This is a genomic window from Streptomyces sp. NPDC023541 (genome assembly GCF_055559995.1).
Map to the genome: position 1 here is coordinate 279,717 of NZ_JBVHJO010000009.1, position 57,671 is coordinate 337,387.

Genomic DNA, 57,671 nt, shown 5'->3' on the forward strand with positions numbered 1-57,671 from the left:
TTCGGTCGGGCGACGGAGATCGCCACGTACGCGCCGCAGGTCATCGCCCTGCAGGAGGCGTGCGTACGTGACGTCGAGCGGATCCGCAGGTACCTGGAGGAGGCCTACGGACTGGTCTACCGGGTCGAGTACGGGACGGTCCTGCGGAACTGGAACCGCTGCGGGGGGATGCCCTGGCGGCCGGGCGGCTACGGCCAGGCGATCCTCTCGGCGGCGCCGATGACGGACCGGCAGAGCGTCGAATACCCCGTCGGCGGCTCCGAGGACCGCGGTTACCTGGCCGTCACCACGCTGGTGGGCGGACGGCCCGTCCGCGTCTTCAACACCCACCTCGCCGAGCGCCGGCAGGGCGAGGTGCGGGCCGGGCAGACGGAGGTGCTCGCCGCGGAAGTCGCCCGCCACGACCGGGCGATCGTCATCGGCGACTTCAACGCCGCGCCGCACGCGCCCGAACTCGCCCCGATGTGGGCCCTGGCCACGGACACGGACCCCGGATGCCGCCCGTCGACCACCGATGCCGACGCTGAGGCCTGCACGGCGACCACCGACTGGGACAGCAAGTTCGACTACGTGTTCCTGCGCGGCATCACCCCGGGCACGCACCACGTCCGCCCCAGCCCGCACTCGGACCACCACCTGCTCTACACCGACCTGAACCGGGGCTAGGTCGTCACCGGTCGGTGTGCCACGTCCCGGCCGATCCCGCGCGCAGACCGTTTCCGGCGGGGCGGGCGATCAGCTCTGCGCGGTGTCGTCGCTCGCCTGCTCGGCGTCCTCGGCCGCGCGCGCCTTCTCGCGCATCTTGCGCACCAGCTCCGCCTTCTGGTCGGCGGCGCCCTGGCGGTCGCGGTTGCGGTGCGGACCGTTGTTCTGCCGTTCGGCGCGGGACTGCCTCTTGCGCTGGCCGCCGCCCTGGCCCACCGGGTTGTTGATGTTCTTGCTGTCGGTCACGGGTTCTCCCGGTGGTGATGTGAAGTGATATGCGGATTCGTCGGTGGGGGACGGGCGCGGTGGCGTCGACGGACGTCAGCGGGGGTCCGTCACGCTCTCACTCGTGAATCGGCGGCTGGAAGAACTGGAAGAACATGACAAAGACGTTACCCCGTTCCGTGAGCCCCGCGCACCAGGCCTTTCGCTGCCCCGGCGTCGGCCGGGCCTTCGCGGGGCGCCCGCAGCCGGGTGCCTTCCGGTTCGGAGCGGTGCGGGCCGGCAGGGACGGGCCGGTCGGGGCGGAGGTGTGCGCCGAGTGGTGGAGGACCGGCTTGCCGGGGTGCGGGCACTGGTGAAGCATCGGATTCCGTGATGTTCCGCCTACGCATCGTGATGCCACGGTGCGCGGTGCGTCGTCCTCTGCCCTGCCTGCTCGACTTCACGAGGAGTGGCCATGCAAGACAGCCCGCTTAGCCGTCGACGGCTGTTGTGGGGTGCTGCCGGCGCGGCGGGCACGGCTCTGGCCGCTGTCGGGCTGCCGCAGCTGATGAGGCCTGAGGGGAAGGCCAAGGCTGCGCTGCCGAGCCCCGGGCGCAAGGCCCCCGCCGCCGCAGGGCCGCCTGCGGCACCGCGGAGGGACCCCTCGGTGGACTACGCCCCCGCTGTCTGGGTCGAAGCCTGCGAGTCCAACTACACGGCCTCCGACCGTCCCGAGTCGTATCCCATCGATTACGTCGTCATTCACCTGACAACGGACATCTTGCCGATCATGTTCGCCAAGTTCAAGGACGCCACCGAGCGGGTTTCCGCGCACTACATGATCAGCGCAACCGGCACGCGGATCACCCAGTGCGTGCGCGAGCGCGACGTGGCCTGGCACTCCGGCAGCGTCTGGTACAACCACCGGAGCATCGGCATCGAGCACGAAGGCTGGACCGACCAGCCCGTTTACACCGACAGGATGTACGAGACATCCGCCGTGCTCACGGCCACGGTCTGCGCGAAGTACGACGTGCCGGTCGACCGGGACCACATTCTGGGCCACGTCGAGGTCCCGATGTCCACCCACGACGACCCCGGGACCGCGTGGGACTGGGACAAGTACATGAAGCTCGTCGAGACCGCCCGCCGGCGCATCAGGACCTGACGCCGCGTGGACCCCGTCACCTCGGCTTGCCGTCGCCGTAGAGCCACGAGTCCCAGACCGAGTCGAGGTTCCGGCCCGCCCTGGCCTCCACGTAGGTGGTGAAGTCGTGCGTGGAGGCGTGGCCGTGGCGGTGGCGCAGGGTCCAGCCCCGCACCAGGGCGCGGAAGCCCTCGTCGCCCACGGCCTGGCGGATCTTGTGGATCACCATCGCGCCGCGCACGTACACCGGCTGACCGGAGATGTCCGAAGCGGTCGGCGGCTCGGCAGGGGGGAAGTCCCACTCGTCGTCGTCCGCGGCCTTGGCGTGGTTGCGGTCGAAGTGGTCCTGGGCGCTGGCCCCACCGTGGTCCTCGGTCCAGAGCCACTCCGCATAGGTCGCGAAGCCCTCGTTGAGCCACATGTCCCGCCAGGTTCGCGGGGTGACGGAGTTGCCGAACCACTGGTGGGCCGTTTCGTGCACCACGTTGGTGGTGTGGAAGATGCCGGCCGGAACGGTCGGCCTGGTCTGGGTCTCCAGGGCGTAGGGCACATCGGCCGCCTGATCGACGATCACCCCGGCGGCGGAGAAGGGGTAGGGACCGAACCTCCCCTCGGCCCATTCCATGATCTCGGGGAACCGGCCGAGGACCGCTCCGTCCTCGTCCACGCCCGCGGTCGTGTCCATCGCCGACACGATCGGGATGCCCGATCGGGTCCGGGAGGTCTTGATGTCGTAGCTGCCGATGGCCACGGTCGCCACATGGCTGGCCATGGGCTCGGCCTGGTGCCAGTGGAAGGTGGTGCGGTCGCCGCTGGTGCGCTGGGCGCGAAGCTGCCCGTTGGAGATCGCCTGCACCCCCTTGGGGACCGTGACGGTGATGTCGTACGAGGCCTTGTCCGAGGGGTGATGGTTGCCCGGGAACCAGGACATCGAGCCCGTCGGCTCACCGAACGCGACTGCCCCGTTGTCCGTCCTCAACCAGCCTTCGCGCCACCCGTGGTCATGGGTGATCGACTCCGGCGTGCCCGCGTAGCGCACGACGCTGCGGAAGGCGGCGCCCTTGCGGAGGTGATTGCGCGGCTGCAGGGTCAGCTCCTGCCCGTCCCGCCGGACCCGCGCCGTGCGGCCGTCGACGGTGGCGTCCAGCACCTCCATGCCGAGGAGGTCGAGATTGAAGGCGCTGAGCTCCGCCGTGGCCTTCGCGGTGATCTCGGCAGTGCCCTCGAGGCGGCCGCCGGCGGGGTCGTAGGCCAGGGTCAGGGCGTAGTGGGTGACGTCGTAGCCGCCGTTGCCGAGCTTCGGGAAGTACGGGTCGCCGGAGCCTGCGGAACCGGGGTGGCCGCCCCGGAACACGGTGCCGGGTGCCCCCGTCCGCGTGGTGTTCGCGCCCGTACGGGCACCCGCCCCGCCGCCGCGGCCGTCGGACTCCGAGCACGCGGGGAGCGCGGCGAGCAGGCCCGCGACCGCGAAGGCGGCCAGACGTCCGGAAGTCTTCACGCAGCCGATCATGAACCAGCCCGCGGGCGCCCCATCCTCGCCACGCCGTGCCCTGGCGGGCACGGCCCCGGATGCCGCAGGCCAGGCTGCGCCGACGGAGCGCCGACCCGGCTCTCCGACGAGACCCCGCGATGGGTGGCGAGGGCGGCCGCGATGCCCGTCCCGCCGAACGCGGCTGCACCAACGGCCTTCCCGCGGGTGAAGCAGGGGGCGAGCACCAGGAATCCGGCCCCGGCGGGCGAGGGCGCGCCCCCCACAGCGGCACGCCGTTCGCGCGCGCAGTCACGCGTCATGGACGGTCGGGCTGCCGCGCCCAGCCTGAGTCAGTCCGGCAGCCGGGCGCAGATCATCCGCAGCGAGGTCAAACATCAAGTCTGGAGTCCGGCCGCGCTCCGGATGCGTTCGAGCAGGGCGTGGCCTTCCAGGCTCGGGTGACGGGACGTGAGGTACTCGATCGCCGCCCTCAGGAAGTCGAGCGCGGCAGCGCAGTACTCCGCCACGGTGCACTGGGCGGTGATGCCGTACGAGTCCGTGATGAGGGCCAGCGATCCCTTCGGGACGATCTTGATCCGGACGGGCCGGTGAGGACGCCGGTGGACCTCACGCTGTTGGCCGAGCACCGACGCGGACACGGCGCGCTTTACGCCGCGCTGAATGACGGTCGCATCGACGCTGGGCGGCTTCGCCGGGCTCTCGCCGCGCTGCCGCAGCCGCGGGCGGCGGACAGCCGGCCGGTGCGCCGGGGGTTTCGGAACCTCCGCGCTCACCTGCGGTGCCCGGCCCATGCGCCGAAACCGAACCGGCCCGGCCCCGGCAAACCCCTCGGCTCGAAGAACCAGCGGCCCGCCACCCGCTACGACGTGGGCAAAACCGTGAAACGACCCGAGGCCCTCACCGAACGCGACCAGGCCAGACCATAAAGAACAGCTTAGGCCGTGTCGTCGAAGTCCCGCGGGGCCGGCCCCGCCCTTCGGGCGGCCGACGCTCCTTTGACGACACTCCCTAGCGCCGTCCTGGGTCTGCCCGCTCGGCCCGAGAATCCTCCGGGGGAGCCGCCGATGGTTCATCGCGCAGGACGAGGCGGTATCTCGTGTGGTGGTTGGCCTGTTCAGCCGGCCGCCTGCGACGTGGCACAGCCGGTGTCACCCTGCTGGGTCGGGCACTCTGTGCGGCCCGCATCAGTGCTTCGAACGGGGGCCTGCTGCGCCACAGTTCCCGGAAACCCCGGGTCGGGATACCGGCCGCCCTCGCCGCGTCCAGCCAGCCCTCCCCTCGGCTGATCGCTGTCACCACGACCCTGATCATCGCGGGGGTGATCGGCCCGTCCGGGCGGTATCCATGGGCCGCAGCCAGTTGCGTCGCCGATGTCATGGCCTCGGCGAAGGCGCGGTCGGTCTCCAGCCAGCTCCGGAGCAGGCGGGTGGATACACCGGCCCATGTGGCGACCCCGCTCGGTGGCAGGCCGTGCGCGGCTGCCTGGAGGGCTTCCGCCATGCGCGACATGGTTTCCTGCCGCTCGTTCGGCAGCCCGGCCAGGGGCTCGCGGAAGCTCTGTTCCATCTCGCTGCGGGCATTCAGCCACTCGATCACACGGGCCGGGTCGCTGCGTTGCTCCCCTGTGACCGCGGGTCTCTCCTGTTCGTACACCACTTACCCCTGCTCAGTTGTCACCTTGCCGGCAAGGATCCGTCCGCCGGGCGGCGTTCGTGCGCAACCGGCCCGGTTCAACAGATCGAGAAGAGAGGGAAGGGCGGAGCGCCGTCCGACCCGCCTCACCAGGAGGAGGCGGGTCGGACGGCGCGTGCCCTCATGTCGCGTTGACTACGGTGAGTGGTGGCGCTGCCACGCCACCACTCCTCAGCGGGTGATGTCCGGGCGGGTCAGCTGCGGACGGTGTCGATCTCCCGGCCGCGGTCGGCACGCAGCGCCTGCGCCGTGCGGCGAAGGAGCAGCGAGTCGCACATCTCGCCGGAACGAACGGCGAGGGTGGACAGCAGGGAGGAGGTGATGCCGTGGGTGTGCTCGGTGCCGCCCTGGAGATAGATGCCCACCTCTACGTGGTCGGCCGTCAGCACTCGATGGTCGCGGTCGACGCGGAGCCGGCCGCGCTCGTCGGTGAGGCAGTCCGCGGCGAGTTCGCCGAGCAGGCCCCGCGGGTCGACGGGCCGGTAGCCGGTGGCCATGACCACGGCGTCGCAGTCGAGTACCCGTTCCTCGCCGGTGGCCAGCGAGGTCACGGTGGCCCGAGCTCCGTCGATGAGGTGTTCGACGGCGTCCACTTTCGTGGTGTTGAGGATGCGCAGACGTTCGTTGCCGGAGACCCGCTCCTGGTAGTGGGTGCGGTACAGCTGCTCGATGAGGTCGCCGTCCACGACCGAGTAGTTGGTGTTGCGGTGGTAGTCGTGCAGAGCGTCCTTCAGGCTTGCCGGTGCGGCGAAGAAGTCGTCGACGGCCGAGGGATCGAAGATCCGGTTGGCGAACGGGCTGTCGTCGGCGGGGCTGTAGCCGTAGCGCGTGAAGACCGCGTTGACCTCGGCGTCGGGGAAGGTGCGGTGCAGGAAGTCGGCCGCTTCGGCGGCGGACTGTCCGGCACCCACGACTACGAAGCGGCGGTGGCGCAGTTCCTTCAACTCCGGTGCCCGGAAGAGGAGGTCGCGGGTGTGCCAGACGTGGCTGCCGGTCGTCACCCCTTCCGGCAGGCGCGGGGTGAGGCCCGTGCCGACCGCGACGTTGAGCGTACGGACGACCTCGCGTCCAGCTCCGTCCGCCACCCCTTCGGAGACCACGTCGACCGCCTCCACCCGGCCGTCGGCCGTACGCACCGGCCGGATCCCGGTGACGCGACGGCCGTAGTCCACGCTGTCGGGGAACGCCGCGGCGCACCACTCGAAGTAGTCGTGGAACTCGATCCGGGTGGGGTAGAAGGTCTTCTGGTTGATGAAATCGGCGAGCCGGTTCCGTTCCTGGAGGTACATCAGGAAGGAGAACCGGCTGCTGGGGTCGCGCATGGTGACGAGGTCCTTGAGGAAGGAGACCTGCATGGTCGCCCCCTCCAGCAGCATGCCGCGGTGCCAGCCGAAGCGTTCCTGCTGTTCGATGAATCGAGCCCGGAGCGCACGCGGGGTGTCACGCCGGTTGTGATCGGCGACTGCGATGGCCAGCGCGAGATTGGAGGGGCCGAAGCCTATGCCGACCAGGTCCTGTACGACCTGGCCGCTGTCCTCTCGGCGTCCCGACATGCTGGTCCTTCCGTTGGTCCAAGAGTCTGTGCCCAAGGCGCAGGGCGCGCAGTACACCTAATTAGTAAGGTTAGGCAGCCCTAACCGTCCCCTTAGTTTCCGGCGGTGTCAAGTGCCGGAGATCGTCAGTTCTTGACGCTTGCTCAGGGAAATGACGTTGCATCGGGCCTGCCGCTCGGCGTGTCAACTGCGGTGCCGCCCGCGGCAGTCGGGCAGTCCGAGGTGGCCCGGCGCCTTCTGGGCCCAAGAGCGACCACGACGACGCGCTTCAGCTGCGCAAGAGTGATCCGGCGGCCCACCGCGACCACCGCCACGGCAGCCATGAGCAGCACCGCCAGAACCCCGGCCGAGCATCGCGTCGGCGGGAGAGCGGCATGCCGAGCGCGAGGCAACGGCGTCACGGTGCGGACGTCCCTCCCCCCACCCGTGGATGCGGCACCGAGGGGGAAGGTCGCCGACCTCCGGGGCGGCGACCTCCCCCAGCAGGGTGCTACTCGCTCAGTCCGGCCCGCTCCCGCAGCACCCCGGCGATCTGCCTCAGCGCCGCGGGGTCCAGCACGCCGTCGTGGTCCTCGGCGACCGTGTGGATCTCGACGCCTCCCTCGGTGTACGGAGCCCACGCCTCGGCCGGGTAGGGAGCGTCCGAGGCCCGGAAGTGCAGCAGCTCCCCGCGATACCGGCGCGGGGTGAACCCGGCGAGCAGGCGGTCCGACTCGTCGTAGTTGGAGCGCAGCACGGCCACCGTGCGGTCGGGAAGCCCCAGCCCCTCGACCGCAGCGGCAACCGCCTCGGCAGCCGCGTCCTGCGCTACGGGGGAATCCGGCCCCTCGAAGCCGGGGTACGCGTCCAACAGGGCCAGCAGGGAAACCTCTTCGCCGCGTTCCTGCAGGCGGCACGCCAGAGCATGGGCAACGACGCCGCCGAGGGACCAGCCGAGCAGGCGGTAGGGACCGTGCGGCTGCATCCGGGTCAGCTCCGCCAGATACAGCTCGACGAGCTGCTCCAAGGACTCCGGAGCGGCTCCGCCCGCGAGGTTGGGTGCCTGAAGGGCGTACACCGCGCCGTCGTCCGGAAGGTGCGTGAGCAGGCCCGCGTACCGCCATCCCAGCCCGGTCGCGGGTGCCGGGCACCACAGCGGGGCGGGGGAAGCGGCAGCCCGGCCGCCTTCCGGATCCGGTACCGGTTCCGGCCGGAGGGTGAAGACGACATCGAATCCGGTGGATCCGCCCTCGCTGGAGCGGAGGTGGCCGGCCAGCGCGGCCGGCGTCGTGTGACGGAACAGGTCGGCCACCGTGATCTGCCGCCCCGTCGCCGTCTGGAGCCGGTCCCGGAGCCGCACGAGCAGCATCGAGTGGCCGCCGAGGGCGAAGAAGTCGTCGTCCGGACCGGCCTCGGCCGCCCCCAGCAGGTCGGCGTAAGCCCCGCACACCAGGGCCTCGATCAGATCCCGGGGCCCGCGGCCCGCCCGCGTCTCTGCCGCCGGCGGAGCGGGCAGGGCCCGCCGGTCGAGCTTGCCGTGGTCGGTGAGCGGCAGCGCCTCCAGCTCGACGAAGACCGCCGGCACCATGTAGTCCGGCAGCATGCGGATGAGCTGCTCGCGCAGCGCCGTCGGGTCGAAGGCGGCGCCCGCGGCCGGGACGACGTACCCCACCACGTGCTTGCCGCGCCCGGCATCCTCCCGGACATCCACCGCGGCCTGGAGGACGGACGGGTCGGAGGCGAGGGCGGCGGTGATCTCGCCGAGCTCGATGCGGAAGCCGCGGATCTTCACCTGGTCGTCGGTGCGGCCGAGGTAGTCGATCTTGCCGTCCGGCATCCAGCGCACGAGGTCGCCGGTCCGGTACATGCGGGTGCCGGCCGGGCCGAAGGGGTCGGCCACGAACCGCTCTGCGGTCAGCGACCGCCGGTCCAGGTAACCCCGGGCCAGGCCGGCGCCGGCCAGGTACAGCTCGCCGATCACCCCGGCGGGCACCGGCTGCAGGCGGCCGTCGAGGACGTAGGCCGCCGTGTTCGCGGTCGGCCGGCCCACCAGCGGGCGCTCGCCGTCCGAGACCCGTGCCGCGAGGGCGTCCACGGTGCACTCGGTGGGGCCGTACAGGTTGAAGCCCGCCGTCCTGGCGAGTCCGCGCATGTCCCGCCAGAGCGGGGACGGCACGGCTTCGCCACCGACACCGAGGGCGAGCAGCGGACTGTCGCCTTCCCGGACCAGGCCCGCCCCGGCCAGCTGCATGGCGTGCGAGGGCGTGACCTCGATGAAGTCGATGCTGCCGTCACGGATGAAGCCGACGAGCAGGTCGGGGTCACGCAGCGTGTCCTCGGTGACGATGTGCAGGGCGTGGCCGTCCAGCATCCACAGCTGGGGCTGCCAGGAGGCGTCGAAGGCGAACGACCAGCCGTGGGCCACTCGCAGGCGTCGGCCGCCCGCCGTCGCCACGGTCGGGCGGTAGAGAAGTTCGCGGTGGCTGTAGAACAGGTTGGCGATGCTGCGGTGTTCCACGACGACGCCCTTGGGCAGCCCCGTCGAGCCCGACGTGTAGATGACGTACGCCGGGTGTCCCGGTCGCGGGTGCGGGAGCGTGTCCACGGCGGGAGTGGGGGCGGTGTCGGCCAGCTGCTCCTGCACCTGCGGCACGTCGAGGACCAGGACCTCGGGGGGGCCGGCCTCGGCGGTCAGCGCCGCCAGAGCGGCCGTGGTGATGAGCAGTCGGGGCTGGGAGTCCCTGAGGATGTGAGCGATGCGGCCGGCGGGATAGCCGGGGTCGATGGGTACGTACGCGCCACCCGCCCGCATGACGGACAGCAGCGCGACGACGGTGTCGGCCGCGCGGGGGAGGAGCAGCGCGACCATCTGCTCGGGGCCGACGCCCTTCGCCCGCAGCAGCCCGGCGAGTCGGGCGGTGCGCCGGTCGAGTTCGGCGAACGTGTAGGAGACGTCCCCGCACACCAGGGCCGTGGCCTCGGGAGTGGCGCGCACCTGCTCGGCGAACAGCTCGGTCAGGGTCCGCAGCGGGGACTCCACCCGGTCGCCGGTCCAGTCGACGAGGACCTGGCGGCGCTCCTCGGCGGACAGCAGTTCCAGTGAGCTGATGGGGACTTCGGGTGCCTCGGTGACCGCTTCGAGCACACGGAGGAAGCGTGTGGCCATGTTGGCGGCCGTCGCCGGATCGAAGAGGTCGGTGCTGTACTCCACTCCCAGCGCCATGCCGTCGCGGCCGTGCTCCTCGACTATCTCGAAGGCGAGGTCGAACTTGGCGGTGCTCATGTCCACCGGCTCCTGCGTCACCGCGATCCCGCCGAAGGAGAGGTTCAGTGCCGGGCGGGCCTGGTGGCTGAGCATGACCTGGAACAGCGGGTGCCGGGCCATGGAACGGGCCGGGTTGAGAAGTTCCACGAGGCGCTCGAACGGGACGTCCTGGTGCGCGTACGCGGCCAGGTCGCTCTCCCGGACCCGGTTCACCAGCTCCTTGAAGGAAGGGTCGCCGGAGGTGTCCGTGCGCAGCACCAAGGTGTTGGCGAAGAAGCCCACGACCTCGTCGACGGCGTCGTCGCCGCGGCCCGCGATCGGTGTGCCGACGGGGATGTCCGTGCCGGCGCCGAGCCGGGTCAGCAGTACGCCGAGCGCCGCGTGGAGGACCATGAAGACGCTGGCGTCGCTCCGCCGGGCCAGGGCGCGGAGCCTGGCGTGCACCGCGGCCGGAACCTGCGCCTCCACGGTGGCGCCGCGCAGGCTGGGTGAGGCGGGGCGCGGGCGGTCGGTGGGTAGCGGCAGTTCTTCCGGCAGGCCCTCCAGGGCCTTGCGCCAGAAGTCGACCTGCTGGTTCAGCAGGCTCTCCGGGTCGGATTCGTCTCCGAGCAGGTCACGCTGCCAGATGGCGTGGTCGGCGTAGCCGACCGGCAGGGCCGAGAACGCGGGGAGTTCACCGCGGCTCCGGGCGGTGTAGGCCTCCGCCAGGTCTTCGAGCAGGGGAAGGGCGGACCAGCCGTCGGCCGCCACGTGGTGCAGCACGAGCAGGAGGACGTGTTCCTCGGGGCCGACGGTGAAGAGCGCCGCGGCGAACGGCGCCTCCTCGTCGATCCGGAAGGGGCGTGAGGAAGCCGCCGCCAGCAGTCCGGCGAGTGCGTCCTCCCCGGCCGGTGTGACGGACATCTGCGGACGGGCGGCCTCCGGAGCGAGGATCACCTGGCGGGGCATGCCGTCGGCGTCCGTCAGCAGCGTGCGCAGCGTCTCGTGCCGGTCGGTCAGATCGCCGAGTGCCTCCCGCAGTGCGTCCACCTCGACCTCGCCGGTCAGGCGGGCGGCGAACGCCATGTTGTAGGCGGGGTGGGGGCCTTCCAGCCGGTACTGGAACCACATACGGCTCTGTGCGAAGGACAGCGGCAGGGGGTCGGGGCGCGCCCCGGCCCGCAGCGGCGGCCGGTCGCCGCCCGTGCCCAGCCGACGCGCCAGTCCGGCGACGGTGGGCGCGTCGAACACGGATCGCAGTGGCAGGTCGGTGCCGAGCGTGGCGCGGACACGGCTGGCCAGGCGGGTCGCGAGCAGGGAGTGCCCGCCCAGGTCGAAGAAGTCGTCGTCGATGCCGACCTCGGCGACTCCGAGGACCTCGCAGAACAGGGCGCAGAGGATCTCCTCGGCCGGCGTACGGGGCTGTCGGCCCGTTCCGGCCGCGGTCCCGAGGTCGGGCGCGGGCAGAGCGCGGCGGTCCAGCTTGCCGCTCGGCGTGAGGGGCAGGGCGTCCAGCACGACGAAGGCAGCCGGCACGTAGTGCTCGGGAAGGGAGGCGGCCAGAGCCGTACGCAACTCCGCCGGCACCGCCGAGGCGCCGACGACGTACGCGACGAGCACCGGATCACCGTCGGTGCCCAGGTCGCGGCGGGCGACGACGGCGGCCTCGCGGACCGTGTCGAGAGCGGTCAGAGCGGCTTCGATCTCGCCGGGCTCGATGCGGAAGCCGCGGATCTTGACCTGGTCGTCGGTGCGGCCGAGGTACTCGACGACGCCGTCGGTGCCCACCTGCGCCAGGTCACCGGTGCGGTACATGCGGCTGCCCGCGGGCCCGTACGGGTCGGCGGTGAACCGCTCCGCGGTCAGGCCGGGGCGGCCGAGGTAGCCCAGGGCCAGCTGCGGGCCCGCCAGGTACAGCTCACCGGGCACCCCCGCCGGGACGGGTCGCAGGCTGGTGTCGAGGACGTACGCGGCGGTGTTCCACACCGGCCGGCCGATGGGCACGCTGTCGCGCTCGGCGTCGTCGGGCAGGCACGCCCGGGCGGTCACGTCGACCGCGGCCTCGGTCGGCCCGTACAGGTTGTGGAGCTCGACCGCGCCGCCGTACAGGCGGTGGAAGCCGCCGACGAGCTCCGGGGGGAGGGCCTCGCCGCTGCACAGCACCCGGGTAAGGCCCGTGCAGGCGGCCGCTTCGGGCTCGGCGAGGAACGCACGGAGCATGGACGGCACGAAGTGCGTGGTCGTGACGTGCTGGTCGCGGATCAGGCGCGCGAGGTACTGCGGGTCCAGGTGGCCCTGGGGGCGGGCCACCACGAGGGTGGCGCCCGTGATCAGCGGCCAGAAGAACTCCCAGACCGACACGTCGAAGCTGGACGGCGTCTTCTGCAGCACCCGGTCCGCCGGCGTGAGTCCGTATTCGGCCTGCGTCCACAGCAGACGGTTGACGATCGCCGAGTGCGGTACCACCACGCCCTTCGGGCGGCCTGTGGAACCGGAGGTGTAGATGACGTACGCGGGATCGGACGGTCCCGCAGGGCGGACGGCCGCGGCCGAGCCTTCGGCGGCCGGGTCCAGGTCCTCGGGGAGGACCACTGGTACGCCCGGGTCCTCGGGCAGCCGCGCCAGGGTGGCCGGGTCCGTGACGAGGGCCGCCGGAGCGGCGTCGCCGAGCATGAACGCGAGCCGGTCCGCCGGGTAGTCCGGGTCCAGCGGCAGGTACGCAGCGCCGGCACGCAGCACGGCGTTCAGGGCGACGACCAACTCGGTGGACCGGGGCAGGGCGACTGCCACCACACGGCCGGGTCCGGCGCCGAGCGCGGTCAGCCGGGCGGCGAGTTTCCCGGCCCGGGCTTCGAGTTCGGCATACGTCAGCGCGGAGTCCTCGAAGACGACCGCGTCGGCGTGCGGGGTACGGGCTGCCTGCTCGACGAGGAGGGCCGTGAGCGTCGTCGTCGGAACCGGGTGGGCGGCGCCGGAGCGGGTCAGCTCGGCCGTCTCGTCGGCGTCGAGCAGGTCGAGCTGCCCGACCGGCAGGTCGGCGCAGGCCGCGAAAGCCTCGAACGCGCGTCGCAGCCGGGCCGCGATCCGCCGGACGTTCTCCTCCTCCAGGGCGTCCGGGCGGTAGCCCAGTTCCAGGCGCAGCCGGTTGCCGGGCAGAGCGGTCAGAGCCAGCGGGTAGTGGACTCCTTCATCGGCTCCTGCGTCCTCCATCCGGAGCCCAGGGGCGAGTTCGGCCATCGACTCGGGGTCGAACGGGTAGTTCTCGACCACGACCATGGTGTCGAACAGGTCCCGGCCGCCGGCCGTGCGCTGGATCTCGGCGAGCCCGAGGTGCTGGTGCGGAGTCAGCCCGGACTGTTCGGACTGGAGGCGGGCCAGCGCAGCGGCCAACGGCTCCGCCGGAGGCAGCTCGACGCGTACCGGGACGGTGTTGACGAACAGGCCGATCATGGTCTCGGCACCCGGCAGATCGGCCGGGCGGCCCGAGACGACTCCGCCGAACACGACGTCGGTACGGCCCAGCGTGCGGGCCAGAGCCAGTGCCCAGGCGCCCTGGACGACCGTGCCCAGGGTGAGCCCGCGGCCGCGGGCGGCCGAGGTCACCGACGCGGTCAGGTCCCGGTCCAGTTCGACCACGACCTTGCGCGGACGCTCGCTGACCGAGTCCGAGGCACCCGGCGCGACCAGCGTGGGCGTGTCGAACCCGTCGAGTGCGCTGCGCCATGCCTCGGTCGCGGCCTGCCGGTCCTGGGCGGCGAGCCAGTCGAGATGGACCCGCGGAGGAATCGCAGGAGACAGTGCGGCGCTTCCACCGCCGGAGTAGAGCGCGAACAGCTCCTGGACCAGCAGCGGCTGGGACCAGCCGTCGAGCACCGCGTGATGGTTGGTGATCACGAGGCGGTGCAGGTCCGTCGCGAGCCGGAGCAGCCGGAAGCGGATCAGGGGCGGCCGGCCCAGGTCGAAGCCCTGCTCGGTGTCGAGGAGGGTCAGCCGCTCGGTCTCGCGTTCGAGCTCGGCCGTCGGGAGGGCCGAAAGGTCATCGAACGCCCAGGGTGCTTCGGCCCGGGACGGTATGAGGGCTGCCGCCTTGCCCTGGCGGCTGCGCCGGAACGCGGCCCGCAGCCCGGGCCGGCGGTCGAGCAGGCTCTGGGCCGCGGCCCGCAGGCGGGTCGGGTCGACCGGCCCGCGCAGGTCCAGCCGCAGATGTCCCGCGTACACGTCGAGGCCGGAGCCGTCGAGTTCTGCCCGGAACAGCAGGCCCTCTTGGAGCGGGGTCAGCGGGAGAATGTCCTCCAGCTTGGCACGGGCAGTCACGAAAGCCTCCAGTCGGCTTCGAAGTCGTCGATCTCGTCCTGGGTGAGGGAGATCAGGGACAGGTCGGAGGGGGTCCAGCCCCCCGTGTCGGCCGTGGCCGTGTGGTGGGCCAGTGCCTTCAGGTACGCGATCCAGCTCTCGGCGAGCGTGCGCACGTCGGCGCCGTCAAGGGCATTCGCCGCGTACGACCAGGTGGCGGTCAGCCGGGGGCCGTCCGGGGACGGGGCGACATGAGCGTCGATCTCCAGGGCGTGGGCCAGGGGCATGGCCGGGTCGACGCCGTGGAACAGGGCGTCGCCCCCCGGCACCGGCTGCCACGGTTCGACCTCCTGCGCCGCACCGAAGCGCCCCAGGTAGTTGAAGGCCACTTCGGGGGCGGCCAGTTCGCCGAGCGCTGCTGTTCCCTCCGGGTTGAGGTGGCGCAGAGCACCGAAGGCCAGTCCGCCGTCGGCGGCCGAACGCAGCTGCTCCTTCACGGTCTTCATCGCATGGGCGGTGGCGGGCCCGCCGGCCAGGACCTCGGACAGGTCGACCGCACCCGGATCGATCCGTACGGGGTGGACGGAGGTGAACCACCCGACCGTGCGCGAGAGGTCCACTCCTGAGCCGACGCCGTCCTCGCGCCCGTGCCCTTCGAGCTGGACGGTCAGGGAACGGTTCGCCGCCGCGGCACCCGTACGCCGGAAGGAGGCGGAGGCCAGCGCCAGGGCTGTCAGCAGCACGTCCTCGGTGTTGGCGTGGAACGCCGCGGGGATGCTCGTCAGCAGGGCCTCTGTCTCTTCCGGGCCCACGGTCACGGTGTGCCGTCCGATGGTCGCCACCGTGTCCCGGGCCGGATCGAGCGCGGACGCCAGTCCGGGCGCCGGGGCGTCGGCCAGGTCCGTCCGCCAGCCGTCCAGCGTCGCGACGGTGGAGGCCCGCTGCGCGTAGTCGTGCAGGAGGGTGCTCCATGAACGGAGCGAAGTACCTTCGGGCTGGAGCTGCTCCCCGCGCCACGCGGCTGCGAGGTCGTCGCACAGGATGCGCCAGGACACCCCGTCGACCACCAGGTGGTGGATCACCAGGACGAGACGTCCGGTCTGCTCCGGCGGCCGGGGCGGAGCCCACACCGCTTGGAGCATGACCCCTGACTCCGGGTGCAGACGGTCACGGGCCGCCGCTGCCTCGTCGCCGACGGAACCTTCCGCCACCCGGATGAGTTCCTCGGCCCGGACCGCGCCGGGGGCCGGGACGTTGAGCTCCCAGCGACCGTCGTCGGAGGTGACCAGGCGTGCCCGCAGGGCGGGATGCGCGTCGAGGACGGCCTGCAGGACGGTGGTGAGAGCCGCACGGGAGAGCCCGGGCGGAGTGGCCAGGGTCATCCCCTGGCTGTAGCCGTCGACGCAGACGTCCTCCCCGCCGGAGGCCGCGAGTTCCCGCAGCCACGCGGTGATCGGCGTTTCGCGGACCCGGCCGGTCCCGTCGTCCGCCGGCCGGTCAGGCACGGTGTCCAGCGGCTTGGCCACGGCGGCCAGCGCGGCCGGCGTCTGGTGCCTGAACACCTCCCGGGGCCCGAGCGCCCAGCCGGCGGCGCGGGCCCGGCCGACCAGCTGGAGCGAGGTGATGCTGTCGCCGCCGAGTTCGAAGAAGTTGCCGTCGGCGTCGACCTGCTGCTGTCCGAGGAGTTCGGAGAACAGATCGCAGAAGAGCTGCTCCACCGGGTTGGCCGGAGCCTGGCCGTTGCCCTGCTCGGGCAGCGAGGGCAGCGGCAGCGCCGCCCGGTCGACCTTGCGGTTGGACGACTGGGGGAGCGCGTCCATCGCGACCCACAGGGCGGGGACCATGTGCTCGGGCAGCAGCGCCGCCGCGTGGGCGCGCCAGCTGTCCTGGTCCGCTCCGTGGCCGGGCGAGGGCACCACGTAGGCGACCAGCCGCCGGGAGCCGGGCAGGTCGTCGCGGGCGATCACGGCGACCTCGGCGACGCCCTCGTGGCGGCCCAGGACCGCCTCGATCTCACCCGGCTCGATACGGAAGCCGCGGATCTTGACCTGGTCGTCCGCCCGGCCCAGGCACTCCAGCTCTCCCTCACGGGTCCATCGGGCGAGGTCGCCCGTGCGGTACATGCGGGTGCCGGGTGCGCCGTAGGGGTCGGCGGTGAACCGTTCCGCGGTCAGCGCGGGACGGCCCAGGTAACCCCGGGCGAGGCCGGCGCCGGCCAGGTAGAGCTCGCCGGTGACGCCGGGCGGCACCGGCCGCAGCCGGTCGTCGAGCACGTAGGCGCCGGCTCCCCGGATCGGCCGGCCGATCCGGGGAGTGCCCTCGCCGGTGACCGGTGCGACCACGGAGTCGACGGTGCATTCCGTGGGACCGTAGAAGTTGTACGCGGTGGTCGTCGGATGGGTACCGAGCTCGCGCCACAGCGAGTCCGGCATGGCGTCGGCGCCCGGACCCAGCAGCACCGGGCGGTGCCGGTCCTCATCGAGCAGGCCGTGCTTGATCAGCTGCTGGAGGTGGGCCGGGGTCAGGTCGAGGTAGTCGATCCGTTCCCGGTCCACGTACCCGGCGACCGCCTCCGCGTCGGGGTAGGTGAGCTCGTCCAGGACGTGCAGTTCGTGTCCGCCGACCATGAGGACCAGCGGGTCGAGGGAGGCGTCGAAGGCGAACGACGCGATGTGTCCGACGCGCAGCCGGCGCCCACCCGCTGCGGGCACCTCACGGGGGAAGAGCGTGGACGTGTGCGCGGCGTAGAGGTTGGAGAGGTTGCCGTGGGTGACGACCACTCCCTTGGGCCGGCCGGTGGAGCCGGACGTGTAGATGACGTACGCCATGTCGCCGGGCCCCACCAGGGGCACGACGTCCAGGTCCGTGGCCGGCACGTCGGCGTCCACCAGGACGACGGGCACCCCGCTCGCCACGGGCACGGAGCCGGCCAGGTCCCGGGTCGTCAGCAGGCACGCCGGACGGGCGTCCTCCAAGGTCTGCGCCAGCCGCTCGACCGGGTGGTTCGGGTCCAGGGGCAGGAAGGCCGCTCCGGCGCGCAGCACACCGAGCAGAGCGGGCACCATGTCATGGCGCGGCAGGGCCAGTGCGACGAGGCGTTCGGGCGCGGCCCCGTTCGCACGGACCAGGGCCGCTGTGCGACCGACGCGGGCATCGAGCTCGGCATAAGTGAGGCGTTCGCGCGCACCGGAGCGGTCACCGAGGACGAGGGCGACGGCGTCAGGGGTTTCCCGGGCCTGCCGGGCGAAGGCCTCGTGGAGCGGAGGAGCGGCCGGAGCCGGTTCGGGCCCGGCCAGCAGTACCTCACGCTCGGCCGGGGTCAGCACGTCGTGCCGGGACACGGGCACGTCCGGGCGGGCCACCGAGGCGGTGAGCAGCGCCAGCAGGCGCCCTGCCAGCTGCTCGACCGTGGCGGGGTCGAACAGGTCCGCGCTGAATTCGGCGAACCCGCCGACCGCACCGGGGTCCTCGTCGGGGTCGAAGCCCTCGATGAAGGTCAGGCTCAGATCGAAGGTCGAGGTGGTGGTGGCGACGACCTCGGGCCGGGTACGCAGCCCGGGAACCGGGAGCCGCGAGGCGGTACCGGCCTGGTGCACCACCATCACCTGGAACAACGGGTGCCGCGCCGTGGAACGGGGCGGGTTGAGGATCTCCACGAGTCGCTCGAACGGCAGGTCCTGGTGCTCGAACGCGGCGACCGCGGTGTCCCGCACGCGCCCGAGCAACGTCTCGAAGGACGGGTCGCCGGACGTGTCGGTGCGCAGGACCAAGGTGTTGACGAAGAAGCCGACGAGTCCGTCCAGCGCCTCCTCGGAGCGTCCCGCGACGGGCGTGCCGACGGGGATGTCGTCACCCGCCCCGAGCCGGGTCAGCAGCGCCGCCACGGCGGCCTGGTAGACCATGAACGGGGTGACGCCCAGATCGGCGGCGAGCGTGCGGACCTGCTGGGCCAGGTCCGCGTCGACGCTGAACCGGACCACGCCGCCCTTGTTGGAGGACTCCGCGGGCCGAGGGCGGTCGGTGGGCAGGTGCAGCTCGTCCGGGGCGCCGTCCAGGGCTTCCCGCCAGAAGGCCGACTGGTGGGCGGTGAGGCTGTCCGGGTCGTCGACGTCACCGAGTACCTGCCGCTGCCACACGGCGAAGTCGGCGTAGCTGACAGGAAGCGGAGCCCATTGCGGGGCGAGGCCCCCCTTGCGGGCCTGGTACGCCTCGGCGAGGTCACCGACGAGAACGGGCAGCGACTGCCCGTCGCCGGCCAGGTGGTGCAGGAGGAGCAGCAGGACGTGCTCCTCGGGACCGCACGCGAACAAGGTGACGCGCAGTGGCGGTTCTTCGGCCAGGGCGAAGACGTGGGCCGCGGCCTCGGAGAGAGCGGCCTCCACGGCGGTGGGTGCGACCGGGCGTACCTCCAGGCGCGGTCCCTCTTCGGGCTCCAGCACCACTTGGCGGGGCTGTCCGTTCTCCGCCCGGAAAACGGTGCGCAGCGTCTCGTGGCGGTTCGCGACGTCCTCGACGGCCGCCGCGAGCGCGGCCCGGTCGAGAGCTCCGTCGATGCGGAGGGCCGTCGGGATGTTGTAGGCCGGACCCGGTTCCTCGAGCTGGTGCAGGAGCCACAGGCGCTGCTGGGCGAACGACAGCGGATGAGCCGGGCCCTCGGTCGCCCTCGCGGCCAGCAGTGGCCTGGCGGCGGTGGCGGGCCCTGCGTCGTCCAGCAGCCGGGCGAGTCCGGCGGGGGTGCGGGTGTCGAACAGGGTGCGCAGTGCGGGGCGGACGCCGAACTCCGTCTCGACACGGGTCATCAGCCGCGCGGCCAGCATGGAGTGCCCGCCGAGCAGGAAGAAGTCGTCGTCCGGCCCGGCCGGGGTCTGCAGGATGTCGGAGAAGAGGGCGCAGAGCCCGGCCTCGGTCGGTGTGGCGGGCGCACGGCGGACGCTGCCGCCGTAGACCGGTGCGGGCAGGGCCCTGCGGTCCAGCTTTCCGTTGCTGGTCAGCGGCAGCCGATCCAGCACCACGACGGCCGCCGGCACCATGTGCGCCGGGAGCAGCGCTGCGAGGTCGTCGCGCAGCCGTCCGGGGTCCGGCGCGGGGAAGCCGTCGGCCGCGACCACGTAGGCGACCAGGCGCGGGTCCCCCGGAGTGTCCTCGCGGGCGATGACGGCGGCCTGCGCGATGCCGTCCGTGCGGCGCAGCAGTTGCTCGACCTCGCCGGGCTCGATGCGGAACCCGCGGATCTTGACCTGGTGGTCGACGCGGCCGAGGTATTCGAGTTCGCCGTCGGCGCTCCACCGGGCGAGGTCGCCGGTGCGGTACATACGCGTCCCCGGCGCACCGAACGGGTCGGCGACGAACCGCTCCGCGGTCAGGGCCGACCGCCCCAGGTAGCCGCGGGCCAGGCCGTCGCCCGCCACGTACAGCTCACCGGGAGAGCCGGGCGGAACGGGGTGCAGGCGGTCGTCGAGGAGGCGTACGGACGTGTTGTGGACAGGGGCTCCGATGGGGACGACGGCGCCGGCGCGCTCGGGGCTGCAGGCCCACAGCGTCGCGTCCACGGTCGTCTCGGTGGGGCCGTACGAGTTGAACATGCGCGTCGTGGCGGACCAGCGGCGCATCAGTTCGGCCGGGCATGCCTCGCCGGCGACCATCAAAGTGGCCCCGGCGGGCAGGGCGTGCTCATCGGGCAGCGTTGCCAGCACGCCCGGCGGCAGCGTCATGTGCGTCACGCGGTGGCGGGCGCAGAAGTCGGCGAGCGGCGGTCCGAGACGCTTGTCGGCGGGCACGATGGCGAGGGCGCCGCCGGTGAGCAGGGCCATCGTCCACTCCCACACCGACGTGTCGAAGCTGAAGGAGGCGAACTGCAGCACGCGGGAGTCGCTGCCGGCCCCGAACGCGTCCCTCATGGTGGACACGAGGCTCGGGATTCCCAGGTGGGTGACGACCACGCCCTTGGGCCGACCGGTCGAACCGGAGGTGTAGATCAGATACGCGGCCTGTTCCGGCGTCGAAGGGCGCAGCTGCGCGACCCGGCCCCGACTGGGCCGGGAGTCGTCGTCGACGAGCACCAGGGGTGCCTCGCCGGCCGGGAGGCTGCCGGCCGAGGCGGTGTCGGTGACCAGCAGTCCGGGGCGGGCGTCCTCCAGCATGAGGGCGATCCGGTCCGCGGGGTACCCCGGGTCGACGGGCAGGTACGCGGCGCCGGCCTTCATCACGGCGAGCGCGGCGACCAGGAACTGGCCCGAGCGCGGCAGGGCGACGGCCACGACCTGCTCGGGGCCGGCGCCGAGGGAGGCGAGTTCCCGGGCCAGAGCGGTGGAGCGTTCATCGAGCTCGGCGTAGGTGAGGCGGTGCTCCGTCGGCTGCGGACCTTCGTCCTCCCAGATCAGCGCGGTGGCTTCCGGAGCCTTGCGGACCTGCTCCGCGAAAAGCTCGGGGATGGTGAGGGCGTCGAGCTGCCGACTGTCGCTGCCCCAGGTGTTCAGAACCCGCTCCAGCTCTCGCTCGCCGAGGAGTTGGAGGTCGCCGATGGCGGTGTCGGGAGCGGCCAGCGCAGCGTCCAGCAGCCGCTCGAACCGGCTGAGCAGTTGTTCGACGGTGCGGCCCGAGTACAGGTCGCGACGGTAAGTGGTGTCGAGCGTCAGCGTGCCGGCGCTGTCCAGGACTGCGGACACGGCCAGGTCGAAGGCCGCGGCGTTGCCCGGTACCGCTCGCTCGCTCAGGCGGATGCCGGGCAGCTCCAGCCCTTCCCACACGTCGCTGCGCAGCGAGAACATCACGTCGAAGAAGACGTGGTGGCCCTCGGTGCGCTCGGGCCCCAGCTCCTGCACCAGGGTGTCGAACGGGACCGCCTGGTGGGCGTAGGCGCCGAGGCACGTCTCCCGGACGGCGGCCAGAAGCGCGCGGAACGAAGTGTCAGGGCCGGCGGTGGTCCTGAGGACCAGCGTGTTGCCGAAGTTTCCGATGAGGTGCTCGGCGCCATTTGCTGTGCGCAGCACGGCGGGTGAGCCGACGAGGACGTCGTCGGCTCCGGACGTCCGGTGCAGCAGGGTGTTGAAGGTCGCCAGCAGGGCCATGAACGGGCTCACGCCCTCGGCGCGGCACAGCGCGTGCATCCGCTCCCGCAGGCCGGCGGGCAGCGTCCGGATCAGGCGGCCGCCCTCCTCCGCGCGTGCGGCCTTGCGGGGGAAGTCGGTCGGCAGGGGCAGCGGAGCCGGCACGTCGGCCAGCGCCTTGCGCCAGTGTTCGAGGTCACCGTCGGACCAGGGCGCCCGCCGGCTCTCCGCCAAGGCCAAGTCGGCATATTGAACGTCGAGTTCTGCGGCGGGCCGTTGCTGGTACGCCGACGCCACGTCACGCAGGAGGACCTGCCAGCTGCCGTCGTCCCAGGCGATGTGATGGGCGACGAGGACGAGGACGTGCTCGGTCGCCGACAGTTGGAGGATCTCGATCCGGACGGGCGTGTCATGAGCGAGGTCGAACGGCGTGCCGGCCAGCCGAGTGGCGGCGCTGTCGATCGCGGCCTCCTGGCCGTCAGGGGCGGTTCCCGTCAAGTCGGTCAGCGTGATGGGGAGGGTGGCGTCCGGAAGAACCACCTGCAGCGGGTTTCCGCGTTCATCGGCCCGGTAGACCGTGCGCAGTACCTGGTGTCGCTCGGCCGCTGTCCGAAGGGCGGCGGTGAACCGCGGTACATCCAGGATGCCCGACAGGCGGACGGCCACGCTGATGTTGTAGGAGGTGCCCAGCGGCTCCAGCTGGTGCAGCAGCCACATGCGGCGCTGCGCGGCGGACAGGGGAGAGGGTCCGACGGCGCGGGCCACCGCGGCCTCGGGGGATTCGTCCTGGCCCTTCGGCCGGGAGATCCCACGCGCGGCGAGTTGACGGCGCATCAACTCGCGGCGCCGGTCGGTCGATTCGTTGCTCTGGCCGCTGTTCGCACCCGACACGAAGGTTCACGTCCCCTCAAGGCCTGACTGATGGGCCGAACCATAACTTAGGATAGCCTTATCTTGCTATCGTGGTACCGCCTCGCCAGGTGCTGCCGGTGGGGAAGAACCCCCAGGTGGAGGCCCCGAGTTGCGTGTGAAAGAGCTGGTGCTGGATGTGTCCCCGCTCAGGGCGGGAGGGCCTCTCGGCCTGGTCCTGGCAGCCCGGGTACTCGCACTTCTGTGCATCGGACTGACATCAGTCGGAGTGGTCGTACAAGTCTACGAACGGACACGTTCATCCACTCAGGTCGGCATGGTCAGTCTCGTGCTCGCCGCCGGCTTGCTGCTCGGCTTCATGGCCGGAGGGGTGCTGGCGGACCGCCGTGACCGCAAAGGCCTCATCCTGATCGGCAGTACCTGGGCCGTCATCACCTTCGCCGTGCTTGCGGCGAACGCCGCGGCGGACCGTCCCGCCCTGTGGGTGGTCTACCTCGCAGGGGCGCTGTTCGGCTTCACCGAGGGTGTCGCCGAGACCGCCATGACCGCCGTCCTGCCGTCCCTGGTCGCCGAGGAGCACATACCGGCGACCGGTGCCCTCGTGACCGTGACCACCACACTCGGTGCCATCGCCGGACCCATGCTCGGGGGTCTGCTGATCGCAGGCCCCGGCCTCGCGGTGACCTTCGGCGTCGCGGCCGCCGGTACGGCGGTCACGACGCTCCTCCTGACCCGCCTGGGGCCGATGCCGCCCGGCGCCGACGAGTCGGACGCTCTGGAATCAGCCTCCCGCGGCGGCGCCTCCGCCGAGGAGGCCGACGGGGGCGGCGCCCGGGTGGGGGCCCTCGCTTCCCTGCGCGAGGGCTTCCGGTTCGTGGGCGGCAACCGTGTCGTCTCGGCCGTCCTGGTCGTCGACCTGTGCGTCGCCGTCCTCGCCACGCCCAACGCACTCTTCCCGGAGATGGCGGAGAAGAGGTTCTCGGGCGGCCCGGAGCTCGTCGGTCTCCTCACCACGGCCCCCATGATCGGTGCCGCGCTCGCCTCGCTCACCTCCGGCTGGACCGGCCGTACCCGCTACCACTGGCGCGTGCTGTGCGCCGCCATTGCCACGTGGGGCGTGGCCTGCCTCGGTTTCGGCCTCAGTCCCTACCTCGGGCTCGGACTCGTCTTCCTCGCGATCGGCGGTGTGGCGGACACGATCTCCGAGATCATGCGCCGCACGCTCCTGATGACCCACACACCCGATGCGCTGCAAGGGCGCGTCAGCAGCCTCTGGCTCGCCCAGGCGATGACCGCACCTGCGCTCGGCGGTGTGCTCGCCGGCCTCGCCTCCTCGGCGGTGGGGCCGGCCGCCGCGGTGGCGGGAGGCGGTGCCGCGTGCGTGCTCGCGCTGGCCTTGGTTGCCGTCGTGTACCGCCAACTATGGCTTGAAACGGACCAGTCCGAGAAGGGCGGCAACGAGAATGACGAGCTCGGAGGCCGCGATAACAGAGATGCAACGGCCCCTGCGTAGTACTTGCTGGCTCATAGTTAGGTATGGCTATCCTTCTCCCGTGCTTCCCGCCTCGATGAGCCGGACCGCGGCGCCCGTATCACCCTCCAAGGCGGCCTCGCGTCGGGTCGCTCGACACTTCACAGCCCTGTCCCTGTGCCTGATCGTCCTGGCGCTGCTGTGCGTGGCTTCCATCGCACTCGGTACCAAGTCGATCGCCCCCGATCGGATCTTCGAGCTCCTCCTGAACCCCGACGGTTCGGAGGAGTCGGGGATCGTCCATCAGATGCGTGTGCCGAGAACGGAGTTCGGCCTGGTCGTGGGTGCCGCTCTGGGGATGAGCGGGGCCCTGATGCAGGGCCTGACACGCAATCCGCTGGCCGACCCCGGCCTGCTCGGGGTCAGCGCCGGCGCCTCACTGGGTGTCGTGGTCGGCACCGGAGTACTGGGCATCGGCGCCGTGTTCGGCTATGTGTGGTTCGCCTTCGGCGGCGGACTCCTCGCCATGGCGGTCGTCTACGCTCTGGGCGGTGCGGGCCGCGGCGGAGCAACACCCGCGAAGCTGGCCCTGGCCGGCGCCGCGGTCACTGCTCTGCTGCAGTCCCTGGTCAACGCAGTCCTGCTGTTCGACGCGGCGGCCCTCGGCGAGTTCCGGTTCTGGGCGGTCGGTTCGCTCACGGGCCAGCCCGCAGCCGCCCTGGCCGACGTGTTGCCCTTCCTCGGGGTCGGCCTCGTGCTGGCCGTCCTGACCGCGCCCGCCCTGAACAAGCTCGCCCTGGGCGACGGCGTCGCCACCTCGCTCGGACAGAACGTCGGCCTGATCCGCATCCGCGGCATCGCCGCCGTCACTCTGCTCGCGGGAGGCGCGGTGGCACTGTGCGGACCGATCGCCTTCATCGGCCTGGTCATCCCGCACATGGCCCGCAGGATCACGGGCCCCGACCACCGCTGGATCACCGTCTACTCGGCCCTGCTCGGGCCCGTTCTGCTCCTGGCCGCCGACCTGGTCGGGCGATTGATCGCCCGCCCGGACGAACTTCACGTAGGCATCGTCGTCACGGCCGTCGGTGCCCCCTTCTTCATCATGTCGGTCCGCCGCCGCCGACTGCAGGAGCTCTGAGCATGACCACAGTTCACGCCGACCGGCCCCAGAGGACCCGCCCGCGGTCCGCCGGCGGCCTGGTCCTCCGGGTGCCCCGGACGCGGGCTTCCTGGATCGTCCGTCCCCGTTGCGTACTCGTCACCGTCCTCCTCGCCGCCGCCGTCTTCGTCGCGTTCGTGGTCGAATTGGCCTTCGGCGAGCTGGACTTCCCACTGGTCGATGTCGCCCGGGCGCTGTTCGGCAGCGGCGACTCCGCGACGCAGATGGTGGTTCACAGCCTCCGGCTACCCAGGGCGCTCGTCGGCCTGATGTGCGGGGCGGCATTCGGGCTGGCCGGCGCGGTCTTCCAGACCCTGACCCGCAACCCGCTGGCAAGCCCGGACGTCATCGGTGTATCGGCCGGTGCGGGCACCGCGGCCACCGCCGGCCTGCTCTTCGGGGTGGGCTCCGGACTCGGGCTCCAGACCCTGGCTCTGCTCGGCGGCCTCGGAGCTTCGGCGCTCATCTACACCCTCGCGTGGAAGGGAGGGACCACCGGCTTCCGTATCGTCCTCGTCGGCATCGGCATCGCCGCCCTCTGTACCAGCGCCACCAGCTACCTGCTCCTGAAGGCCGGCGTCTACCAGGCCCAGCAGGCCCTGATGTGGCTCACCGGAAGCCTCAACGCCCGCGACTGGAGCCACGTCGGACCGCTGGCGGTCTCCCTCGCGGTCCTGCTGCCCTGCGTCGCTCTCCTCGGCCCCTGGCTGAGCGGGCTCCAGCTCGGTGACGAGACCGCACAGGTCCTCGGGATGCCGGTGCAGACCGCCCGCATCGCCCTGCTCGTCGTGGGAGCCGCTCTCGTCTCGTTCGCGAGTGCCGCCGCCGGACCGATCGCTTTCGTCTCCCTCATCGCCCCACAGATCGCGCTGCGCCTGGTGAACACGCCGGGGCCGGCCCTGCTTCCCTCGGCGCTCGTCGGGTCCTTCGTCGTCCTCGTCGGCGATGTGGCGGGCCGCCAGCTGCTCGCAGATACCGAACTCCCCGTGGGCGTCGTGACCGGTGTCCTCGGCGCCCCCTGCCTGCTCTGGCTGCTCAGCAGGTCCAACCGCACCGGATCGGGAGGCTGAAGTGGATCAACGACCACAGGGACTGGTGGCAGAGGGCCTGACCCTCGGGTACGACGGCCGACTCATCGTGGACTCCCTCGATGTGGCGGTGCCCGCCGGGCGCGTGACTGCCGTCATCGGGGCGAACGCGTGCGGCAAGTCGACCCTGTTGAAGGGACTGGCCCGCCTCCTTGCTCCCCAGCGGGGAGCCGTCCATCTCGACGGTGAACTCATTCACTCGCTGCGGGGCAAGGAACTGGCTCGCAGGCTGGGCATGTTGCCGCAGTCGCCGGTCGCCCCCGAGGGAATCACCGTCCTCGATCTCGTCAAGCGCGGACGCAGCCCCCACCAGTCCTGGTGGCGGCAGTGGTCGCCCGAGGACGAGCAGGCCGTCTACGATGCGCTGGAGGCGACCGGACTCACCGATCAGGCCGACCGGAGCGTCGACCAGCTCTCCGGCGGCCAGCGCCAACGCGCTTGGATCGCCATGGCATTGGCCCAGGGCACCCCGACACTGCTCCTCGACGAGCCCACCAACCACCTCGACCTGGCACACCAGATCGAGGTGCTGGACCTGGTCGTCGACCTCAACAGGGACCAGGGCCGGACCGTCGTCCTCGTCCTGCACGACCTCAACCACGCCTGCCGGTACGCCGATCACGTCATCGCGATGAAGGGCGGCCGGATCGTCGCCGAGGGCACCCCGGCCGAAGTGATCACGCGGGAGCTCGTCGCCGACGTGTTCGGGCTGAGCTGCACCGTCATCACCGATCCCGCGGGCGGCGGCCCGCACATCATCCCCTTCGGCCGGCACCACTCTCTCGGCCGCGAAGCGAAACCCGCGGCCGCGACCCACTGACGGCCGCCGGCCTTTCCTCCCCCACGCACCACCCTCCTGCACAACCCAGCGGCGCCGTGCCGCCCGGAAGGATTCCGATGTCCATCTTCAGCAACTCCGCGGCTTCCCCTGCCCAGGAGCTCCGTTCCGACCGCAGGCGCTTCCTCGCCTTCACCGGCATCGTCGCCGCCGCACCGCTCCTGGCGGCTTGTGGTGGCTCCGAGGACAAGAAGGGCACCGACAGCGTCGCCTCGGGCAAGCCCGCTGCGAGCGGCCCGTGGAGCTTCACCGATGACCGCGGGAAGAAGATCGAGCTTCCCAAGCGGCCCGAGCGGATCGTCGCCCAGTCCCACCCGGCAGCGGCCCTGTGGGACTTCGGCATCAAGCCGGTCGGCATCTTCGGCCCGCAGAAGACCGAGGACGGCAAGCCCAGCCCGCAGGTCGGCAATGTGGACCTGTCCAAGACCACTTCGGTCGGCACCGTCTTCGGCGAGTTCCAGATGGAGAAGCTGATCTCCCTCAAGCCGGACCTCGTCGTCACCATCGCCTACGGCCCGATGGTCTGGTACATCCCCGAGGACATCATCAAGAAGGTCGAGGAGGTCGCCCCGATCGCTGTCATCCAGCTGATGGGCGTGGCCGTCCCCGATGCCGTCAAGCGGTTCGGCGAGCTGGCCGCAGCCCTTGGCGCGGACCCGCAGAGCGCCGAGGTCAAGAAGGCGAAGGCGGACTTCGAGGCGGCTGCCGAGGGCGTGAAGAAGGCCGCCGAGGCGAAGAAGGGCCTGTCGGTGGCAGTGGTCTCGGGCACCAAGGAGACCTTCTTCGTCGCGGACCCCGAGTTCCACGGCGACGTGAAGTTCTTCCAGCAGCTCGGTCTGGACATCGTCAAGCCGGAGAAGGCCGAGGCGGGCTTCGAGTCCCTCAGCTGGGAGCAGGCCGGCCGCTACAAGGCCGACCTGCTGCTGGAGGACGCCCGCCCCGAAGGCGGTCTGACCAACCAGCAGATGACGGAGGCCTACCCGACGTGGAAGGCCGCCGCGGCCGTCCAGGCCGGTCAGGTCATCGACTGGCAGACCGAGACGCCGTTCACCTACCAGCGCTTCGTCAAGGTTCTCAACGACCTTGCCACGGCCGTCTCCAACGCCCGCGTAGACGTCGTCTGATCCCGTCCCGGTACGGGAAGGCCCCCCATCCCTTGCAAGGTGGGGGGCCTTCCCGTACTCCGTTGTGCCGGGCGCGGGTCAGGAAGCCTCGGTGAGGCTCTTGGGTCGCAGGTCGGTCCAGGAAGCCTCGATGTAGGCCGCGGCGTCGGAACGCCCTCCGGGGCCGAACACCTGCTGCCAGCCGTCCGGAACAGTCTGGAAGGACGGCCACAGCGAGTGCTGGCCCTCGTCGTTGACCAGCACCAGGAACGTGCCGTTCTCGTCGTCGAAGGGGTTGGTCATGAGGCGTTGCCTTTCCTGTTCGAGTGATTCTCAGGCCCGGCCGGAGGGGCCGAGCCCTGCCCGGAGCGATCGCTTGTCGATCTTTCCGATGGCGGTGAGGGGGAGGTCGGTGGCGCTCTCGACGCGATCGGGCAGCTTGAACGAAGCAACCCCCCGCTCCAGCATGAAAGCGCGCAGTTCCTGCAGCGTCGGCGCGGTTTCGCCGCCGGAGACGACCACGACGCAGATCCGCTCGCCTTCCCCGTCCGGGTCGGGAACACCGACAGCGGCGCATCGGTGGACCTTCGGGTGGGCGGTCACGTGCGCCTCCACCTCTTCGGCGGAGACGCTCTCGCCGTTGCGGTCGATGGTGTCCTTGACCCGTCCCTCCACGACCAGGTGCCCCGAGGGGAGCCGGCGGACGAGATCGCCCGAGCAGTAGAAGCCGTCAGGGGTGAAGGCGGTGGTGTTGACCTCCGGCGCCCGGTAGTAGCCGCGCAGCGTGTACGGGCCGCGCACCAGCAGTTCGCCGGCCTCGCCGGCAGCCACCTCCCGACCGTCCGCGTCCACGATCCGCAGCTCGTCGTCCTCGCTGAGCGGGCGGCCCTGGGAGACGGCCACGATGTCGGCGCCATCGCCGGACCGGGTGTAGTTGAGGAGTCCTTCCGCCATGCCGAACACCTGCTGCACGGCGCAACCGAGGTCGTCGGGGATGGACCGGGCGAGGTCGGCGGAGAGCTTCGAGCCTCCGGCCTGGAGGACGCGCAGGCTGGAGATGTCCGCCGGATCCCATTCGGCCGCGTCGATCCACAGGGGGATCAGCGGCGGCACCAGCGCGGTGTGGGTGACGCGCTCGGCCTCGATCAGCGGGAAGGCGTCACCCGGGGCGGGAGAGGGGCACAGGACGACGGTGCCGCCGACGGAGAGGGTGCCGAGCATGCCGGGGCAGGCCAGAGGGAAGTTGTGGGCGACCGGCAGGCAGGCCAGGTACACCGTGTCCGCATTCAGCTCACAGGCCGCCGCGCTGGCACGGGCGTTGTAGCCGTAGTCGTTGTGCGTGCGGGGGATGAGCTTGGGGACGCCCGTCGTGCCTCCGGACACCAATAGCAGCGCGATGTCCGCGGGATCGGGATCGGCGAATGTCCGCGGCTCGCCGTCCACTTTCGCGAGCGCGGTGTACGGGCCCGGGTCGCCTGCCACCAGTACGTGCTGCAGGTCGGGTGCCTGCGCCTGCACCGCGGCCGCGAGCTCCCGGTAGTCGAAGGCGCCGTATTCGTCGGCGATGACGTACGCGACCGCGCCGGACAGCCTGGCCAAGTGGCCGATCTCGGTGATCCGGTGCGCGGGAAGGGTCAGGGCGGGTATCGCGCCCAGTCGGGCCAGCGCGAAGAACAGCACCGGGAACGCACCGTTGTTGGGAAGCTGTACGAGGACCCGGTCCCCTGTCCGGATGCCGAGATCGGCGAGCCCGGCCGCCATCCGGTCCGCCCGCGCATCGAGTTCCCGGTAGGTCAGCCGCTCGATACCGGCCACGATGGCCGTGCGGTCCCCGTACTGACGGGCCCAATCCCGCAAACAGGTGCCGAGGGTGCGTCCGTCCCAGTGACCTGCGGCCACGTATCGGGCCGCGGTTTCCTCCGGCCACGGGGTGAGCCCCGACGGCTGGGGCGCAGGGGGTGTAGCGGCGTTCTGGGTCACGATCGCTCGACTCTCGTAGGTCGGCGGGCGCACCTCGTTCGGTTCCGCTCGTGAGGAGCGTGGACGTCGGTGCAGCTCGCAGCATCCACAAACAGGTGTGGTTAGGTTAACCTAACTCCCGTCGTTGCACACCTCTTGTCGCGAAGGGTGCCCTCAGTGGTCATGTCTGATGACTTGCAAGCCATTTGACGATCGAACAGGTGCTTCCCCTCTGCCCTCCGGCCCGTCCTCCAGGGCGTGCGCCGTAAGCCCGCGACCCCACCACACGACGCGTAAGGAAGAAGCGCTTCATGCTGTCGATCGACGACCTCCGCGGTGTGGTCACCAAACTGCTCGGCTCCGGCGCCGAGCCCCCGAGTGACCAGGTCAACCTCATCGAACTCGGTCTGGACTCCCTCAAGCTCATGAGGATCGCGGACCGCTTCCGGCGCGCGGGAGTTGACGTGGGCTTCGCCGACCTGGCGAAGCGGCCCACTCTGGCCGACTGGGGCACCCTGCTCCCCGTCGAGGCCTCTCGGCAGGTGGAGGCGGGCGCGGACGCGACGTCCGGTGACGCCGCGACCTCGGGTGAACCGGCGGCGGCGCAACTGCCCCCACCGGGACCGGACTCCGAGCCCGACGGCGAAACCTTCCCGCTCGCCCTCATGCAGCACGCTTACTGGATCGGACGGGGTTCGCAGAACCTCGGCGCCGTCGCGGCCCATCTCTACACCGAGTTCGAAGGCAAGGGCATCGACCCGGACCGGCTGGGTGCGGCCGTGGCAGCGCTCGCCGAGCGCCACCCCATGCTGCGCGCACGGATCCTCGACGACGGAAACCAGCTCATAGGGCCGTGGACCCGCGGAACGAGCCTGCCGGTACTCGACCTCCGAGAGGCCGACGAGGCGGACGCCGAGGCGCAGGCGTCCCAGCTCCGGGAGCAGCTGTCGCACCAGCTTCTCGACGTCGCCGCCGGTCAGGTCTTCGACGTGCGCGTCACCCTCCTCCCGGGCGGCCGGAGCCGGGTCCACGTGGATGTCGACATGCTGGCGGCGGACGCCCGCAGCTTCCGTGTGCTGCTCGCCGACCTGGTCCGCCTCTACGAGCACCCGGAGCAGCCCCTGGCCGAGCTCGGTTACAGCTACTCCCGCTACCTCGCCGAGCGCCGCACCCAGCCGCCCCGTGAGCAGGACGTCGCCTGGTGGCGCGAGCGCCTGGGTGAACTGCCCGGCGCCCCCGACCTCCCGGCCCGCCCCGAGGCCGAGCGCGGACCTGCCAACCGGGTGGCCCGCCTGCACCACTGGCTCGCCCCGGAGCAGCGGGGCCGCCTGACCGAGCAGGCCCGCAAGCACGCCGTCACCCCCGCCGTCGCCGTCGCCACCGCCTTCGCGGAGGTCCTCGGCGCATGGAGCGGAGAGCCGCGCTTCCTGCTGAACGTACCGATGTTCGACCGCCGTCCCCTCCACCGGGACGTCGACAGCCTCGTCGGCGACTTCACCAGCTCGTTGCTCCTCGACGTGGACCTCACCGAGACGCTGAGCTTCGCCGATCGGGCGCGCGACGCCCAGCGGCGGATGCACTCCGCCGCGGCCCACGCCTCGTACTCGGGCGTGGAGGTGCTCCGGGACCTCTCCCGCGACCAGGGCACCCAGGTCCTCGCCCCGGTCGTCTTCACCAGCGCCCTCGACCTCGGCGAGCTCTTCGGCGCCGACGTCGAACGCGTCCTCGGCGAGCCCGTGTGGATCGTCTCGCAGGGCCCCCAGGTGCTCCTGGACGCCCAGATCACCGAACTGCACGACGGTCTGCTCGTGAACTGGGACGTACGCTCCGACGGCTTCCCGGACGGCACGGCCGAGGCCATGTTCGCCGCCTTCACCGACCTCGTCGGCAGGGTCTGCGACGGCACCGCCTGGGACGTCCCCGTCGGCTCGCTCGCCACCCCCGCCCAGGTCGCCGTACGCGCGCAAGCGAACGGCACCGATGGCCCGGTGCCGCTTCAGCCACTGCACCGGGCCTTTTTCGCGCGGGCCGCCGAGAGCCCCGGAGCTGCGGCCGTGGTGGCCGACGGATTCGCTCTCGACTACGGCAGCCTCGCGGATCGGGCGCTGCGCGTGGCCGGCGCGCTGCGCGAGCGCGGAGTGAAGCCGGGCGAAGCCGTCGGCATCAGCCTGCCCAAGGGCCCGGAGCAGATCGTCGCCGTCCTCGGGGTGCACGCGGCCGGCGCCCACTACGTACCCATCGGCATCGAACAGCCCGCTGCACGTGCGGAGTCCATCCGTACCCGCGCCGGGGTGACCACGGTGCTCGGCGCCACTGCCGGCCCCGGCGTCCTGCGGGTGAGCGAAGCCATCACCGCCGAACCCCTGGCCGAACCCGTGTACGCGTCACCGGGCGACGTCGCCTACGTCCTGTTCACGTCGGGCTCCACCGGTGAGCCCAAGGGGGTGGAGGTGTCCCACCGGGCCGCCGCGAACACCGTCGACGACCTCGTCGACCGGCTCGGCCTGGGCCCCGACGACCGCACCCTCGCGCTGTCCGCCCTGGACTTCGACCTCTCCGTCTTCGACATCTTCGCCCCGCTGTCCTGCGGCGGCGCTGTCGTGGCGATCGACGAGACCACCCGCAAGGACGCCGCGGCCTGGACCGGCCTGGTCCGGCGGCACGCGGTCACCATCCTCAACTGCGTGCCCGGCCTGCTCGACATGCTGCTCACCGCGGGGGAGCAGGACGACCTCGGGACCACCCTGCGAGCCGTCCTGCTCGGCGGTGACTGGGTGGGCGTCGACCTCCCGGTCCGGCTGCACGCTCAGATCCCCGGTTGCCGGTTCCTGGGCCTGGGCGGCACGACCGAGACGGCCATCCACTCCACGATCCAGGAGTCGGTGAACGGTGAGGTACCGGCGCGCTGGACGAGCGTCCCCTACGGCACCCCGCTGCGCAACGTGCGCTGCCGCGTCGTCGACCCGCAGGGCCGCGACTGCCCCGACTGGGTCTCCGGCGAGCTGTGGATCGGCGGCGCGGGCGTGGCCGACGGATACCGCGGCGACCCCGAGCGTACGGCCGACCGCTTCCTGGAGCTGGACGGACTTCGCTGGTACCGCACCGGCGACCGTGCCCGCTACTGGCCGGACGGCACCCTGGAATTCCTCGGCCGGGCCGACGACCAGGTGAAGATCCGTGGCTTCCGTATCGAACTCGGGGAGGTGGAGGCCGCGCTCGCCGAGCACCCGGCGGTGCGCCAGGCCACCGCACTCGTGCTCCGCACCGGACCGACGCCCAAGCTGTGCGCCGTCGTGGCCACGGGCACCCAGGAAGCCGACGCGGCGGACATCCGTGCCCGGGCGGCCGAACGCCTTCCCGTGCACATGCTCCCCGACACCATCGCCGTACTGGCCGAGATGCCGCTGACGGCCAACGGCAAGACCGACCGCCGCGCACTGCGCGACCTGCTGGCCGCACGTACCGTGAACGAGGGCGCGCCGACGGGCACGCAGTCCTCGCTGGAATCAGTGATCGCCCGCGTCTGGTCCCGGGTACTCGGCATCGCTACCGTCGGGCGCGACGACGACTTCTTCGCCCTCGGCGGCGACTCCATCCTCGCCACGCGCATCACGGCACGGCTCCGCGAGGCCCTCGACACCGATGACGTGTCGGTCCACGACATCCTATCCGCCCTCACCGTGGCCGATCTCGCCCGGACGCTCACGACCCGTGAGGAGGACGAGGGCCGGATGGAGGCCGTGGCGGAGGTCTTCCTGGAGATCGACGGACTGTCGGACGAGGAGATCGAGGCACGGCTGGCCGGCGGGGGCGACGACGGTCGTGGCGCCGCGCCGACGGGGCCGGACCATGGCTGACCGGCCTTCAGGGCCGGGAGCGCCCGACAGCGACAGCTGGTTCCGCCGGTACGCCCCGCGGCCGGACGCCGCGGCGCGCATCGTGTGCTTCGGCCCCGCCGGCGGTGCCCCGGCCTTCTACCGGGACTGGGGCCGGGCGGTGCCCGACGACGTCGAGGTCGTCTCGCTCGTGCTGCCGGGGCGGGAGCGCCGTGCGGCGGAGCGGCCGGTGACAGCCATGTCGGATCTGGCCGACGCGGTCGTGCAGGCCGTGGTGACCTGTATGGACAGGCCCACCGTGTTCTTCGGCCACAGCATGGGCGCCTCCGTCGCCTTCGAAGTCACCCGTCGTCTGGAGAAGAGCCGCGGGCCCCGCCCCGTCGGACTGGTCCTGTCGGGCAGGCCCAGTCCGAGACGGCTCCTCGAAAACCCCTCGCCGGTCGCCGAGTACGACGATGCCGCGATCATCGAGTACCTGCGAGGCCTGGGGGGAACACCGCACGAACTCCTCGACGACCCCGACGTCCGGGAGCTCATCCTGCCGCCCTGCCGCGCGGACTTCCAGGTGATAGGCCGATACGTACCCGACCTTGCCCACCCGCGCATCACCACACCGGTCCGCGTGCTGCTGGGCGAATCCGACCCGGCCACCCCGATCCGGGACGCGGAGCGCTGGGCAGAGGTGGCGGCCGCCATCACCGGTACGCACGTCCTTCCCGGCGGGCACTTCTACCTGCTCGACCACCTGGACCTGGTGGTCGACCACGTCCTGAGCGCGCTACGAGGTGAGGCGGCATCCCTGAACGGGACGTCCGCAGCACCGCATTCCACCGAACCCCGCGGGATCCCCCGCCTCACCGGACCCACCCGATCCGGGAAAGAGAGAGAAGCCGTGACCCTGGCCCCTGCCTACCATGAGCGCCAGATACGCCTTGGCGGCGACGTGCTGAGCACCGCGGCCGCACTGTCCGAGACCTCGGCGGACTCGTACGTCCTCTTCGAGAATCGTGGAGCCGTCGGCTGGGCGGAGGGGGAGCACGCAACCCTCATCGTCCACGAGGACCGTACGGTCCTCACCGTGAACGACCTCGCCGGCGGCGCCGTCCCCGCCGTGTTCACCGCCGAGCGGGGTGTGCTGCAGGCCCTCGACCAGGCACTGGCCGCCGTGCCGGTCCGGGAGTGGCGCGCGTACGGATGGGCCACCTTCGAACTCAGCTATCCCCTGCACGGCCTCCCCGCCGCCGAGGGTGACGCTCCGCTCGTCCACCTCGCCATCCCCGCGCGAGAAGTGCGGCTCGAGGAGGGCAGCGCTCTGCTGCGCGCCATCGACGAGACCGAGCTCGACGACCTCGAAAGGCGCGTCCGCTCCGCCGAAGCGCTCAGCGGCGCGTTCGGCAGCACCCGGCGCGTCACCGCCGATGTGGACGGCCACGACGCGGACGCCTACAAGGCGGCGGTCGCCGGCGCGGTGGACGAGATCCGTGCCGGCAAGCTCGCCAAGGCCATCCTGTCGCGCGTCGTCCCCGTCACCTCGCCCGTCGACTTCCCCAGCACCTTCGTGGAAGGACGGCGCGGCAACGACCCGGCCCGCTCCTTCCTCCTGCGCCTCGGCGGTTGGGAGACGGTCGGCTTCAGCCCCGAGATCGTCGTCGGCGTCACGGGCGACGACGGTTACGTCGTGGCCCAGCCCCTGGCCGGCACCCGTGCCCTGGAAGGCGACCGCGAGGGCGACAGCAGCCGCCGAGCCGAGCTCTACCGCGACGAGAAGGAGGTCTTCGAGCACGCGGCTTCGGTTCGCCTTGTCGTGGAGGAACTCCTTCAGGTGTGCACCGAGGAGTCGGTGAAGGTGGACGACTTCATGTCCATCAAGGAGCGCGGCAGCGTGCAGCACCTCGCGTCGCGGCTTTCGGGCACTCTGGCCCCGGGGCGCGGTGCCTGGGAGGCCGTCGCGGCGCTCTTCCCCGCGGTGACCGCCTCCGGCATCCCCAAGGCCGAGGGCTGTGACTTGATCCGGCGCGCCGAGGGAGGCCCCCGAGGTCTCTACAGCGGGGCCGTGCTCACCGTCGACGCGGACGGCACGATCGACGCGGCGCTCGTGCTGCGCAGCATCTACCGCCACGAGGGGCGCACCTGGCTGCGCTCCGGCGCCGGTATCGTGGCCAACTCCACCCCCGAAAGGGAGCTGGAGGAGACCCGCGAGAAGATGCGCAGCGTCTCCCGCTTCCTCGTCCCCGCCGCGCATGCCACGGTCGGCGGCGAGACCCCGGATTCCGCCTTGGCCGAGCAGTCCGCAGCGTTGGCCCGCTAGAGCCGGACAGGGCGGATGTACAGGTCGGGGCGCCGCTTTGCAGGCGGCGCCCCGACGTACCGTTCCCTCCGGTGCTCGCGCGAGCGCGGTCTGCGGGCGGGGCAGTACTCCGGACATGCGGCAGTCGTACGGGGTCGTCTCCCGTACGGCTGAACGGGCCCGCGGAGGTGTCAGGAACCCGAACGGAGCTCCAGCGTGCAGCACTTCACGCTGCCACCCGCCTTCAGGAGCTCGGAGAGGTCCACTCCGACCGGCGCGAAGCCCCGGGTGCGAAGCTGGGCGGCCAGGTCGGTGGCTCCTTGCGGGAGCACCACGTTCAGGCCGTCCGAAGCGGCATTGAGGCCGAAGACACGGGCGTCCGCATCGGTGGCGATGACGGCTTCGGGGAACAACCGGCGCAGGACGGCCTGGCTGCCGGGCGAGAAGGCCGGCGGGTAGTAGGCGATGGTCTCGTCGTCCAAGACGGCCAACGCCGTGTCCAAGTGGTAGTAGTCGGGGTCCACCAGGGTCAGGCTGATGACCGGCCGACCGAAGAACTCCTGCGCCTCGGCATGCGAGCGGGGGTCGCTGCGGAAGCCGGTGCCGGCCAGGAGGAGGTCGCCCACCAGCAGATAGTCCCCCTCGCCCTCGTTGACCACTTCGGCGGTTCGAGGGTCGGTGAAGCCGTGGGTGTGCAGCCAGTCGCGGTAGGCGGGGGCCTCTGCGACGCGTTCGGCGTCCCGGAACTTCGCCACGAGGGCGCGGCCGTCGATGACGGTGGCGCCGTTGGCGGCGAAGACCATGTCGGGCAGTCCGTCCACCGGATCGATCAGTTCGACCGTGTGCCCCAGGTCCTCGTACACCTGGCGCAACTGCTCCCATTGCGTCACGGCCAGAGCCGTGTCCACGGGCTTGGCGGGGTCCATCCAGGGATTGATGGAGTAGACCACGTCGAAATAGGTGGGCCGGCACATGAGGTAGTGCCGGTTCCTTGCAGTGCGCATGCTGAGCGTCCCTGAGGTCGTGGGCCGTCCGGATTTCGGTGCCCGTCGGGGGGTGTGGGGGTTGGGGTGTCCCCGCACCGTTGTGAGGGTGGCAGGAGTGCCGTGAAGCGCCTCTGAGGTGGGGCCGTACGGGGGCCCTGGCAGTGGCACCAGGCCAATCCTGGAGAAGTAAAGCAAGCCTTACCTAATATGCGCAATGGCGGGTTACCATCTAGGAGTTGAAGAACTCCAACGCGACGGTTCTGCCGGTCGGCGCCGAACAGAGACCCTGTCGACCGGATGTTGCGCAGTTCCGCACGAGCCCCCCACGGAAGGCAGTTGGGATGCCCACGCCCCTCGATGCATCCACCGAGCAGGCGCACCGCAGTGTGACGGAGCTCGACGAAGCCATCATCGAACTGGTCCGGAGGCGGACCGCGGCACATGCCGAGATGGTCGCCCTACGGCGAGCGGCAGGCGGCCCCGTGACCGAACTCGCCCGGGAGAACGAAGTACTCCGCCGCTACGGCGAAGTCTTCGGCGCCAAGGGAACGACTCTGGCCCTGCTCCTGATGGACCTCGGCCGCCGAACGAGACCGCCGGCGCCACGGATCCCGGCCCAACAGCGCAACGAAGCCGACTTCGCTCGGAACTGACCGGCCGAAGAGGAGCAGGTCGGCATCCACAGGGAGTCCAGTCGCGGCCCGGTCGGCCGACCACCGCCCGTGCGGCGCAATGGCCGCCTCCGCCTGGGAGCCGTTGGTGGTGGGCTCTGCCGTGTCGGGGCCAGGCCGTTCCGCAACCCTCGGCCGGGGCCCCCTTTTGACGGCCCCGGTGGCGTGCTGATGTGCTCGCCCGATCGTGGCACCGACCGCGACGACCCGGTCCAGGTCGCCTTCGGCGTCGGCCTGGGCGAGCAGGGCCGTGAAGGCCCTCGCCCAGGTACCGTCGGCGGCCCGGAACCGCAGCCGGTTGTGGACGCCCTTCCACGACCCGAACTGCTCACACACATCCATCCGCGGCGTGCCGATGGGGTACTTGAAGGCGATCGTGTCGATCACCTGGCGGTGCTCCCGGCACGCCCGCCCCCCCCCGCCCGGGCACTCGGTCCGGCAGCAACGGCTCGATGCGGGACCACTCGGCGTCCGGCCCGGCCGAGACGTGCTCTGCGGCCGCCCCGTCGGCTTCGCGAGGGCGATCGCGGTGGCGTGCCGGGGGGCCTGCGCAAAGCGGTCGCCGTCTCAATCGGGCTGCGGTGCAACCGGCGAGGTGCTCGGGGTTCCGCGCTGGACCAGACGGAACACCCGTTCGGTGGGCCGCTTTTGACCGGGGCGGCGGGGTCGATACGTGGCCGGGACGAATACCTTGGAGATCCGAGGCCGTGCCCTGCGCGCCGCTTCGAGGAGCGCGGCCAGGGTCGGGGAGTCCTTCGTCAGGCGCCGAAAGCGCCTCTGAGCGAAACCGGATACCGCGAGGGCCTCCACCCAGGTCGCGCCGCGGCTGAGGGCCACCGTGGCGACCCGGATCATTGCGGGTGTGGGTGTGCCGCCCGGCTCCAGCCCGTGTTGGGAGGCCAACGCGGCAGCCGATCGCAAAGCGGAGGCGAAGGCCGGATCCGCCGCCAGCCAGTTCTGCAGGACGCGGTTGGGGATCCCTGCCCACACAGCTGCGGCCTCCGGGCCGAGGCCGTGCGCCGTGGCCTGTAGGACCTCAGCCATGCGTGCGAGGGTCTCATGGCGTGCGCTCGGCACATCGCCCAGCGCGTCCTCCAGCGCCCGCTCCATCTCGTCGCGCGCGTTCAGCCATGCCACCACCCGGTCAGCCCGGTCCAGGTCGGGCTGAGTGTCTGGTTTCCCTTGGTCGTGCACTTTCCTTCCCCCGCTCGGTCGCTTCGTTCGCCTGATATCGATCATTGCTCGTGGTGGGGGAGTTGGCCCGGAGGGCAGCGCACCGCATGTCGACCGTCCGTGCGTCACCAACACCGACCCTAGCGAAGAGATCACGAACGGTAGCCGCGTTTCAGGAACAGTGCGGTGGCGCTCCCCACCAGTCCTTGACCAGGTGAGGCACCCGCCGAGGCGTCTCGGCGGGGCCACCGCCGAGGCGGACCGTCAAACAATGCTGCAACACGCGTGACTGACGCCCAAGCGGAGCCTGGGCCGGTCCCGTGTGGTGGTCGCGAGGGTATCGGCGCACCCAACTATGGCGGCCCGCCACATACACCCTTGAACTGCGCGTTCCTATGGTGTGGCGACGCAACGATGTCCCCCGCCCGTCCCCGGAAGTGGTGACCATGGCCTTCGCAGCACCCGCATCCACACCGCCCAGAGCCCTCGCGCGCGTCGTCGCCGCCAGTCTCATCGGCACCACCGTGGAGTGGTACGACTTCTTCCTCTACGGCTCGGCCGCCGCGCTGGTCTTCAACGAGCTGTTCTTCCCCGACAGCGAGCCGCTGGTCGGCACCCTGCTCGCCTTCCTCACCTACGCGATCGGCTTCGCGGCCCGCCCACTCGGCGGCCTCGTCTTCGGCCACTACGGCGACAAGATCGGCCGCAAGCGGCTCCTCGTCCTCAGCCTGCTCCTCATGGGCGGCGCCACCTTCGCCATGGGCCTGCTGCCCACCCACGCGAGCATCGGCGTCGGCGCGCCCGTCCTCCTCACCCTCCTGCGCCTGACCCAGGGGTTCGCGCTCGGCGGCGAGTGGGGCGGCGCGGTCCTGCTGGTCTCCGAGCACGGCGACGACGAGCGCCGCGGCTTCTGGGCCTCCTGGCCCCAGGCGGGGGCGCCCGGCGGCAACCTGCTGGCCACCGGCGTACTCGCCCTCCTCGCCGCCGTACAGTCCGACGAGGCCTTCCTCGCGTGGGGCTGGCGCATCCCCTTCCTGCTCTCCGGCGTGCTGGTCGTGATCGGCCTGTGGATCCGGATATCCGTCTCCGAGTCCCCGGTCTTCCTCGAAGCGCAGGCCAGGGCGGCGCGACAGGCAGCCGCCGGTGTCGAGGCGAAGCCGCCCGTGGCGGAGGTGTTCCGTACGAACTGGCGCGGCGTCCTGACCGCGATCGGCACCCGCCTCGGGGAGAACATCTCGTACTACGTCATCACCGCCTTCCTCCTCGTCTACGTCACCAGCCACCTCGGCCTGCCCAAGAGCGACGGCCTGAACGCCGTCCTGATCGGCTCCGCCGTCCACTTCGCCGCCATCCCGGCGTGGGGAGCGCTCTCCGACCGCATCGGCCGCCGACCCGTCACCCTCATCGGCTCGGTCGGCATGATCGGGTGGGCGTTCGCGTTCTTCGCGATGCTGGACTCCAAGTCCTTCCCGGTGATCGTCGCCGCCGTGACCGTCGGGCTGCTCCTGCACGGCGCGATGTACGGACCGCAGGCCGCCTTCATCTCCGAGATGTTCGCCACCGAGGTCCGCTACTCCGGTGCCTCGATGGGCTCCCAGCTCGCGTCCGTCATCGGCGGGGCGCTCGCCCCGATCATCGCCGTGGCCCTGCTCAAGGACTACGACTCCTCCGTACCCGTCTCGATCTACCTGGGCGCGGCGGCGGCGGTCACCACGCTGACCGTCCTGGTCGCGAAGGAGACCCGCGGGCGTAGCCTGGCCCGCGGACACGCCCCGGCAGGCGGCTCGGTACCGGGCCCGCCCACGACCGGGCACGAACCGGTACCGGCCGACAACTGAACCGGATCGGACGGGCAGCCGGTCCGTGCGAGTCCACCACCACGACGGAGAGCGCCCGATGTCGACCGCAGGAAGCACAGGAAGCACAGGAAGCACAGCGAGCGCCGGCGCCGGCCCCGGAACCGGCATCGGGCAGACCCGGAGCGCGCTGCTGCACCTGCGCCACCTGCTGGACCTGCTCGACCAGGGCGCGCCGGCCGAGCAGTTCGCACCGCCGGCCGCCCCGGTCTCCGGCCCGCACCCCGACGAACCGGACGCGGCGGTGGTCGCGGAGGCCACCCGGGTCGCACTCCGCATCCGCCGCACGCTCAGCCAGCACCGCCGCCGCGAGGCCGAACTCGCCGCACTCTTCGACACCGCCGGCGACCTGGCCCGGCTCAGAGACCTGGATGCCGTGCTGAAGGCCATCGTCCGCCGCGCCAAACTCCTCCTCGGCACGGACGTCACGTACCTGTCCCTCAACGACGACGAGGCGGGCGACACCTACATGCGGGTGACCGACGGCTCGGTCTCCGCCGCGTTCCAGCAGGTCCGCCTCGGCATGGGGGAGGGCCTCGGCGGTCTGGTCGCCGAGACGGCCCGCCCCTACTCCACCGGCGACTACCGCGACGACCAGCGCTTCCGGCACACCACGACGATCGACGGCGCCGTCACGGAGGAGGGGCTACGGGCCATCCTGGGCGTACCGCTGCGCCTGGGTACCCGGGTGATCGGCGTCCTCTACGCGGCGGACCGCACCGCCCGCGCCTTCACACCCGACGAGGTCGCCCTCCTGTCCTCGCTCGCCGACCACGCCGCCATCGCCATTGACAGCGCCCGCCTGCTCGACGAGACCCGCAGCGCACTCGTCGACCTCAACGAGGCATCGCGGACCATCGAGGCGCACAGTGACGCCATGCGGCGCGCCGAAGACGCCCACGACCGGTTGACCGATCTGGTGCTGCGCGGCGCCGGCATCACCGAGGTCGCCACCGCCATCGGTACCGTCCTGCAGGGCGGCACTCTGATCCACGACGCCGACGGCACCGAACTCGCCCGGGCCGGCACCGATTCCGGGCGGCCGTCGGCCCGGGCCGTCGCCGCGTCCCGGGCCGGCGGGCGTGCCGTGTCCGCCGACGGCACCTGGGTGTGCGCGGTCCTCGCCGGCCCCGAGCTGCTCGGCAGCATCGCGCTGACCGGCCGCCCCGACCTCGGCGACGCCGACCGCCGCCTGTTCGAGCGCGCCGGGGTCGTCACGGCCCTCCTGCTGCTCCAGCGCCGCTCGGTCGCCGAGGCCGAGGACCGGGTTCGCGGCGAACTCCTCGGGGACCTCCTCACCGGGGCCGCCGACCCGGCGAGCCTGCCCGCGCGCGCCCGCCGGGTCGGAGTGGACCTGGACCAGCCGCACTCGGTGTTCGTCCTGCACTCCGCCGCCGCGCCCAGACGGCGGCTGCTGGCCGCCGCCGCCCGCATCGCGCACGCCCGCAAGGGCCTGGCGGGCCTGCACCACGACGGCGTGGTCCTCGTCCTCCCCGCCGAGCACCCCGGACCCGGACCCGGCGCCGCGAGGCTCGCCGGCGAGCTGGGCCAGGCCCTCGCCGGCCCCGTCACCGTCGGCGCCGCCGGGCCGGTCAGCGGTCCGGAGCCGTACCCCGACGCCCACGCCGAAGCCCTCCGCTGCGGGACCGCCCTGCGCGCACTGGGCCGGGAGGGCTCCGGTGCCGCCCTGGGCGATCTGGGCTTCCTCGGCGTGCTGCTCGGCGACCGGACGGACCTCGGCGGCTACGTGCGCCGGACCCTGGGCCCGGTGCTCGACTACGACGCGAAGCGCGGCACGGAGCTCGTCCACACCCTCCGGACCTACTTCGACGAGGGTACGAGCCCGTCCAGGGCCGCCGAGGCCCTCCACGTGCACGTCAACACCGTGGTACAGCGGCTGGAGCGGATAGGCCGGCTGCTCGGCCGCGACTGGCTGCGGCCGGAACGGTCCCTGGAGCTGCAACTCGCCCTGCGCGTCATGCGCGTGCAGCGACCGGACGATTCCGGCCCGCCCGCCCCTTGACCCGCGTGACGCGGTTCGCGGCGCAGCCGCCGGAAAGCGGCGACAGGTGGCAGGGTGGAAGGCATGTGCGGCCGTTACGTCTCCACCCGTGGTCCCGAAGACCTCTCCGGCCTCTTCCAGGCCGCGCCCCCGGATCCGGGGCACGCGCTGGAGCCCAGCTGGAACGTCGCCCCCACCGACGCGGTCTGGGCGGTGCTGGAGCGCGCGGACCGGGAGAGCGGGCTGCTGGAGCGCAGGCTGCGGCCGCTGCGGTGGGGTCTGGTGCCGTCGTGGTCGAAGAGCGCGACCGCCGGCGCGAAGATGATCAACGCGCGCGTGGAGACGGTGCACGAGAAGCCCGCCTACCGGCGCGCCTTCGCCAAGCGCCGCTGCCTGCTGCCGGCGGACGGGTTCTACGAGTGGCAGGCCGTCCCCGCCTCCGCCGGAGCGAAGGCGTACAAGCAGCCGTACTTCATCCGCCCCGAGGACGGCGCCGTGATGGCCATGGCAGGGCTCTACGAGTTCTGGCGCGACCCGGGCGTCGCCGACGACGACGATCCAGCGGCGTGGTGGGCGACCTGCACGATCATCACCACGGAGGCGACCGACGCCGCCGGCCGCGTCCACCCCCGTATGCCGCTCGCGCTCGCCCCGGCCGACTACGAGGCCTGGCTCGACCCCTCCCACCAGGACGCGGACGAGCTGCGCGCCCTCCTCGCCACTCCCGGGGGCGGCCGACTGGACGTCCGCCCCGTGTCGACGGCGGTCAACAACGTGCGCAACAACGGGCCCGAACTCCTCGACGACCCCGCGGATCCCGCTCCGGCGGCGAAGCGGAGAACCACCGCGACGTAAAGAAACATTGACACCATGTGCGGCGTGCTTGACACTTCGGGTGTCAGGTTTTCTTTACATGGGGAGTGGTGGCCGTGGCCGTCGAAGAGAAACGCGCCTGGATCATGATCGTGGTCACGGTGCTGTCGTACACGGCCTACCTGGCCCTCGTCCTCGGCCGGTCCGGGGCCGGCCCGATCACCCAGGAGCCCTACGCCGCCGCACTGCTGTGGACCGTCGGCTCGGCCATCGCCGCCTCCATCGCGCTGCACGCCACCGTGGCCCTCCTGTCGCCCGAGGAGGGCAGGACCAAGGACCAGCGCGACCGCGAGATCCACCACTTCGGCGACCACATCGGGCAGTCGTTCGTCGTCGTGGGCGGCGTGGCGGCGCTCGTCCTGGCGATGGCCGAGGCGGACCGGTTCTGGATCGCCAACGCCGTCTACCTGGCCTTCGTCCTGTCGGCGCTGCTCGGATCCACGGCGAAGATCGTCGCGTACCGCACGGGCTTCCAGCCGTGGTGAGGCCCACGCGGGTCACCAACAGGATCCGGGCCCTGCGCTTCGCCACCGGCGAGATGACACAGGCCGAACTCGCCCGCCGGATCGGTGTCACCCGGCAGACCGTCATCGCGATCGAACAGGGCCGCTACTCGCCCTCGCTGGAGAAGGCCTTCGAGATCGCCCGCGTCTTCGCCGTACCGCTCGACGCTGTGTTCCAGTACTCCGCCACCGAAGGAGACGCCTCATGAAGGCGATCGTGCAGGACAGCTACGGTCCCCCGGACGTGCTGCGGCTCGACGACGTGGACCGGCCGGTTCCGCGCCGGGGCGAAGTGCTCGTACGGGTCCACGCCGCCGCGGTCGACCAGGGCGTCTGGCACCTCGTGACGGGCCTGCCGTACGCTTTGCGGCCCGTGTTCGGCCTCCGGGCACCCCGTGTGCGCACACCCGGTATGGACCTCGCAGGGCGGGTGGAGGCCGTCGGGCCCGACGTCACCCGGTTCCGGCCCGGCGACGAGGTGTACGGCAGCTGCCAGGGGTCGTTCGCCGAGTACGCGTGCGCGAAGGAGGACGCCCTCGCCCCGAAGCCGTCGGGCCTCGGCTTCGAGGAGGCCGCCACCGTCCCCGTGTCCGCCGTCACCGCCCTCAAGGCTCTGCGCGACGTCGGCCGGGTCCGCGCCGGGCAGCGCGTCCTCGTACTGGGCGCCTCGGGCGGCGTCGGTACCTACGCCGTGCAGCTGGCCAAGGCCTTCGGGGCCCACGTCACCGGTGTCTGCAGCGCCGCCAAGACGGACCTGGTGCGGTCCATCGGCGCCGACGAGGTCGTCGACTACGGGCAGCAGGACCCCGTCGACGGCAGCCGCCGCTACGACCTCGTCCTGGACATCGCGGGCAACCGGCCACTGTCCCGGCTCCGCCGCGCCCTCACCGCCCGCGGGACCCTCGTCATCGTCGGCGGGGAGGGCGGAGGCCGGTGGCTCGGGGGCAACGAACGCCAGCTGGGCGCCATCCTGCTGTCGCCCTTCGTCGGCCCGCGCCTGCGCTCGCTCGCCGTCATGGAGCAGCACCACAGCGACCTGCGGGCCCTCACGGAACTCATCGAGGCCGGCTCCGTCACCCCGGTCGTCGACCGCATCTACCCGCTGGCCGAGGTACCCGAGGCCATCCGCCGCCTGAGGGGTGGTCAGGCACGAGGCAAGATCGCCATCCGGCTATGAGCCGTCCGCGGGGTCCCAGCTGATGCGGGCGACGACCGGCAGGTGGTCGCTCCCGGTGGCGGGAAGCGTGCGGATGTCGGCAACGGCCGCCGAGCGGGCCAGGACCTGGTCGATCCGGGAGACCGGGAAGGACGCGGGCCAGCTCAGGGCGAACCCCCGCTGCGGCACCTCCATCCGCGAGGTCACCGGAGCGAGCCCGCGGTCGTCCACGGTGCCGTTCAGGTCGCCGAGCAGCACCACCCGGTCCACCGGCTCGGCGGCGACGGCCGCGCCCAGCATCCGCGCGCTCTCGTCCCGCAGCTGCGAGGCGAAGCCGGACGGCCGGATGCGGACCGAGGGCAGGTGGGCGACGTAGACGGCGATCTCGCCGTGCGGCGTGCTCACGCCGGCCCGCAGGCCGCGGCTCCAGCCCTCCCCGATCCCCGCCGGCTTGATGTCGAGCCGCCGTGCGCCCGTCAGCGGGTACTTCGACCAGAGGCCCACGGTGCCCTCGACGGCGTGGTGCGGATACCGCGACGCCAGGGCCTGCGCGTAGGCCGGTAGCGCGGAGGGGGTCAGCTCCTCCAGGGCGATGAGTTCCGGCGCGGCCCCGGCGAGCGCGGCCGCGGTGCCCGCCGGGTCCCGGTTCTCGTCACTGGCGTTGTGCTGGACCACCGTGAGGTCGTGGGCACCACGCTCCGCCGGCAGGAGCAGCCCGCCGAACTGGCCCAGCCATGCCAGCGCGGGCAGCAGCAGGGCCACCGGCGCGACGGCCGAGCGGCGTACGAGCGCCGCCACGAGCAGCAGCGGAACCGCCAGGCCGAGCCAGGGCAGGAACGCCTCCAGCAGGCTGCCGAGGCGGCCCACCGCATTGGGCACGGCGGAGTGGAACGCCAGCACGGCGGCGGTCAGCAGGGCGAGCGAAGCGAGGACCCGCCCGCGCCCGGCCGTGGCCGCACGCCACCGGCCTCCGCGGGGCGCGCCGCAGGCCGTACCGCCGGCCGCCTTGTCGGTCGCCCCTTCGCCCACCCGCTTCGCCAATGCCCCGCCCATCCGTCCCGGACCGCTCCCGCCCCGCAGAATGAGCACGACGTCGCCCGCTACGACGCCTGATCCGCCGCCGGGGTTCCCGCAGGGCCGCACCGCGGGGGCCCGTCCTGGCGGCGGCGGCCCGGGAAAGCGACGGCGTAAGGGCCGTCGCCGCTCGGTCGGACCGGCTACCCGCCCGCTACGACGTCCTGCACGCGCCGCGCATCCGGCGCCGGCGCAGCAGCAGGCCCACGCCCGCTCCCGCCAGGGCGGTCGCCGCGACACCCGCCGTGGTCCACCAGACGGCGTCGCCCTCGGAGGCGGGCACCGCCTGCGTCCCGGAGGGAGCCGGAGCGGGGGACGACGCGGCGGCGGAGCCCGATGCGGCGGAATCGGAACCGGAAGCGGGGTTCGGGGCCGACACGGCCGGAGTGCCGCCGGTCGCGGAGCCCGTGGTCCCCGCACCGGTGGTCGGAGCCGGGTCCACCACGGGTACGCCGACTTCGAGTTCACCCTTGCCGAGCGCGGGGAACCCCACCTCGACGCTGACCTTCCACGAACCGGGCGGCAGTGCCTCGGCCGTGGTCCATCCGGCGGGCGCCGCCGCCGTGTCGCGGACCAGGCGCCAGGGGCCCATCGTGCGGGAGCCGTCGACGCTGACCGCGTTCACGGTGGCGGCGACCGTCTCGTCGACGGCGTCCCCGTCGTTCTCCCAGGTGATGTCGGCGGTGACGTGGCCGGCGCGTTGTCCGGTCACCACCACCTTCAGGGTGTCTCCGTGGGCATGGGCCGCAGCGGGGAGCAGGAACATGAGACCGAGTGCGGCCAGGGTGGCCGAGAGAGCGATTCGTATGCGCATCGTCGGGTGCTCCGGTCGAGATGAGGGGAACCGGCGGACGGCCGCACGGGGGCGGCCGTCCGCCGGGGCGGATCACGGCGTCACGGGGTGGTCCCGGCACCGGGGCGTGGGGTACGCCTCGGCGCCGGGCGTGGCGGCAGTGCTCAGCCGGACTTCTGGAGGGTCCAGGCCTGCGCCGCGCGGCCGTCCGCACGCTGGAGGTCGAGCAGCCAGTTCCCGTAGTAGGGGCGGTTGCTGACGGTGAGGGCGAAGCCGCCGCCCGGATCCGTCACGGCGACCGCGCCACCGCGGGACGTCAGCTTCCAGGCCTGCGCGCCGTTGCTCTTGTCGCAGGGCTGCTGGGAGACCCACATGCCCGCGGCGGGCGTGCCGCCCGGCTGGAGGCACTTGCCGGAGGCCGCGGACCGGATGCGGACCTGGCCGCTGCCCGCGTCGTCGAAGTACCACTGCTGCTGGGCGTAGCCGTTGGCGCGGCCGCCGACCAGCAGGGTGCCGTCGGCGGTGCGGCCGCCCCACACCTCGGCCGCCATGCCGGTGCTGCCGTTGCCGAGCGTGTAGCGGCTGCCCGGGGTGGTCGCTCCGCCCCCGGCGCCGGTCGTACGGAACGTCGCGGCCTTGCCGGGCCCGCTGTCGCGGCCGGAGCCGTCACGGGCGGACACGGTCACCGTGTACGAGGTGTTGGGCTGGAGGTTGTAGATGCGCAGCACCTGCGACTGGACCCAGGCCAGGTGCTTGCCGTTCAGCATCACCTGGTACCAGGCGGTGCCCTCGACCTTCGGCCAGCTCACCACGACGGAGTCGGACTGGATCTGGGCCGCCGTCGCCGTCGGTCCGCCGGTGGGCTTCTTGGTCGGTGTCGGCGAGGGCTTCTTCGTGGGCGTCGGCGTCGGGTTGGGACCGGGGTCCGTGCCGCTGCCACCCTTGGTCTTCATCAGGAACTGGTTGTCCGCGATGTTCCAGTGCGTGGCCAGGTAGCTGCCGGCCTTGGGACTGGTGTGGAAGTAGTCGTCGTGGTTGCAGTCCAGAATGTTCTCGGACGCCTGGTTCGTGCAGATGTTGCGCATCTGCGGGTAGTACGGGGTGTCCGAGTAGCACATGACGTCGTACTCGTCGGTGCAGTGTGCGCCGCGGCTGGTGTTCGGGGCGCTGTTGTTGACGGCGCCCAGGTTGTGGCCGAGTTCGTGCGCGGCGGTGTGGCCGCCCCAGCAGCCCGAGTCGGTGCGTCCGTAGGACGGGCCGAAGTTGCTCTGGTTCGCCTGGCCGGGACGCTCGTCGCCCGCGAACGTGCCGATGCCGCAGTAGACCTGGCTGTCGGCGAAGATCATGTACTTGCGGTCGCGGCGGTCGAGGCCCTTGGCGGCCAGCGCTTTGTTGGTCGCGCTGAACTCGGCCAGGGCGTTGGCCGGGAGCTCGATGTTGAGCACGGTGGGGGTGCAGTCGGCGGCGGTCACGTAGCGGATGTGCCGGACGCCGCCGGTCTCCTTGGCGCTCGCCGAGTAGATGAGGTCGGCGTCGGCCGCCCACTTGCGGAACGAGGCGAGGTACTCGGAGTAGCGGTCCTTGCCCGGGGCGTGGACGTATACGACCTGCACGCGGTTGCCGGTGCTGCCGTCGCCGTCGCACTGGACGGTCTGGCCGGCGGGGCCCGCGGCGACGGCCTGGCCGCCTTCGGCGGCGGCGGGCGCGGGCGCGGTGGCCTTGGTGGCCGTGGCGTCGGCCGCGGGCGCGTCCTGAGGACGCCCGCCGCCTTCCTTGGTGGCCGGGTCGTCGGTGGAGGGCTTGGCCGGATCGGCCGCCGGGGCCGTCTCCTTGACGGCCGGCGGGATCTCCTTCGTGATGTCGACGCCCTTCGGCGGGGCGTCGGGGCCGTGGGTGCACAGCCCGTCCCCGGTGCGGTAGACGCCGACGCAGCGGTCGCCCTTGGGCGCCGGCTGCAGGCCGTCGTAGATCATGCCGCGCGCGTTCTCGTTCGCGGGTGCGGCGGAGAGGGGTTCCGGCTCCTGGTCCCGGGCGGGGGCGGCGGCCGGAGCGGAGGCGGCGGCCTCGACGGATCCGGCGGCCTGGGCACCGTCGCCGAGCCCGGAGTAGGCGATGCCCGCGGCGATCACCGCCCCCGCTGCCACGGCGGCGGTGGCGAGTATCAAGCGCCGGGGTTTACGGCGGTGATCGGTTGCAGTGCGTCTGCGACGGCCTGTCATGGGCACCTCAAATCATTGTCGGACTAGTGGGGTGCGCGGAAGCCTGCCAGACGAATGCGGCGGAGAATTCGGACAAACGGGAGCGCGGTCCGGGAAATCATTCCGTTACCTGTTGGCATGATTTGACGAACACTCAACTTGCCGTAAATAAAGGCGAGTTACGCGCGTCGCTACCGAAAGGTCCAGTCCTTTCGGGGCGGGTTGTTATCAAATCGAGATATGATGTGGAAGCTTATTGACGGGAATTCAGTCAGGAATTCACCTAATTACTACCTGCCGAATTCTCTCCGTCACGAGCGGTGAGGGTCGGCGCCCGGCTTCCGGCCCGAGCGGCCGTCGGCTCCCTTATGGAGACGGCCAGTTGGCGAAACCCGTCGGTCGGCCCGTCCCGAGTGCTGCGGTACGGAGCGTCGTCGTCCGCTCCGGATGCCAGGCCGGCCGCTGTCGACGACCTGGCCGACCCCGAGGGCAACGAGGCCGGCGTCGGGGCGGCCGGCTGGACCGGGCCGGAGCCGCCCCGGCGGTGAGGACTGCTGGGGCGGCGGGGCGGGACCGTGGTTCGTTGCTGTCCGTCGTGTCAGTCGAGGGCGACGACGGCGCTCAGATCGATGCGTGCGAGGCGCTCGGGATCGGTGAGGATGTCGAGCGCGATGATCCGGCCGTCCCGGACGGTGAACGCCATGACCGACCTCGCCCGGCCCTCCGCCACCGCGACCGCACCGGGAAGTCCGTTCACCAGCACCGGACGTGCTGCCTCTGCGAAACGGGCGAAGGCGATCGCCTGCGAGGCGACCTCGGCCGCGCCTCGACGCACCAGCGAGGGGTGCAGCGCACCTCCGTCGGAGCGGGCCACGACCTCGGGGTCGAGGACGTCGACCAGGGCGGCGAAGTCCCCGCCGCGCGAAGCGGCGAGGAAGGCGTCGACGACCGCACGCAGGCGGGCCGGATCGGGATCCGGAGCGGGTACGGCGCCCTGCACCCGGCGGCGGCCCCGGCTGGCGAGCTGCCGCGTCGCGGCCGCGCTGCGCCCGAGGGCCGGGGCGATCTCGTCGAAGGGCACGGCGAACAGGTCGTGCAGGACGAAGGCCAGACGTTCGGCGGGAGGGAGCGTCTCCAGGACCACCATCAGGGCGATGCCGACCGAATCGGCCAGGAGGACCTGCTGTTCCGGGTCGAGGCCGTCCGCCCGGCTGACGACCGGGTCGGGAAGGCGGACCTGCCCGTACTGGTCGTGCAGCGGATCCTCGCGCCGCGTCGTACGGGAGCGCAGCATGTCCAGGCACACCCGCCCGACCACGGTGGTCAGCCAGCCGCCCAGGTTCTCGACCGCGTCGGCGTCGGACCGGTGCAGCCTGAGCCATGTCTCCTGTACGGCGTCGTCCGCCTCGCTGAGCGATCCCAGCATCCGGTAGGCCACTGCCCGCAGATGGGGGCGGTGCTCCTCGAACCGCCGCGCCGGCATCTCTTTCCCGCTCACCCGTCACATCCCGTCTCGGAAGCCCAGTCCGAAGTCCGGACCATAGCCGAACGTCCAACGGGCGCAGCACCCGGTTGAGTTGGCGTGGCGAGTGGTGAGGGGGTGCGGCGGCCCGGATCGCCCGGCCGGGCAGCGGTCAGGGCGAGGACGAGGGCGACGGGCGGCGAACGGGTCACGCCCCGTTCGCCCACTCCTCGCGGAGCATCCCGAAGAGCACGCGGTCGTACCGTTCCCCGTCCACCATCACGGCCGACCGGCGGCGGCCCTCCTCGCGGAAGCCCGACCCGGCGAAAGCACGGACGGCGCGCTCGTTGCCGCTCCAGGTGTCCATCTCCAGCCGGCTCAAGTGGTACGCGCCGAACAGATGGCCGACGAGCAGCCGCAGCGCGTCCCGGCCGTGCCCGCAGCCCCAGAAGTCCCGCTCGCCGATGGTGACCCCCAGCGTCGCCACCCCGGCGTACGGGTCCATGTCCCGGTAGTCGGCCATGCCGATCACCCGCCCGTCCTCCAGGTTCTCCACCGTGAACACGGCCGACTCCGTGGGGACGAGCCTCAGCATGGTGTCGAAGCCGAGCCCGACCGCCTCCGCGGTGACGGGGCCGAAGCACGGGTCGCCGGCGGCGGCCCAGCGCACCACTTGGGGGTCGTTGCGCCAGCGGAGGTGGTGCTCCGCGTCGTCGGACCGCAGCGAGCGCAGCCGGACCAGGTTTCCTTCGATCATTGCGGAATCGTAAGTGATCACGAGAACCGCTCACGCCTGCGGATGTGCTCAGCGGTGGCGGCGGTGGAGTTGCAGGGTGGTGAAGACCGCGACACCGAGGGTGATGTGCATGAGGGAGAGGGCCGCGACGGTACCGCCGTCGGCGTCGGCCGACAGCGGGCCGGCGACCGACAGCAGTGCCAGACCGCTGCCCACGTACTGCGCCATCCGCAGGAAGACCGGCTTCCACAGGGCCAGCAGCAGGGCCGCGCCGGTCCCGATCAGCAGCGGGACGACGGAGGAGCCGATGACGCCTCCGACCGTGATCGGGTGTTCCGCGCCGGCGTCCATGACGACGAGGGAGGCACCGGCCAGTTTGGCGACGGCGAAGACGGCCAGATTGACCACGGTCGCGCCGACCGCGCCGGTGACCAGCACCTTCCACCAGCTGAAGCCGGAGCGGCGGACCGAAGGTGCGGCGGTCGCGGCCCCCGAGGGGCCGGAGTTCGAAGCGGTGCTACTCGACATGGGACTTCCTCCACGTGTGAATCGCCGCACCGCCGTGCGGCGGTCGGCCTACGCAGAAGCCTCCAACCTGAACCTCGCTTGAGGTCAAGCCCTGTTGCCTCCCCCCGGGGACGCCACTTCGCCCCCGTAGCCGTCAGGCCCGTCCAGGCCATGGGTGGGGCCTGCCCCGCCCTGCGGGCGGCCGACGCCACTTTGACGACACCCCTTGGGGGACGAGGAATTCGCGGAGGTCGATGATCGTGTAACCGTCCGCCTCGGCGGCGTCGATGATCAGGGGGAGGGCCTCGGCATCGAGGACGATGCCGTCGCCGTTGCTGCCGACGTGCATCTGGATGATCGCTCCGGGGGCCAGGGCGTCGATGGCGCGCCCGGCGGCGGCCTCCACGCTCATGCCGCCCTGCGGGCCGAGGTAGCCGTTGGTGTCGGCGGTGAACTCGATCGCCGCGTATCCCAGGTCGTTGACGTCGGCGACGGAGTCCCGCGTCGTGGCGCTGTAGGGGAAGCGGAAGAACGGCAGCGGCTCCGTGCCGGAGGCCGTCCGGATCGCCGCGTCGGCGCGGCGTACCTCCTCCACCCGCTGCGCCGTGCCGAGGCCCTCGAAGTGGGGATGGCTGTACGAGTGGTTGCCCAGCCCGTGCGCCGCGCCGATCGTGCGGACCGCCGCCGGGTGTGCGTCGGCGAAGGCGCCGGTCGGGAAGAAGGTGCCCGGCAGCCCGCGCCGGCGCAGTTCCGCCAGGACGGTGTCGATCCCGGCCTCGTCCCACGCGGCGTTGAAGGTGAGCGCCACGACCCTGCGGGACGTGGGCAGTCGGCGGATCTCACCGCCGAGCAGCGAGGCCGGCGGGCGGGGACCGGAGGGGAGCGCCGTACTGTTCGCGAAAGCCGTACCGTTCGCGGCCCGGGCGCCCGAGCACGGTACGAGCCCTGCCGCGAGCAGCGCCGCCAGCGCGGCGCGTCGTCCGATGTCCACCACGATCGCTCCCTCCGGCACGGCACGGCACGTCGCGTCGGCTCCGGCCTGCCACGACTATGCGACGGCACGCGTCTGCGGAGCCGCAGCCCCGGCCGTGCAGCCGGGTGAACCCCGCCCCTCAGTCCCGCCGGCGCAGGTGTGTCGTCAGGTGGTGCTGGAGGGGCCGGCCCACCGCGGCCATGTCGTGAACGACCGTCATCTCCCCGCCCTGGACGGTGTACCGGCGCCGCGTACCGGTGACCTCCTTGGCCAGCGGCGTAAGCGACACGTCCTTGGTCTCGATCTCGAACTCCGTACCGGACGCCCGCCCCACACAGGTCTCGACGATGCCGGTGGGGTGGGCGAGCACGACCTCCAGGGAGGCGTCGGGCGTCACCCGCCACCACCCCGCCTCGCGTCCCGCCGGCCGGACCGGAGCACCGGCGTCGTCGATCAGCCACGCCCGTGCCTCGTAGCGCAGGAAGGGGCGGCCGTCGTGGCTGAAGGTGACCTCCTGCGCGTAGCGGAAGTCCTTCTCCAGCGTCGGATAGCCGCCCCGGCCCCGGCCGTGCCAGCGCCCGAGCAGTGGCAGCACGGGCTCCAGCAGCGGATGCGGGTCCGGACCCTCGCCGAGCACGTGGCTGTCGGGGTACGGATTCTCCTGCACCGACTCGAACATGTTCACCCTGCCTGTCTGCCGGAAAGCCCCACCGGAAGCGGAACCCGCAGCAGCATAGGCGGTGCGCCCCCGCCCCGCCCGCGAAGCCGGGGGCGGGGCGGGGGCGGGAGCGCGGCGCGGGTCACCGGCCCGGCAGGGCCCCCGCCACCGAGGGCGGTACCGGTGCCAGACCGCCCGGCCTGGTGGTGAAGACGCCCCGGCCCTGGGTCCCGCCCCGCAGCCGGGACGCGTACCCGAACAGCTCGGCCAGCGGCACGGCCGCCGTGATCACCGCGGTGCCGGCTTCGGCGGCCTGGCCCGAGACCCGGCCGCGGCGGGCCGCGAGATCACCGAGCACGCTCCCGACGCCGTCCTCCGGGACGCTCACCGTGACCTCCACGATCGGTTCGAGCAGCTCCATCGTGCTGAGTCGCAGCGCTTCGCGCAGCCCGAACCGGCCCGCCGCCCGGAACGCCATCTCCGAGGAGTCCTTGGAGTGCGTCGCCCCGTCGGTGAGCGTGACGCGCAGCCCCGTCACCGGATACCCGCCGAGCGGGCCCCCGGCGAGAGCGTCCCGGCAGCCTGCCTCCACGGCGCGCGCGTACTCCTGCGGAACCCTGCCGCCGACGACCGTCGAGCGGAACTCGAAGACCGCCTCATCCAGCGGCTCCACGTCCAGCACGACGTGCGCGAACTGGCCCGCGCCCCCGTCCTGTTTGACGTGCCGGTGGACCAGGCCGGCCACCCCGCGCACGACGGTCTCCCGGTAGGAGACCTGCGGGCGGCCCACGACGACCTCCACCCCGTGGCCGCGGCGGACCTTCTCCACCGCCACCTCCAGGTGCAGCTCGCCCAGCCCCGACAGCACGGTCTGCCCGGTTTCCGGGTCGGACCGGACCACCAGTGAGGGGTCCTCCTCCGCGAGCCGCGCCAGTGCCGACGCCAGCCGGCCGGTGTCGGCGTTCTGACGGGCCTCGACCGCCACCGACACCACCGGCTCGGCCACCGTCGGCGGTTCGAGCACCAAAGGCGCGCCCGGCGCGCACAGGGTCGTGCCCGCCCGGGCGGACTTGAGCCCGATCACCGCGACGATGTCACCGGCCACCGCTTCCTCCCTGTCCTCGTGCCGGTCGGCCTGGACCCGCAGGATCCGGCCCACCCGCTCCGTACGGCCCGAGGCCGCGTCCAGTACCGTCCCGCCCTTGCGCAACGTGCCGGCGTAGATCCGCAGATGGGTGAGCCGCCCCGTCGGCGTCGCCGTCACCTTGAAGGCGAGGGCCGCGAACGGCTCCGCCGGGTCGGGGGCGCGCTCCTGCTCCGCCCCGTCCGCCGTACCCCGTACGGGCGGCATGTCGGCGGGCGCCGGCAGGTACGCGACGACCGCGTCCAGCAGCGGCTCGATCCCGCGGTTGCGGTACGCCGAGCCGCACAGCACCACGACGCCGTCCCCGCGCAGCGTCAGTTCCCGCATGGCACGCGCCAGTGTCCCGTCGGCCAGCGCGGAATCCGCGCAGAACTCCTCCAGCGCATCGGCGTGCAGCTCGGCCACCGTCTCCTCCAGCAGCCTGCGCCGCCGCCCGGCCTCCTCCCGCAGTGGTTCGGGGACCGGCCCGGACTCGAAGTCGGCGGAGCCGGTCGTCCAGCGCAGCGAGCGCATGGTCACGAGGTCGACGACCCCGGTGAAGGCGTCCTCCTGACCGATGGGCAGTTGGACCACCAGCGGGACGACGCCCAGGCGACGGCGGATCGACGCGACGGCCGTGTCGAGGTCGGCGCCCGCCCGGTCCAGCTTGTTGACGAACGCGATCCGCGGCACACCGTGCCGGTCGGCCTGCCGCCACACCGTCTCGCTCTGCGGCTCCACCCCGGCGACGGCGTCGAACACGGCGACGGCGCCGTCGAGCACCCGCAGGGAGCGCTCCACCTCGTCGGAGAAATCGACGTGCCCGGGGGTGTCGATCAGGTTCACGTGGTGCCCGCCCCAGGTACAGCTCACGGCCGCGGCGAAGATGGTGATGCCGCGGTCGCGTTCCTGCGGGTCGTAGTCGGTGACGGTCGTGCCGTGGTGCACCTCGCCCCGCTTGTGGATGGCACCGGTCGCGAACAGGATCCGTTCGGTGATCGTGGTCTTTCCGGCGTCCACATGGGCGAGGATGCCCAGATTGCGGACCGCGGTGGGGGAAGTGGTGGTGAGGGGGCGTCCGTTGGCGCGCATGGCCCGGGGCCTTTCGAGTGAAGAGATGAAGAGGGCGGCGCGAATCCCCTGACGACAGCCCGTCACCCGCCCGGCCGACAGCCGTGGACGGCCCTCCTCGTCCGGAGCGGGTCCGGGCAGGCGGTGGCGTACGTACGGAAGGAAGGGGAGGGGGACGGGACCTAAAGGTGCGTCACGGGCATGCGGTGACGGCCGCGCAGCCGGCACCGGGCGTCACGAGACACCGGGATCACGTCGTACCGGGACGGGGGAGCGAAGGCGGCGGTGCGGTACGTGCACATGGCGCTGCTCCCCTTCTCTTCGGACTCGGCATGAGGCGCGCAAGGCCTTGTCGGCAGCGCGTACGGCGAGTGTAGGGACCGGTCGGGGCCGGGGCACCGCATTTTTTCCGGGAACTACCTGTACCGTGAGTGACGTTCAACTACGGAAAGTGACATTCTGCGTCGTCTCCCGGGAGTCATCATGTCCATGCTGCTCATCAGAGGTTCCTTCCGGGTGGACGGCGGTGCCGAACCGGACGGCGACACCCTCCCCTTCATCCCGGACGACGCGGCGGACTGGAAGCTCGTGGGGGGCCGGACCCGGATCGTGCCCAAAGCGGACGGCCGCGCTCCCGTGCGCCTGGAGGGCGTGGACGCGCTGGAGACGCACTACAGGAAGCCGGGTTACGGCCCCGAGCGCCACCAGCCGCGGAAGTTCGGGCGCCAGGCCGCCGACGCGCTGCTCAGGCACCTCGGGTTCACCGGCATCGACCGCCACCAGAACGAGACCGTCACCACCGATCCCGTCCAGGTCCCGGGATTCATCCTTACCAGCGGCGCCGACGCCTACGGCCGCTGCATCGCGCTGGCCTACGACGGCAGCGTCCGCCCGCCCGTGTACAGCGGCTACGAGGTCGCGGTCGACGAAGCCCTGCTTAAGCGGAGCGCCAACTACCGCCTGGTCGAGGACGGTCTGGCGTACCCGATGTTCTATCCGGGCCTGCCCGGTTACCTGCGCGACGTCCTCCGGGACGCCGCCCGGGCGGCTCGCGCCGCAGTGCCGCCCAAGGGGGTGTGGAGCGTGGACAAGACCGTCGAAGGGGCGCTCATCGCCGACATCGGATCGATCACGGACGACGACACGGGCGTGGTGATCCTGCCCAAGCTGTTCCGCCGGCTGAAGGACTACCTCGACTCCGGCTCGGACGTCACCTCGCTCGCAGGGTTCTCCGCCTACCTCGCCGGAGCCGCCGACGAGTACCGCTTCCTGCCCGAGGGCAAGACCCAGACCGGACTGCACAGGCTGATCAAGATCAGCGAGGACGGGAAGACCCTGAGGATGCCCCGTACCTCCGACGAGATCCTCTTTCTCGACAAGTGAGGAGACCAGCCATGTACGCGGTGATCCGGCGCTACGAAGGGGTGACCGACCCGGCCGAGGCGGGACGACTGGTGGACGAGGGCTTCGTGGCGATCCTCCGCCGGGTCCCGGGATTCGTGGCCTACTACTGGGTCGACGCCGGGGACGGGGTGATGGTGTCCACCAGCGTCTTCGAGGACCGGGCCGGGGCTGACGAATCGGTCGGCAGGGCGGCTGACTTCGTCCGGGAGAACCTCGCGTCACTGCTCCCCAGCCCACCCCAGGTCACGGCGGGCCGGGTGGTGGCTGCCGGTTAGCACCACCGCCCACCGGCCCCGCCGTGATCGGCGGGGCCGGTGGGTACGCAGGCGCGCCGGACCTGGGTCGTGTCGTCAAAGTCCCGTCTGGCCGGCGGTCGGGCGGCCGACGCTACTTCGACGACACTGCCTGGACGGCGTCGATCGCCACGGCGGCCGGGAGCACGGCGGGGCGGTCCAGGAAGGCGAGCACGGCCCGTTTCTCGGG

38 protein-coding genes and 2 pseudogenes (2 of these 40 cut by a window edge) are annotated in these 57,671 nt (G+C 71.9%); 20 read left to right on the plus strand and 20 right to left on the minus strand.

The genetic code is table 11. The features are described 5' to 3' along the window. On the plus strand, positions 1-666 hold the 3' portion of the coding sequence (locus tag ACZ3X1_RS23925) for an endonuclease/exonuclease/phosphatase family protein (protein WP_467280892.1). The gene continues 243 nt to the left of window position 1, outside the view; only the last 666 of its 909 coding nucleotides appear in the window; its start codon lies beyond the left edge, outside the window; the stop codon is at positions 664-666. A 69-nt stretch (positions 667-735) separates the two neighbouring features. On the opposite strand, the gene ACZ3X1_RS23930 is transcribed toward ACZ3X1_RS23925, so the two are convergent. Next, positions 736-951, minus strand: coding sequence for a DUF6243 family protein (locus tag ACZ3X1_RS23930; RefSeq protein WP_467280893.1), 216 nt, complete (start codon positions 949-951; stop codon positions 736-738). A 625-nt stretch (positions 952-1,576) separates the two neighbouring features. Between ACZ3X1_RS23930 and ACZ3X1_RS23935 the strand changes: the two genes are divergently transcribed. Further along, the gene (locus ACZ3X1_RS23935; protein ID WP_467280894.1) at positions 1,577-2,077 is read left to right on the plus strand and encodes an N-acetylmuramoyl-L-alanine amidase; all 501 of its coding nucleotides are present in this window, start codon (positions 1,577-1,579) and stop codon (positions 2,075-2,077) included. 16 nt (positions 2,078-2,093) lie between these two features. Here the strand turns inward: ACZ3X1_RS23935 and ACZ3X1_RS23940 are convergent, their stop codons facing one another. Further along, positions 2,094-3,554 carry a M1 family metallopeptidase gene (locus tag ACZ3X1_RS23940; RefSeq protein ID WP_467280895.1) on the minus strand — a complete coding sequence of 487 codons (1,461 nt, stop codon included), beginning with the start codon at positions 3,552-3,554 and terminating at the stop codon, positions 2,094-2,096. Positions 3,555-3,685: 131 nt separating this feature from the next. Between ACZ3X1_RS23940 and ACZ3X1_RS23945 the strand changes: the two are divergent. Beyond that, positions 3,686-4,231: pseudogene (locus ACZ3X1_RS23945) on the plus strand (hypothetical protein); the annotation flags it as partial. Between the two features lie 3 nt (positions 4,232-4,234). Further along, positions 4,235-4,474: pseudogene (locus ACZ3X1_RS23950) on the plus strand (NF041680 family putative transposase); the annotation flags it as partial. Between the two features lie 82 nt (positions 4,475-4,556). Here ACZ3X1_RS23950 and ACZ3X1_RS23955 read toward each other — a convergent pair. The 4 genes from ACZ3X1_RS23955 to ACZ3X1_RS23970 form a co-directional block, all read right to left on the minus strand. Next, complete coding sequence (locus ACZ3X1_RS23955; protein WP_390078384.1) at positions 4,557-5,144, minus strand: hypothetical protein; 588 nt, start codon at positions 5,142-5,144, stop codon at positions 4,557-4,559. Positions 5,145-5,434: 290 nt separating this feature from the next. Further along, complete coding sequence (locus ACZ3X1_RS23960; protein WP_467280896.1) at positions 5,435-6,793, minus strand: lysine N(6)-hydroxylase/L-ornithine N(5)-oxygenase family protein; 1,359 nt, start codon at positions 6,791-6,793, stop codon at positions 5,435-5,437. Between the two features lie 490 nt (positions 6,794-7,283). Further along, positions 7,284-14,330 carry an amino acid adenylation domain-containing protein gene (locus ACZ3X1_RS23965; RefSeq protein ID WP_467280897.1) on the minus strand — a complete coding sequence of 2,349 codons (7,047 nt, stop codon included), beginning with the start codon at positions 14,328-14,330 and terminating at the stop codon, positions 7,284-7,286. Further along, entirely contained in the window at positions 14,327-22,246 is a 7,920-nt protein-coding gene (locus tag ACZ3X1_RS23970) for an amino acid adenylation domain-containing protein (protein WP_467280898.1), read from the minus strand. The genes ACZ3X1_RS23965 and ACZ3X1_RS23970 overlap by 4 nt, the downstream gene beginning before the upstream one ends. Before the next feature lie 157 nt (positions 22,247-22,403). On the opposite strand from ACZ3X1_RS23970, the gene ACZ3X1_RS23975 reads away from it, so the two are divergent. The 5 genes from ACZ3X1_RS23975 (at position 22,404) to ACZ3X1_RS23995 (ending at position 27,908) form a co-directional block, all read left to right on the plus strand. Further along, a complete protein-coding gene (locus tag ACZ3X1_RS23975) occupies positions 22,404-23,738 on the plus strand; it encodes an MFS transporter (protein WP_467280949.1) in 1,335 nt (444 codons plus the stop codon). A gap of 55 nt (positions 23,739-23,793) precedes the next feature. Then, positions 23,794-24,837, plus strand: coding sequence for a FecCD family ABC transporter permease (locus tag ACZ3X1_RS23980; protein ID WP_467280950.1), 1,044 nt, complete (start codon positions 23,794-23,796; stop codon positions 24,835-24,837). Positions 24,838-24,839: 2 nt separating this feature from the next. Then, on the plus strand, positions 24,840-25,928 hold the full coding sequence (locus tag ACZ3X1_RS23985) for a FecCD family ABC transporter permease (RefSeq protein WP_390078375.1): 1,089 nt from the start codon (positions 24,840-24,842) through the stop codon (positions 25,926-25,928). 1 nt (position 25,929) lies between these two features. Then, the gene (locus ACZ3X1_RS23990; RefSeq protein ID WP_467280899.1) at positions 25,930-26,766 is read left to right on the plus strand and encodes an ABC transporter ATP-binding protein; all 837 of its coding nucleotides are present in this window, start codon (positions 25,930-25,932) and stop codon (positions 26,764-26,766) included. A 77-nt stretch (positions 26,767-26,843) separates the two neighbouring features. Next, on the plus strand, positions 26,844-27,908 hold the full coding sequence (locus tag ACZ3X1_RS23995) for an ABC transporter substrate-binding protein (protein WP_467280900.1): 1,065 nt from the start codon (positions 26,844-26,846) through the stop codon (positions 27,906-27,908). Positions 27,909-27,986: 78 nt separating this feature from the next. Here ACZ3X1_RS23995 and ACZ3X1_RS24000 read toward each other — a convergent pair whose 3' ends face one another. Both ACZ3X1_RS24000 and ACZ3X1_RS24005 read right to left on the minus strand, forming a co-directional pair. Beyond that, the gene (locus tag ACZ3X1_RS24000) at positions 27,987-28,190 is read right to left on the minus strand and encodes an MbtH family protein (protein ID WP_362623592.1); all 204 of its coding nucleotides are present in this window, start codon (positions 28,188-28,190) and stop codon (positions 27,987-27,989) included. Between the two features lie 30 nt (positions 28,191-28,220). Next, positions 28,221-29,867, minus strand: a complete 1,647-nt coding sequence (locus ACZ3X1_RS24005) for a (2,3-dihydroxybenzoyl)adenylate synthase (protein ID WP_467280901.1) — start codon at positions 29,865-29,867, stop codon at positions 28,221-28,223. A gap of 290 nt (positions 29,868-30,157) precedes the next feature. Here ACZ3X1_RS24005 and ACZ3X1_RS24010 point away from each other — a divergent pair, with 290 nt between their 5' ends. Beyond that, the gene (locus ACZ3X1_RS24010; protein WP_467280902.1) at positions 30,158-33,703 is read left to right on the plus strand and encodes a non-ribosomal peptide synthetase; all 3,546 of its coding nucleotides are present in this window, start codon (positions 30,158-30,160) and stop codon (positions 33,701-33,703) included. Beyond that, positions 33,696-35,990 (plus strand): salicylate synthase, encoded by a 2,295-nt coding sequence (locus ACZ3X1_RS24015; RefSeq protein WP_467280903.1) that lies wholly within the window; start codon positions 33,696-33,698, stop codon positions 35,988-35,990. The genes ACZ3X1_RS24010 and ACZ3X1_RS24015 overlap by 8 nt, the downstream gene beginning before the upstream one ends. A gap of 170 nt (positions 35,991-36,160) precedes the next feature. On the opposite strand, the gene ddaH is transcribed toward ACZ3X1_RS24015, so the two are convergent. Then, positions 36,161-36,973, minus strand: a complete 813-nt coding sequence (ddaH, locus tag ACZ3X1_RS24020) for a dimethylargininase (protein ID WP_362623582.1) — start codon at positions 36,971-36,973, stop codon at positions 36,161-36,163. A gap of 323 nt (positions 36,974-37,296) precedes the next feature. Here ddaH and ACZ3X1_RS24025 point away from each other — a divergent pair, with 323 nt between their 5' ends. Further along, positions 37,297-37,608 carry a chorismate mutase gene (locus tag ACZ3X1_RS24025; RefSeq protein WP_467280951.1) on the plus strand — a complete coding sequence of 104 codons (312 nt, stop codon included), beginning with the start codon at positions 37,297-37,299 and terminating at the stop codon, positions 37,606-37,608. A gap of 585 nt (positions 37,609-38,193) precedes the next feature. Here the strand turns inward: ACZ3X1_RS24025 and ACZ3X1_RS24030 are convergent. Then, on the minus strand, positions 38,194-38,820 hold the full coding sequence (locus ACZ3X1_RS24030; RefSeq protein ID WP_467280904.1) for a hypothetical protein: 627 nt from the start codon (positions 38,818-38,820) through the stop codon (positions 38,194-38,196). Between the two features lie 425 nt (positions 38,821-39,245). On the opposite strand from ACZ3X1_RS24030, the gene ACZ3X1_RS24035 reads away from it, so the two are divergent. The 6 genes from ACZ3X1_RS24035 to ACZ3X1_RS24060 all read left to right on the plus strand — a co-directional run bounded on the left by ACZ3X1_RS24035 (position 39,246) and on the right by ACZ3X1_RS24060 (position 45,210). After that, positions 39,246-40,637: an MFS transporter gene (locus ACZ3X1_RS24035; RefSeq protein ID WP_467280905.1), complete on the plus strand. Its 1,392-nt coding sequence runs from the start codon at positions 39,246-39,248 to the stop codon at positions 40,635-40,637. Positions 40,638-40,695: 58 nt separating this feature from the next. After that, positions 40,696-42,678 carry a helix-turn-helix domain-containing protein gene (locus ACZ3X1_RS24040; RefSeq protein ID WP_467280906.1) on the plus strand — a complete coding sequence of 661 codons (1,983 nt, stop codon included), beginning with the start codon at positions 40,696-40,698 and terminating at the stop codon, positions 42,676-42,678. Between the two features lie 63 nt (positions 42,679-42,741). Then, on the plus strand, positions 42,742-43,512 hold the full coding sequence (locus ACZ3X1_RS24045) for an SOS response-associated peptidase (RefSeq protein WP_467280907.1): 771 nt from the start codon (positions 42,742-42,744) through the stop codon (positions 43,510-43,512). A gap of 74 nt (positions 43,513-43,586) precedes the next feature. Beyond that, positions 43,587-44,015 carry a hypothetical protein gene (locus ACZ3X1_RS24050; protein ID WP_390078347.1) on the plus strand — a complete coding sequence of 143 codons (429 nt, stop codon included), beginning with the start codon at positions 43,587-43,589 and terminating at the stop codon, positions 44,013-44,015. Continuing rightward, positions 44,009-44,242 (plus strand): helix-turn-helix transcriptional regulator, encoded by a 234-nt coding sequence (locus tag ACZ3X1_RS24055; protein WP_390078345.1) that lies wholly within the window; start codon positions 44,009-44,011, stop codon positions 44,240-44,242. The genes ACZ3X1_RS24050 and ACZ3X1_RS24055 overlap by 7 nt, the downstream gene beginning before the upstream one ends. Then, entirely contained in the window at positions 44,239-45,210 is a 972-nt protein-coding gene (locus ACZ3X1_RS24060; RefSeq protein WP_467280908.1) for an NAD(P)-dependent alcohol dehydrogenase, read from the plus strand. The genes ACZ3X1_RS24055 and ACZ3X1_RS24060 overlap by 4 nt, the downstream gene beginning before the upstream one ends. Here ACZ3X1_RS24060 and ACZ3X1_RS24065 read toward each other — a convergent pair. The 9 genes from ACZ3X1_RS24065 to fusA form a co-directional block, all read right to left on the minus strand. Then, entirely contained in the window at positions 45,205-46,242 is a 1,038-nt protein-coding gene (locus tag ACZ3X1_RS24065) for an endonuclease/exonuclease/phosphatase family protein (protein ID WP_467280909.1), read from the minus strand. The two genes, ACZ3X1_RS24060 and ACZ3X1_RS24065, sit on opposite strands and share 6 nt — an antisense overlap. A 175-nt stretch (positions 46,243-46,417) precedes the next feature. Continuing rightward, complete coding sequence (locus ACZ3X1_RS24070) at positions 46,418-47,077, minus strand: hypothetical protein (protein WP_467280910.1); 660 nt, start codon at positions 47,075-47,077, stop codon at positions 46,418-46,420. Between the two features lie 143 nt (positions 47,078-47,220). Beyond that, complete coding sequence (locus ACZ3X1_RS24075) at positions 47,221-49,221, minus strand: RICIN domain-containing protein (RefSeq protein WP_390078337.1); 2,001 nt, start codon at positions 49,219-49,221, stop codon at positions 47,221-47,223. A gap of 631 nt (positions 49,222-49,852) precedes the next feature. Beyond that, on the minus strand, positions 49,853-50,737 hold the full coding sequence (locus tag ACZ3X1_RS24080) for a sigma-70 family RNA polymerase sigma factor (RefSeq protein WP_467280952.1): 885 nt from the start codon (positions 50,735-50,737) through the stop codon (positions 49,853-49,855). A 187-nt stretch (positions 50,738-50,924) separates the two neighbouring features. After that, positions 50,925-51,473, minus strand: coding sequence for a GNAT family N-acetyltransferase (locus ACZ3X1_RS24085; RefSeq protein WP_467280913.1), 549 nt, complete (start codon positions 51,471-51,473; stop codon positions 50,925-50,927). A gap of 48 nt (positions 51,474-51,521) precedes the next feature. After that, positions 51,522-51,980, minus strand: coding sequence for a DUF6069 family protein (locus ACZ3X1_RS24090; protein ID WP_362623547.1), 459 nt, complete (start codon positions 51,978-51,980; stop codon positions 51,522-51,524). A gap of 133 nt (positions 51,981-52,113) precedes the next feature. Beyond that, on the minus strand, positions 52,114-52,950 hold the full coding sequence (locus ACZ3X1_RS24095) for a polysaccharide deacetylase family protein (RefSeq protein WP_467280915.1): 837 nt from the start codon (positions 52,948-52,950) through the stop codon (positions 52,114-52,116). Positions 52,951-53,071: 121 nt separating this feature from the next. Beyond that, the gene (locus ACZ3X1_RS24100) at positions 53,072-53,611 is read right to left on the minus strand and encodes a heme-binding beta-barrel domain-containing protein (RefSeq protein ID WP_467280953.1); all 540 of its coding nucleotides are present in this window, start codon (positions 53,609-53,611) and stop codon (positions 53,072-53,074) included. 121 nt (positions 53,612-53,732) lie between these two features. Beyond that, positions 53,733-55,805: an elongation factor G gene (gene fusA, locus ACZ3X1_RS24105; protein ID WP_467280916.1), complete on the minus strand. Its 2,073-nt coding sequence runs from the start codon at positions 55,803-55,805 to the stop codon at positions 53,733-53,735. A gap of 462 nt (positions 55,806-56,267) precedes the next feature. Here fusA and ACZ3X1_RS24110 point away from each other — a divergent pair, with 462 nt between their 5' ends. Both ACZ3X1_RS24110 and ACZ3X1_RS24115 read left to right on the plus strand, forming a co-directional pair. Then, the gene (locus tag ACZ3X1_RS24110; protein WP_467280917.1) at positions 56,268-57,167 is read left to right on the plus strand and encodes a nuclease; all 900 of its coding nucleotides are present in this window, start codon (positions 56,268-56,270) and stop codon (positions 57,165-57,167) included. Between the two features lie 11 nt (positions 57,168-57,178). Then, the gene (locus tag ACZ3X1_RS24115; protein WP_467280918.1) at positions 57,179-57,463 is read left to right on the plus strand and encodes a hypothetical protein; all 285 of its coding nucleotides are present in this window, start codon (positions 57,179-57,181) and stop codon (positions 57,461-57,463) included. A 112-nt stretch (positions 57,464-57,575) separates the two neighbouring features. Here ACZ3X1_RS24115 and ACZ3X1_RS24120 read toward each other — a convergent pair whose 3' ends face one another. Beyond that, positions 57,576-57,671 carry the 3' portion of a GNAT family N-acetyltransferase gene (locus ACZ3X1_RS24120; RefSeq protein ID WP_390078326.1) on the minus strand. The gene runs 561 nt beyond the window's last position, so 96 of the gene's 657 nt are visible here — the last part of the coding sequence; its start codon lies beyond the right edge, outside the window — the gene reads right to left on this strand; the stop codon is at positions 57,576-57,578.

Excerpts from the sequence above, each read along its gene's own strand:
- ACZ3X1_RS24035 (WP_467280905.1), top strand. The coding sequence starts at position 39,246 with ATGGCCTTCGCAGCACCCGCATCCACACCGCCCAGAGCCCTCGCGCGC.
- ACZ3X1_RS24090 (WP_362623547.1), bottom strand. The coding sequence starts at position 51,980 with ATGTCGAGTAGCACCGCTTCGAACTCCGGCCCCTCGGGGGCCGCGACC.
- ACZ3X1_RS24115 (WP_467280918.1), top strand. The coding sequence starts at position 57,179 with ATGTACGCGGTGATCCGGCGCTACGAAGGGGTGACCGACCCGGCCGAG.
- ACZ3X1_RS24085 (WP_467280913.1), bottom strand. The coding sequence starts at position 51,473 with ATGATCGAAGGAAACCTGGTCCGGCTGCGCTCGCTGCGGTCCGACGAC.
- ACZ3X1_RS24065 (WP_467280909.1), bottom strand. The coding sequence starts at position 46,242 with ATGGGCGGGGCATTGGCGAAGCGGGTGGGCGAAGGGGCGACCGACAAG.
- ACZ3X1_RS24040 (WP_467280906.1), top strand. The coding sequence starts at position 40,696 with ATGTCGACCGCAGGAAGCACAGGAAGCACAGGAAGCACAGCGAGCGCC.
- ACZ3X1_RS24000 (WP_362623592.1), bottom strand. The coding sequence starts at position 28,190 with ATGACCAACCCCTTCGACGACGAGAACGGCACGTTCCTGGTGCTGGTC.
- ddaH (WP_362623582.1), bottom strand. The coding sequence starts at position 36,973 with ATGCGCACTGCAAGGAACCGGCACTACCTCATGTGCCGGCCCACCTAT.
- ACZ3X1_RS23985 (WP_390078375.1), top strand. The coding sequence starts at position 24,840 with ATGACCACAGTTCACGCCGACCGGCCCCAGAGGACCCGCCCGCGGTCC.
- ACZ3X1_RS24025 (WP_467280951.1), top strand. The coding sequence starts at position 37,297 with ATGCCCACGCCCCTCGATGCATCCACCGAGCAGGCGCACCGCAGTGTG.
- ACZ3X1_RS24070 (WP_467280910.1), bottom strand. The coding sequence starts at position 47,077 with ATGCGCATACGAATCGCTCTCTCGGCCACCCTGGCCGCACTCGGTCTC.
- ACZ3X1_RS24045 (WP_467280907.1), top strand. The coding sequence starts at position 42,742 with ATGTGCGGCCGTTACGTCTCCACCCGTGGTCCCGAAGACCTCTCCGGC.
- ACZ3X1_RS24060 (WP_467280908.1), top strand. The coding sequence starts at position 44,239 with ATGAAGGCGATCGTGCAGGACAGCTACGGTCCCCCGGACGTGCTGCGG.
- ACZ3X1_RS24010 (WP_467280902.1), top strand. The coding sequence starts at position 30,158 with ATGCTGTCGATCGACGACCTCCGCGGTGTGGTCACCAAACTGCTCGGC.
- ACZ3X1_RS24100 (WP_467280953.1), bottom strand. The coding sequence starts at position 53,611 with ATGTTCGAGTCGGTGCAGGAGAATCCGTACCCCGACAGCCACGTGCTC.
- ACZ3X1_RS24015 (WP_467280903.1), top strand. The coding sequence starts at position 33,696 with ATGGCTGACCGGCCTTCAGGGCCGGGAGCGCCCGACAGCGACAGCTGG.
- ACZ3X1_RS23960 (WP_467280896.1), bottom strand. The coding sequence starts at position 6,793 with ATGTCGGGACGCCGAGAGGACAGCGGCCAGGTCGTACAGGACCTGGTC.
- ACZ3X1_RS24080 (WP_467280952.1), bottom strand. The coding sequence starts at position 50,737 with ATGCCGGCGCGGCGGTTCGAGGAGCACCGCCCCCATCTGCGGGCAGTG.
- ACZ3X1_RS23980 (WP_467280950.1), top strand. The coding sequence starts at position 23,794 with ATGAGCCGGACCGCGGCGCCCGTATCACCCTCCAAGGCGGCCTCGCGT.
- ACZ3X1_RS24110 (WP_467280917.1), top strand. The coding sequence starts at position 56,268 with ATGTCCATGCTGCTCATCAGAGGTTCCTTCCGGGTGGACGGCGGTGCC.
- fusA (WP_467280916.1), bottom strand. The coding sequence starts at position 55,805 with ATGCGCGCCAACGGACGCCCCCTCACCACCACTTCCCCCACCGCGGTC.
- ACZ3X1_RS23995 (WP_467280900.1), top strand. The coding sequence starts at position 26,844 with ATGTCCATCTTCAGCAACTCCGCGGCTTCCCCTGCCCAGGAGCTCCGT.